The 45,542-nt window shown below is 33.1% G+C and carries 45 protein-coding genes and 1 tRNA gene (1 of these 46 cut by a window edge); 20 read left to right on the forward strand and 26 right to left on the reverse strand.

Features of this window, described 5'->3' with window-relative positions:
• The 8 genes from BUA46_RS05870 to BUA46_RS05905 all read left to right on the forward strand — a co-directional run.
• Window positions 1–206, forward strand: the 3' end of a protein-coding gene (locus BUA46_RS05870; protein WP_019387374.1) for a cob(I)yrinic acid a,c-diamide adenosyltransferase. 367 nt of this gene lie to the left of the window's left edge; 206 of the gene's 573 nt are visible here — the last part of the coding sequence; the start codon falls outside the window, past its left edge; it ends in the stop codon at window positions 204–206.
• A gap of 380 nt (window positions 207–586) precedes the next feature.
• Entirely contained in the window at window positions 587–808 is a 222-nt protein-coding gene (locus tag BUA46_RS05875) for a DUF2795 domain-containing protein (RefSeq protein WP_019387375.1), read from the forward strand.
• Between the two features lie 165 nt (window positions 809–973).
• Window positions 974–4,327: a preprotein translocase subunit SecA gene (gene secA / locus BUA46_RS05880; protein ID WP_026010024.1), complete on the forward strand. Its 3,354-nt coding sequence runs from the start codon at window positions 974–976 to the stop codon at window positions 4,325–4,327.
• Window positions 4,328–4,478: 151 nt separating this feature from the next.
• On the forward strand, window positions 4,479–5,822 hold the full coding sequence (locus BUA46_RS05885; RefSeq protein WP_019387377.1) for a GntP family permease: 1,344 nt from the start codon (window positions 4,479–4,481) through the stop codon (window positions 5,820–5,822).
• 81 nt (window positions 5,823–5,903) lie between these two features.
• Window positions 5,904–7,349 carry a RimK family alpha-L-glutamate ligase gene (locus BUA46_RS05890; RefSeq protein WP_019387378.1) on the forward strand — a complete coding sequence of 482 codons (1,446 nt, stop codon included), beginning with the start codon at window positions 5,904–5,906 and terminating at the stop codon, window positions 7,347–7,349.
• Between the two features lies 1 nt (window position 7,350).
• Window positions 7,351–8,577 (forward strand): glutamate-cysteine ligase family protein, encoded by a 1,227-nt coding sequence (locus BUA46_RS05895; protein WP_019387379.1) that lies wholly within the window; start codon window positions 7,351–7,353, stop codon window positions 8,575–8,577.
• Window positions 8,574–9,260 carry an N-formylglutamate amidohydrolase gene (locus BUA46_RS05900; protein WP_019387380.1) on the forward strand — a complete coding sequence of 229 codons (687 nt, stop codon included), beginning with the start codon at window positions 8,574–8,576 and terminating at the stop codon, window positions 9,258–9,260. The genes BUA46_RS05895 and BUA46_RS05900 overlap by 4 nt, the downstream gene beginning before the upstream one ends.
• Before the next feature lie 110 nt (window positions 9,261–9,370).
• Entirely contained in the window at window positions 9,371–10,399 is a 1,029-nt protein-coding gene (locus BUA46_RS05905) for a T9SS type A sorting domain-containing protein (protein WP_019387381.1), read from the forward strand.
• Window positions 10,400–10,550: 151 nt separating this feature from the next.
• On the opposite strand, the gene BUA46_RS05910 is transcribed toward BUA46_RS05905, so the two are convergent.
• Complete coding sequence (locus BUA46_RS05910; protein ID WP_019387382.1) at window positions 10,551–11,228, reverse strand: peptidoglycan DD-metalloendopeptidase family protein; 678 nt, start codon at window positions 11,226–11,228, stop codon at window positions 10,551–10,553.
• Window positions 11,229–11,279: 51 nt separating this feature from the next.
• On the opposite strand from BUA46_RS05910, the gene ttcA reads away from it, so the two are divergent.
• The gene (gene ttcA / locus BUA46_RS05915) at window positions 11,280–12,101 is read left to right on the forward strand and encodes a tRNA 2-thiocytidine(32) synthetase TtcA (RefSeq protein WP_143148081.1); all 822 of its coding nucleotides are present in this window, start codon (window positions 11,280–11,282) and stop codon (window positions 12,099–12,101) included.
• 3 nt (window positions 12,102–12,104) lie between these two features.
• Here the strand turns inward: ttcA and rimO are convergent, their stop codons facing one another.
• Entirely contained in the window at window positions 12,105–13,415 is a 1,311-nt protein-coding gene (gene rimO, locus BUA46_RS05920; RefSeq protein WP_019387384.1) for a 30S ribosomal protein S12 methylthiotransferase RimO, read from the reverse strand.
• Window positions 13,416–13,551: 136 nt separating this feature from the next.
• Between rimO and BUA46_RS05925 the strand changes: the two genes are divergently transcribed.
• The gene (locus BUA46_RS05925) at window positions 13,552–14,625 is read left to right on the forward strand and encodes a serine hydrolase domain-containing protein (protein WP_019387385.1); all 1,074 of its coding nucleotides are present in this window, start codon (window positions 13,552–13,554) and stop codon (window positions 14,623–14,625) included.
• On the opposite strand, the gene BUA46_RS05930 is transcribed toward BUA46_RS05925, so the two are convergent.
• From BUA46_RS05930 to recR, 12 genes are all read right to left on the reverse strand, one after another.
• On the reverse strand, window positions 14,622–15,050 hold the full coding sequence (locus tag BUA46_RS05930; RefSeq protein WP_019387386.1) for an SRPBCC family protein: 429 nt from the start codon (window positions 15,048–15,050) through the stop codon (window positions 14,622–14,624). The genes BUA46_RS05925 and BUA46_RS05930 overlap by 4 nt on opposite strands.
• A gap of 66 nt (window positions 15,051–15,116) precedes the next feature.
• On the reverse strand, window positions 15,117–16,091 hold the full coding sequence (gene ftsY, locus BUA46_RS05935; RefSeq protein ID WP_019387387.1) for a signal recognition particle-docking protein FtsY: 975 nt from the start codon (window positions 16,089–16,091) through the stop codon (window positions 15,117–15,119).
• Window positions 16,092–16,366: 275 nt separating this feature from the next.
• Window positions 16,367–16,519 (reverse strand): DUF4295 domain-containing protein, encoded by a 153-nt coding sequence (locus BUA46_RS05940; RefSeq protein ID WP_019387388.1) that lies wholly within the window; start codon window positions 16,517–16,519, stop codon window positions 16,367–16,369.
• Between the two features lie 6 nt (window positions 16,520–16,525).
• Window positions 16,526–16,708, reverse strand: a complete 183-nt coding sequence (gene rpmG, locus BUA46_RS05945; RefSeq protein WP_007648529.1) for a 50S ribosomal protein L33 — start codon at window positions 16,706–16,708, stop codon at window positions 16,526–16,528.
• A gap of 25 nt (window positions 16,709–16,733) precedes the next feature.
• Window positions 16,734–16,970 carry a 50S ribosomal protein L28 gene (gene rpmB, locus BUA46_RS05950; RefSeq protein ID WP_019387389.1) on the reverse strand — a complete coding sequence of 79 codons (237 nt, stop codon included), beginning with the start codon at window positions 16,968–16,970 and terminating at the stop codon, window positions 16,734–16,736.
• A gap of 82 nt (window positions 16,971–17,052) precedes the next feature.
• Complete coding sequence (locus BUA46_RS05955; protein ID WP_019387390.1) at window positions 17,053–18,303, reverse strand: competence/damage-inducible protein A; 1,251 nt, start codon at window positions 18,301–18,303, stop codon at window positions 17,053–17,055.
• A gap of 3 nt (window positions 18,304–18,306) precedes the next feature.
• Window positions 18,307–18,648, reverse strand: coding sequence for an Hpt domain-containing protein (locus tag BUA46_RS05960; RefSeq protein ID WP_019387391.1), 342 nt, complete (start codon window positions 18,646–18,648; stop codon window positions 18,307–18,309).
• Window position 18,649: 1 nt separating this feature from the next.
• Complete coding sequence (locus tag BUA46_RS05965) at window positions 18,650–19,261, reverse strand: fumarylacetoacetate hydrolase family protein (RefSeq protein WP_019387392.1); 612 nt, start codon at window positions 19,259–19,261, stop codon at window positions 18,650–18,652.
• A gap of 160 nt (window positions 19,262–19,421) precedes the next feature.
• Window positions 19,422–20,198, reverse strand: a complete 777-nt coding sequence (locus BUA46_RS05970) for a 3'-5' exonuclease (protein WP_019387393.1) — start codon at window positions 20,196–20,198, stop codon at window positions 19,422–19,424.
• A 92-nt stretch (window positions 20,199–20,290) separates the two neighbouring features.
• On the reverse strand, window positions 20,291–21,622 hold the full coding sequence (locus BUA46_RS05975; RefSeq protein WP_026010025.1) for a dihydrolipoamide acetyltransferase family protein: 1,332 nt from the start codon (window positions 21,620–21,622) through the stop codon (window positions 20,291–20,293).
• Window positions 21,623–21,708: 86 nt separating this feature from the next.
• Entirely contained in the window at window positions 21,709–22,809 is a 1,101-nt protein-coding gene (locus tag BUA46_RS05980) for a glycosyltransferase family 2 protein (RefSeq protein WP_019387395.1), read from the reverse strand.
• Between the two features lie 12 nt (window positions 22,810–22,821).
• Entirely contained in the window at window positions 22,822–23,439 is a 618-nt protein-coding gene (gene recR, locus BUA46_RS05985; RefSeq protein WP_019387396.1) for a recombination mediator RecR, read from the reverse strand.
• 167 nt (window positions 23,440–23,606) lie between these two features.
• Between recR and BUA46_RS05990 the strand changes: the two genes are divergently transcribed.
• Complete coding sequence (locus tag BUA46_RS05990; RefSeq protein WP_019387397.1) at window positions 23,607–25,055, forward strand: sodium:solute symporter; 1,449 nt, start codon at window positions 23,607–23,609, stop codon at window positions 25,053–25,055.
• Here the strand turns inward: BUA46_RS05990 and BUA46_RS05995 are convergent.
• A complete protein-coding gene (locus BUA46_RS05995) occupies window positions 25,026–25,388 on the reverse strand; it encodes a CoA-binding protein (RefSeq protein WP_019387398.1) in 363 nt (120 codons plus the stop codon). The genes BUA46_RS05990 and BUA46_RS05995 overlap by 30 nt on opposite strands.
• A gap of 106 nt (window positions 25,389–25,494) precedes the next feature.
• On the opposite strand from BUA46_RS05995, the gene BUA46_RS06000 reads away from it, so the two are divergent.
• Entirely contained in the window at window positions 25,495–27,969 is a 2,475-nt protein-coding gene (locus tag BUA46_RS06000) for a TonB-dependent receptor (RefSeq protein ID WP_019387399.1), read from the forward strand.
• 509 nt (window positions 27,970–28,478) lie between these two features.
• Here the strand turns inward: BUA46_RS06000 and BUA46_RS06005 are convergent.
• Window positions 28,479–29,483, reverse strand: coding sequence for a 3-oxoacyl-ACP synthase III family protein (locus tag BUA46_RS06005; RefSeq protein WP_026010026.1), 1,005 nt, complete (start codon window positions 29,481–29,483; stop codon window positions 28,479–28,481).
• A 161-nt stretch (window positions 29,484–29,644) separates the two neighbouring features.
• Here BUA46_RS06005 and htpG point away from each other — a divergent pair, with 161 nt between their 5' ends.
• From htpG to BUA46_RS06030, 5 genes are all read left to right on the forward strand, one after another.
• Window positions 29,645–31,555 (forward strand): molecular chaperone HtpG, encoded by a 1,911-nt coding sequence (htpG, locus tag BUA46_RS06010; protein WP_019387401.1) that lies wholly within the window; start codon window positions 29,645–29,647, stop codon window positions 31,553–31,555.
• Window positions 31,556–31,840: 285 nt separating this feature from the next.
• A complete protein-coding gene (locus BUA46_RS06015; RefSeq protein ID WP_019387402.1) occupies window positions 31,841–32,995 on the forward strand; it encodes an iron-containing alcohol dehydrogenase in 1,155 nt (384 codons plus the stop codon).
• A gap of 138 nt (window positions 32,996–33,133) precedes the next feature.
• On the forward strand, window positions 33,134–33,487 hold the full coding sequence (locus BUA46_RS06020; RefSeq protein ID WP_019387403.1) for a DUF3566 domain-containing protein: 354 nt from the start codon (window positions 33,134–33,136) through the stop codon (window positions 33,485–33,487).
• 73 nt (window positions 33,488–33,560) lie between these two features.
• On the forward strand, window positions 33,561–34,199 hold the full coding sequence (locus BUA46_RS06025; RefSeq protein WP_019387404.1) for an MOSC domain-containing protein: 639 nt from the start codon (window positions 33,561–33,563) through the stop codon (window positions 34,197–34,199).
• A 42-nt stretch (window positions 34,200–34,241) separates the two neighbouring features.
• Window positions 34,242–35,483: a DEAD/DEAH box helicase gene (locus tag BUA46_RS06030; RefSeq protein WP_019387405.1), complete on the forward strand. Its 1,242-nt coding sequence runs from the start codon at window positions 34,242–34,244 to the stop codon at window positions 35,481–35,483.
• Window positions 35,484–35,515: 32 nt separating this feature from the next.
• Here the strand turns inward: BUA46_RS06030 and BUA46_RS06035 are convergent, their stop codons facing one another.
• Both BUA46_RS06035 and BUA46_RS06040 read right to left on the reverse strand, forming a co-directional pair.
• On the reverse strand, window positions 35,516–35,914 hold the full coding sequence (locus BUA46_RS06035) for a hypothetical protein (RefSeq protein WP_019387406.1): 399 nt from the start codon (window positions 35,912–35,914) through the stop codon (window positions 35,516–35,518).
• Window positions 35,895–36,482 carry an RNA polymerase sigma factor gene (locus BUA46_RS06040; protein WP_019387407.1) on the reverse strand — a complete coding sequence of 196 codons (588 nt, stop codon included), beginning with the start codon at window positions 36,480–36,482 and terminating at the stop codon, window positions 35,895–35,897. The genes BUA46_RS06035 and BUA46_RS06040 overlap by 20 nt, the downstream gene beginning before the upstream one ends.
• 140 nt (window positions 36,483–36,622) lie before the next feature.
• Here BUA46_RS06040 and BUA46_RS06045 point away from each other — a divergent pair, with 140 nt between their 5' ends.
• A complete protein-coding gene (locus BUA46_RS06045) occupies window positions 36,623–36,970 on the forward strand; it encodes a DUF6249 domain-containing protein (protein ID WP_019387408.1) in 348 nt (115 codons plus the stop codon).
• A gap of 52 nt (window positions 36,971–37,022) precedes the next feature.
• Here the strand turns inward: BUA46_RS06045 and BUA46_RS06050 are convergent, their stop codons facing one another.
• Window positions 37,023–37,688: a M15 family metallopeptidase gene (locus BUA46_RS06050; protein ID WP_019387409.1), complete on the reverse strand. Its 666-nt coding sequence runs from the start codon at window positions 37,686–37,688 to the stop codon at window positions 37,023–37,025.
• 38 nt (window positions 37,689–37,726) lie between these two features.
• On the opposite strand from BUA46_RS06050, the gene BUA46_RS06055 reads away from it, so the two are divergent.
• Window positions 37,727–38,320: an alpha-ketoglutarate-dependent dioxygenase AlkB family protein gene (locus BUA46_RS06055; protein ID WP_019387410.1), complete on the forward strand. Its 594-nt coding sequence runs from the start codon at window positions 37,727–37,729 to the stop codon at window positions 38,318–38,320.
• Between the two features lie 571 nt (window positions 38,321–38,891).
• Window positions 38,892–39,593 (forward strand): DUF4369 domain-containing protein, encoded by a 702-nt coding sequence (locus BUA46_RS06060; RefSeq protein ID WP_019387412.1) that lies wholly within the window; start codon window positions 38,892–38,894, stop codon window positions 39,591–39,593.
• Between the two features lie 56 nt (window positions 39,594–39,649).
• On the opposite strand, the gene BUA46_RS06065 is transcribed toward BUA46_RS06060, so the two are convergent.
• From BUA46_RS06065 to BUA46_RS06095, 7 genes are all read right to left on the reverse strand, one after another.
• A tRNA-Thr gene (locus BUA46_RS06065) sits at window positions 39,650–39,723 on the reverse strand.
• 60 nt (window positions 39,724–39,783) lie between these two features.
• Window positions 39,784–40,053 (reverse strand): hypothetical protein, encoded by a 270-nt coding sequence (locus BUA46_RS06070; protein ID WP_019387413.1) that lies wholly within the window; start codon window positions 40,051–40,053, stop codon window positions 39,784–39,786.
• Between the two features lie 112 nt (window positions 40,054–40,165).
• Window positions 40,166–40,576 (reverse strand): 6-pyruvoyl trahydropterin synthase family protein, encoded by a 411-nt coding sequence (locus tag BUA46_RS06075; RefSeq protein ID WP_019387414.1) that lies wholly within the window; start codon window positions 40,574–40,576, stop codon window positions 40,166–40,168.
• Window positions 40,573–41,100, reverse strand: a complete 528-nt coding sequence (gene idi, locus BUA46_RS06080; RefSeq protein ID WP_019387415.1) for an isopentenyl-diphosphate Delta-isomerase — start codon at window positions 41,098–41,100, stop codon at window positions 40,573–40,575. The genes BUA46_RS06075 and idi overlap by 4 nt, the downstream gene beginning before the upstream one ends.
• 103 nt (window positions 41,101–41,203) lie before the next feature.
• Complete coding sequence (locus BUA46_RS06085; RefSeq protein ID WP_019387416.1) at window positions 41,204–43,123, reverse strand: OmpA family protein; 1,920 nt, start codon at window positions 43,121–43,123, stop codon at window positions 41,204–41,206.
• A 12-nt stretch (window positions 43,124–43,135) separates the two neighbouring features.
• Complete coding sequence (locus BUA46_RS06090) at window positions 43,136–44,068, reverse strand: PorP/SprF family type IX secretion system membrane protein (RefSeq protein WP_019387417.1); 933 nt, start codon at window positions 44,066–44,068, stop codon at window positions 43,136–43,138.
• 31 nt (window positions 44,069–44,099) lie between these two features.
• A partial coding sequence (locus tag BUA46_RS06095) for a T9SS type B sorting domain-containing protein (RefSeq protein WP_143148082.1) occupies window positions 44,100–45,542 on the reverse strand: 1,443 nt, incomplete at its 5' end.

Here is a 45,542-nt window from a genome sequence, read left to right on the forward strand (position 1 = left end):
ACCAAACCGTGTCATTCTGTCATATAGCGCGTTGTGTATGCCGTAGAGCGGAACGATTAGCCACTGCGCTTAACGATTTGGAACCTTTTGAAGCGAATGCACTGACTTACCTAAACCGTCTTTCTGACTACCTTTTTGTATTGGCACGAAAGTTGTCTTTTGATTTACAAGCAAACGAAATTAAGTGGATTCCTGAGAAGAAATAAAAGCTTGAAGTTTGAAGTAAGCAGTAATTAAATAACTAATTGTTGAATACTAAAAACAGCAGACTTACCCGCGTTAGGGATTGCAGAGAAAAGCCCACAGCGAAACCAATTAATATCGGGAGCGCGAGGACTTGTAACGTAAAGCCCGACCCTTTTTTGGAGTAACGCCCACGTCTCGATAAAATTCCAAAAAAAAAATTGGAATCACTCGAAGTGACATGAACAATTTATTTGCTACATTATTATTAACCTCGCAGGAATAATTGCAAGGGTTTAGATTACAAAAAGATACGTTCTTAAAATTAATGAGTAAATAATTCATTTTTTTCTTGCCTGTTTAAACTAAAAAATTATTTTTGCAAAAAATTAAACACAAAGAAATGTATTGGACATTAGAATTAGCATCGTATTTAAGTGATGCGCCTTGGCCAGCAACAAAAGACGAGTTGATAGATTACGCCATTAGAACTGGAGCTCCTTTGGAGGTTGTAGAAAACTTACAATCTATTGAAGATGAAGGAGATTCTTATGACTCTATTGAAGAAATCTGGTCTGATTATCCTACCGATGAGGATTACCTCTGGAATGAAGATGAATATTAATAAAGCATAAAGAATAGTTAAAAAGTCTCGATTTGAGGCTTTTTTTTTGTTCTTAACCGTAAAAAAAGCGTAACAAAATGTATCTTTGAATGCCTTTTGATTGGGCACCTATTATAACGAACAAAACCTAGGGTAATCCTAGATAAAATATATAAAATAATACCAATGAGTTTTTTAAATTCTGTACTAAAAATGTTTGTTGGCGACAAGTCTAAACAAGACGTGAAAGCCATTACACCTATTGTTGATAAAATTAAAACTTTTGAAGCCGCTCTTGAGGCTTTATCTCATGATGAGTTGAGGGCTAAAACTGCCGAATTCAAGGCTAAAATTGCTGAAGCCAACGCCGATATTGACAAGCAAATTGAAAATTTAAAGATAGAAGCTGAAAATACTGAAGATATTGACAGACGTGAAGACATTTATCAAGACATTGATAAACTAAATGATGATGCTTACAAAATTACTGAAGATGTTTTAAATGATATTTTACCTGAAGCCTTTGCGGTAGTAAAAGAAACTGCTAAGCGTTTTGTAGATAACACCAATATTACAGTTACAGCTAATGAATTTGACCGTACGTTATCTGGTGAGAAAGATTATATCACACTTGATGATGACAAAGCGGTTTGGGCAAATTCTTGGGATGCAGCTGGTAAACCTATTACTTGGGACATGGTGCACTACGATGTGCAGTTAATTGGTGGTATTGCCATGCATCAAGGTAAAATTGCCGAAATGCAAACTGGAGAAGGTAAAACGTTGGTTGCAACCTTGCCGGTTTACTTAAACGCCCTTGCTGGGAAAGGTGTGCATTTAGTAACAGTAAACGATTATTTAGCGAAACGTGATAGCGCGTGGATGGCTCCAATATTTGAGTTTCACGGGTTAAGTGTAGATTGTATTGATTACCATCAACCCAACTCTGCAGCACGTAGAAAGGCTTACAATGCCGATATTACTTATGGTACTAACAACGAGTTTGGTTTTGATTACTTGCGTGATAACATGTCTCATGCCCCAGAAGATTTAGTGCAACGTCCGCATCACTACGCTATAGTGGATGAGGTAGATTCAGTTTTGGTTGATGATGCGCGTACACCGCTTATTATTTCGGGTCCTATTCCAAAAGGCGATCGCCATGAATTCACAGAATTAAAGCCCAAAGTTGACGATATTGTTTCGGTACAACGTAAATATTTAACGGGTGTTTTAGCCGAGGCTAAAAAATTAATTAATGAAGGTGATACTAAAGAAGGTGGTTTTAAACTATTACAAGTCTATCGTGGTATTCCTAAAAACAAAGCTTTAATAAAGTTTTTAAGTGAAGAAGGTGTTAAGCAATTACTTCAAAAAACAGAGAACTTTTTCATGCAAGACAACAACCGTGAAATGCCAAAGGTTGATGCCGATTTGTACTATGTAATTGAAGAAAAAAACAATCAAATTGAATTAACCGATAAAGGTGTTGAATACATTTCTGGAAAAGATGATCCAGACTTTTTCATTCTACCAGAAATAGGTATTGAAATTGCCAAAATTGAAGAAAAAGGACTTAGCAAAGAGGAAGAAGCGAGTTTAAAAGAAGATTTATTCAAGGAATTTGGTGTAAAATCTGAACGCATACATACCTTAAATCAACTGCTTAAAGCATATGCTTTATTTGAAAAAGATACACAATATGTGGTGATGGACAATAAAGTGATGATTGTTGATGAACAAACGGGGCGTATTATGGATGGTCGTCGATATTCTGACGGTTTACATCAAGCCATTGAAGCCAAAGAAAATGTAAAAATTGAAGATGCTACGCAAACCTTTGCCACAGTAACACTTCAAAATTACTTTAGAATGTACCGTAAACTCTCTGGTATGACAGGTACTGCGGTAACTGAAGCCGGTGAGTTCTGGGAAATTTACAAATTAGATGTGGTTGAAATTCCAACCAACCGCCCTATAGCCCGTGATGATAAAGAAGATTTGGTTTATAAAACCAAGCGTGAAAAATACAACGCTGTTATTGACGATGTTACAAGATTATCAGAAGCAGGACGTCCTGTTTTAATTGGTACAACATCGGTAGAAATTTCTGAGTTACTGGGTAAAATGCTAAGCATCCGTAAAATACCGCACAACGTATTAAATGCAAAACAACATAAAAAAGAGGCTGAAATTGTAGATCAGGCAGGTAAATCTGGACAAGTAACTATAGCAACCAATATGGCTGGTCGTGGTACCGATATTAAATTATCAGATGAAGTAAAAGCTGCAGGTGGTTTAGCCATTGTAGGTACAGAACGTCATGATTCGCGTCGTGTAGACAGACAGTTACGTGGTCGTGCTGGTCGTCAAGGAGATCCAGGAAGCTCACAATTTTATGTATCTCTTGAAGATAACTTGATGCGTTTATTTGGTTCTGAACGAATTGCGAAAATGATGGATAAAATGGGATTGAAGGAAGGTGAAGTAATTCAGCATTCCATGATTTCAAAATCTATTGAGCGTGCACAGAAAAAAGTTGAAGAAAATAACTTTGGTGTTCGTAAGCGATTGTTAGAATATGATGATGTTATGAATGCGCAACGTGAAGTTGTTTATAAACGTAGAAAGCACGCCTTACATGGTGAGCGTTTACGTGTGGATTTAGCAAATATGATCTTTGATACTACTGAAGGTATTGCTGAAACCAATAAAATGGCCAACGATTTTAAAAATTTCGAATTTGAATTGATTCGTTATTTCTCAATGAGTTCGCCAATAACTGAAGACGAATTTGGAAAACTATCGGCTCAAGAAATTACATCTAAAATATACAAATCGGCTTTTGAACATTACAGAGATAAAATGACTCGTAATGCTGAAATTGCTTTTCCTGTAATTAAAAATGTATACGAAACACAGCGCGATAAATTCAAACGTATTGTCGTGCCTTTTACAGATGGAGTAAAAACGCTAAATGTTGTTACCGACCTTGAAAAAGCATATGAAACCAACGGTAAACAATTAATTACCGATTTTGAAAAGAACATTACTTTAGCAATTATTGATGATGCTTGGAAAACGCATTTACGTAAAATGGATGAGTTAAAACAATCGGTTCAATTGGCTGTTCACGAACAAAAAGATCCGCTTTTAATTTACAAATTTGAAGCTTTTGAATTGTTTAAAGCTATGATTGACCAAGTGAATAAAGATGTGATTTCATTCTTATTTAAAGGAGAATTACCTCAAGAAACACAAGATACCATTCAAGAAGCTCGTGCTAGAAAACAGGAAAAACTGAATGTTCAAAAAGATGAAATTCCTAATCTAGACGAACGCTCAGCACAAAATAGAGCTGCAGGAAATACACAACGTAGACAAGAAGTTGTTGAAACGATTGTTCGCGATAAACCTAAAATTGGACGTAATGATCGTGTAACTATTAAGCACGTGATAAATGGTGAAAACAAAACCTTAAAATACAAACAAGCAGAACCTCTATTATCTAAAGGGGATTGGGTATTGGTTGAGGATTAATCTATATCCAGCATAAATTAAAATGAACCCGATATAAATTATCGGGTTTTTTTATATCTAAAAAATAAGCCTTAAAAGTCATCTTTATTTTTTTATGTATTTTTCCTAAACGTAATCTGCTAATTTGCGGTACTTTTTAGGACTCATACTTATGATAGACTTTTCACTTCTAATAGCTGTATTTTCTGGAATAGCTGTTTTGCTGATACTAATTCTTCGCTTTAAAATTCAGGCATTCATAGCGTTACTTATTGCTAGTATTGTTGTAGGAGTTATGGCTGGAATGTCGCCAGAAGCCATCATCAAAACCATGCAAGAAGGCATGGGAAACACCTTAGGCTTTGTTGCTATGGTTGTTGGGTTAGGTGCTATGTTCGGAGCCATTTTAGAACATTCTGGTGGTGCCGAAGCGCTCGCCAATTACTTGCTTGAAAAATTCGGCGAAAAACGTGCCTCTTGGGCTTTGATGCTTACTGGGTTTTTTGTGGCAATTCCGGTATTTTTCGATGTGGCATTCATCATTTTAGTGCCTTTAATTTATTCATTACAACGTAAAACTAAAAAATCACTTTTACTTTATGGCATGCCGCTTCTAGCAGGATTAGCCATAACTCATGCTTTTATACCACCAACTCCAGGACCTGTTGCCGTAGCCGATATTTTAAAAGCAGATTTAGGTTGGGTTATTTTATTTGGCTTTATCGTTGGAATTCCATCAGCCATTGCCAGTGGGCCATTATTTGCAAAATACATTTCGAAAAGAATATTTGTGGAAGCTCCTAAATTGATAGAAACTAACCAAGAAACGCATAATTTTCCTGGAATTGGTGTGATACTTTCAATTATTGGCATTCCTATTATTTTAATAGTTGGTAATACGCTTCTCAACAGTCCTTTATTGGAAGATGTCAACATCTCTGAAAATATTAAGTCTTGGTTAAAAATGATTGGGCATCCCTTTACCGCATTAATAATTGCTAATATGATGGCATGGTATGTTTTAGGGATAAGAAGACAAACCACTAAAGATATTTTATTAAAAATAACTACAGCATCCATGGCTCCTGCTGGAATTATAATTCTACTTACAGGTGCTGGTGGCGTTTTTAAACAAATGCTTGTCAATACCAAAACTGGTGAAATGCTGGCTAATTATTTTGCTGATAAAGGTGTTAGTATTTTAGTTTTTGCCTTTTTAGCTGCTGTTTTGGTTCGCATCTTACAAGGCTCTGCAACGGTAGCAATGATAACTGCCGCAGGATTAACTGCTCCTTTATTGTTGGGTGATTCCACAGAAATAAGCAAAGCCCTTTTGGTAATTGCTATTGCTTCTGGTGCATCTATTATGTCTCATGTAAACGATAGTGGGTTCTGGTTAGTTAGTAAATACCTCGGACTATCGGAAAAACAGACCTTTAAAAGCTGGACAGTAATGACTACTATTATAGCATTAGTAGGCTTTAGCACGGTTTGTTTGTTATGGATGATTTTCTAAAATATATTTAAATCAAAATAATTTTTGAATTCAAAAAAAGACTAATTTTGTTTAAAATTTTAATGGCGATAAGCTAATTTAATGCAAAAATATATTGTTGTCAATCAACCTGAAAAATGGAATTTTTCGATTGAGAATATTACGGTAATTTCTTCACAAGATTACTTAACAAACCCAAAATTTTCAGTACTCAAAAAAGCTCGAATATTTAATCTCTGTAAAGAGTATAACTACCAATCGAAAGGTTATTACGTGTCACTTCTTGCTGAAGCGCGAGGGCATTTAGCTATTCCTACGGTAAAAAATATTGTCGATTTAAAAACTTTAAAGCTTGTTAGAATTGTTTCTGATGAATTTGACGATATTATTCAGCAAAGTCTTAAAAACATTAAATCTAGAGAATTTACATTGAGTATTTATTTCGGACAGAATGTAGCTCAAAAATACAAGGAGTTAAGCACATTATTTTATAAACATTTTCAAGTACCGTTTTTTCGTGTGAAATTTAATTTTAATACGAAGTGGAATATTCAAAGTGTGAAAGTGATTTCAGAATCTGAAATTCCGCAAGAGCATCTCGAAAGTGTTCAAGAATTTGCTAATCAGTATTTTTCTAAGAAGCGATACGATTCACCTAAATTAACCAAAAGTGAATTCGATTTGGCTATTTTGGTAAACCCCAACGATCCTGCACCACCAAGTAATCCAAAGGCCTTAAAAAAGTTTATTGAAATTGCAGAAAAGATGAATATTTATGCCGAAATTATTGAGCCTAAAGATTTATCGCGATTATCATCCTTTGACGCTTTATTTATTAGACAGAGCACCGAAGTTAATAACGAAGCCTACGCTTTTTCGCGAAAAGCACAACAAGAAGGCATTGCTATTATTGATTATCCGGATGCCATTCTAAAATGCTGTAACAAAGTGTATATGGCCGAAGCGCTTCAAAATGCTAATATTAAAACACCTAAAACAGTTATTGTACATAAAGACAATCTGAATCAAGTCTTGGAACTTACTGGTTTACCGTGTGTTCTAAAAGCTCCAGATTCTACATTTTCATTTGGGGTAAAAAAGGCAAAAACCAACGAAGAATTTTTTGAATTGGCGAACGCCATGTTAAAAGAATCCGACTTAATTATTGCTCAAGAGTTCTGTCCTTCAGATTACGATTGGCGTATTGGTATTCTAGATGGTACACCCTTTTTCGCTTGTAAATATTACATGGCTAAAGGGCATTGGCAAATTTATAACTGGAAAGCTAAAAAGAAAACCGAACAAGATGGTGATGCCGATTGTCTACCAATTGATGCTGTGCCGAAAAAAGTACTAAAAATGGCCCTAAAATCTGCTAAACTTATTGGAGATGGTTTGTTAGGAATTGATATTAAAGTGGTAAATGAAAAGCCAATGGTTATAGAAATTAACGATAACCCAAATATCGATTTTGGTGTTGAAGATGGGTATTATGGCGATTTGGTTTATACTGAGATATTAACGGCATTTAAAAATAGGTTGGACTAACATGAGTAAAACATATCATTTGTTTGAAGTATTTGGTATCGAGCTGGAATACATGCTCGTTAACAAAACAGATTTTAAAGTGGCGCCTAAAGTAGATTCATTATTGACTATCAAAAATGGCACTTTGACTGATGACATTTATAATGGCGACGTGGCTTGGAGTAACGAATTGGTGGCGCATGTTGTGGAGTTAAAAACAAACGGACCAACCCACGATTTGGATTCACTTGCCGATTCTTTTCATAACAACATAAAAGAAATCAATGCGATTTTAAGTACTATAAATGCGCAATTATTACCAACCGCAGCGCATCCACTCATGAATCCGTTAACCGATACCGAGCTTTGGAAACATAGTTATAGCGAAGTTTATGCCTTGTACAATCGCATTTTTAACTGTAAAGGACATGGTTGGAGCAACGTACAAAGTACGCACATTAACTTGCCATTTTTTGATGATATAGAGTTTGAAAAACTACATGCAGCTGTACGATTGATTTTGCCTATCATTCCAGGCTTATGTGCAAGTTCACCTATATTGGAAGGCAAAAACACAGGCTTTAAAGATACCCGATTAGAATATTACAAAACCAATCAAAAAGAAATTCCAGAAATGACTGGTATGGTAATTCCTGAACAGGTGTTTTCGAAAAAAGACTATGAAACTTTCATTTTCACTCCGATTAACAAAGCCATAAAACCTTTTGATACGGAGCATATTTTAGATCATTATTTTCTAAACTCCAGAGGTGCTATTGCCCGTTTTGATAGAAATGCTATTGAAATTAGGTTGGTTGATATTCAAGAATGCCCAAAAGCAGATATTGCCATTTGTGTTTTAATTATTGAAGTAATTAAACTTCTTGTTGAGAATAAAACATCTACCCTCAACCAGCAAAAATCATGGTCGAAGGAATCGTTATATAGTATTTTGAATCCGTGCATCAAAGAAGGTGAAAATTATATTGTAACAGACTTAACTTATTTAAATTTGTTCGAAATAGAACAAGCCTGTACTGTTCAAGACATTTGGAAACAACTCTATCAATTGGTTAAACCAAATATTCATAAATCTCATTATGAAGCACTTCAACATATTCTGGAAAATGGGACATTATCAACCCGTATTTTAAAAGCTGTTGCCAATAATTATTCAGAAGATAACATCAAAAAAGTGTATCAGCAACTCGCAAAATGTTTGCAAGAAAACAAGCTTTTTGTACCATGAAACTTATAGTAACATGCGAACATGGAGGCAATGATATACCAAAGCCCTTTAAAAAATACTTTAAAGATTCCACATCTGTTTTAAACTCACACCGCGGTTATGATTTGGGCGCTTTAGATATTTTTAAATCTTTAGAACCTCTTGCGGATTATGCTTTGTATTCTGAAACAAGTAGATTGCTTATTGAACTCAATAGGTCGTTGCATCATCCCAAATTATTTTCAGAATTCACAAAAGGTATTCCTAAACAAGAAAAAGAAAGCATTATTCAATCGCATTATTTGGTGTATCGCAATCAAGTTGAAAACACTATTAAAAGTTGGATTGATAACGGTGAAGCTGTTTTACATATTTCTATGCATTCTTTTACGCCTATTTTAAACAAGGTTGAAAGACACTGCGACCTTGGCTTGTTATATGATTCTAAAAAACAAGGTGAAAAGACATTTGCTACTAATTTCAAAGAAGACCTAAAGGCTCAAAACCCAAACTTAATTGTACGTTTTAACTATCCGTATTTAGGAAAAGCGGACGGGTTTACCACCTACTTACGCAAACAATTTCCATCAAATTATCTGGGTATTGAGGTTGAAGTGAATCAAAAATATGCTCAACACAATCAAATGCATTTTGAAATTAAAGAAGTTATCATTTTAGCTTTAAAAGATTTATTGACTACTTGATTTTGTAATAAATTTCAACTAACTTCGTTTAACGTCGGACATAAAACATTTAAACGTTTGATATCCGCCTGAGTTAGCAAATATTAAAGTAAAAAATAATCGTTCCAACTATGAAACAAACTTATATTTTATTGATCATTATTGTATTGAATATTACTCTGTCAAATGCACAAACTATGGATTTGATTACTAATCTTGATTGTACTTGTCGTTTAGCATTTAAGGGTGATGAGCTATATTTTTCGGAATACGGTTCAGGCAAAATTTCTAAAATAAACGTAACGGAAATCAATCCGGTACCAACAACTATTTTTACGGGGCTTAATGGACCAACTGCTCTTGCCTTTAACGGTGATGAATTATACATTGCTGAGGCTAGTGGAAATAAAATCTCTAAAATAGACATTACCGATACCACACCAGTTTTGACGAATGTTATATCAGGACTTGATTGGCCTTATTCAATTGCAATTAAAGACAATGAATTATATTTCACTGAGTTTCTGGGTGAAATTTCTAAAATTAATATTTCACAAACATCGCCAATCCAAACTACATTGTTAACCCTTGGACGGCAGAATAAAATTGTATTTAACGGAAATGATTTATATATAGCTGAATTTACTCTTGGAAAAATTACAAAAATAGATATTACGGATAGTACACCAAATACTGTCTATATAGCTTCTATAGATTATCCTAGCGGAATTACCCTCGACGATGAGGATTTATTTTTTGCTCATAATTACGAAAATATTATTTCAAAAAAGAATATAATTAATGATGAAGAAACAACATTAGTTACAGGAATTAACGGACCTTCAGATCTTGAGATTAAGGATAATATTTTATACATAGTTCAGGCAGATAAAATTACTAAACTAGATTTATCCGCGCTTTCAATTAAGAATCATAATCTAATCAATAGAGTGAAATTATTTCCCAACCCAGTTGAGGATATTATTCAAGTTTCACATTTGACAAAAGATACAAACTTCAAAATATATAATATTCTAGGAGTGCAGGTATTAAATGGGTCTTTATCAAAAGACGGTTTTATAAATATCGAACATCTAAATAAAGGATTTTATTTTTTGAATCTTGAAAATAAAAATGTTTTAAAGTTTTTTAAAAAATAACTGTTACCAACAACGGCTATAATCCATTGTTTGCAAAATGATTATCCAAAAATCATTAAATTTAACTTGGCATGATTCCTACAATGAAATTCTACCTAATTTCTTCGTAACGGAATCAAAGCCTTAACCTTTAAACGAACCCAAAAAAATCTCAAAGCTTCAACAGCAAATTCGGGTCGGGACAATTCAATCTATAAAACTCTAAATCTTTTTTAGAACAGACTCCAGGATAATCACCTTTTAATCCTTGTAAATCTTTTATTATTTGGAAATGTAAATGAGGTGGATAATTTCCATTGACTGTTTCATCACCTAAAACAGCAAATGGTTCTCCTTTAGAAATGAGTTGTCCTTCTTGTAAATTTTCAATAGAATCTGCGCTTAAATGCCCGTAAAGGGTATAAAATACAACACCTTCAATAGTATGTTTTAAGATGATTGTTGGTCCGTAATCGCCATAATTCGTATTATTCTTAAAACTATGAATTGTTCCAGAAAAAGGCGCATAAATAGGTGATTTAGAGGCACACCATAAATCTATTCCAATATGAATATTACGTTCATCCTGCGCTTGACTATTAAAATGTTCACTTCTTTTATAAATATTTCGAACTTCTAAATAACCGCCATAAGCTACTTCGGCTTGATGCTGAGAGATGAAATTATTAACGTATTTGCCTAATTTTGAAGCAGACGATACATCAATAGCATTAAGCGTGTCGTTGTTTTCAGATAAATCCATGCTAACGTATTTAGACGCCTGAATAGTAGGACCTAAAACTCGAATAGGTTTAGCACTAATGTTAAATAGAAAATCTGAAAAATTCAATGGAATGACATTTAAAAATACATACTCAAAAGTATTAAAATATTACATTTTATGCGATTAAATAATATTTTTGCATCTATGGAAAATTTAGTTCAGGTTACAAAAAAATTACACCGCGCAGTAGGTGCAGCTATCGAGCAATTTACAATGATTGAAGATGGCGATAAAATTATGGTTTGTCTGTCTGGTGGTAAAGACAGTTACACCTTGTTGCAAATGATGTTACACTTCCAAAAAGTGGCACCCATTTCGTTTGAAATTATAGCGGTTAACCTCGACCAAAAACAACCGGGTTTTCCAGAAGAAGTCTTACCAAACTATCTTGATGCCTTGGAGGTTGACTATAAAATTATAGAAAAAAACACCTATAAAGTTGTTATGGAAAAAACACCCGAAGGCAAAACCACCTGTAGCCTTTGCTCGAGATTGCGTCGTGGCACGTTGTACGAAGCTGCCAAAGATTTAGGGTGTAACAAACTGGCATTAGGGCATCATAGAAACGATATTTTAGAAACCTTTTTATTAAATTTCTTTTTTGCTGGAAAACTAGAAACCATGCCTCCAAAATTTAAAAATGACGCCGGCGATTTAGTGATTTTAAGACCTTTAGCTTTTTGTAAAGAGAGTGATATTGAGGTGTATGCGCATCACATGAATTTCCCGATAATCCCTTGTAATTTATGTGGTTCGCAAGAAAACCTACAACGTAAAAAAGTAAAACAAATGATAGCCGATTGGGAAACGGATTTTCCTGATAGAAGTTCTGTGATGATGCATGCCTTACAAAACGTGTATCCGTCACATTTGTTAGACCATAAAATCTATAACTTTAATACGCTTGAAGAATTGATACCTAAAAACAGTTTGGTTTAAGATTTATTGCGCCGTAACAACTTCAGCGTATAAATCGAAATCTTCGGCTTCAATAATTTTAACCCGAGCAAATTCTCCTGTTTTTAAATAGGTTTTTGTAGCATCTATTAAAACTTCGTTATCAACATCAGGCGAATCAAACTCGGTACGCCCAATAAAGTAATTCCCTTCTTTTCTATCAATAACTACTTTAAATGTTTTACCAATTTTTTGTTGGTTGAGCTCCCAAGAAATTTGCGACTGAATTTCCATAATTTGGTTGGCTCTTTCAATTTTAACTTCTTCAGGCACATCGTCTTCTAAATTATAAGCATGTGTGTTTTCTTCATGAGAATAAGTAAAACAGCCTAAACGCTCAAAACGCATGTCTTTCACCCATTGTTTTAATTCTTGAAAATGTGCTTCGGTTTCTCCCGGATATCCCACAATAAGTGTGGTTCTAATAGTCATTTCTGGAACAGCTTCTCTAAATTGGGAAATTAACTTAGTTGTTTTCTCTTTAGTCGTACCACGACGCATACTCTTTAAGATATCATCTGAAATATGCTGCAGCGGAATATCTAAATAATTACAAATCTTTGGCTCACGATTCATAACGTCTAAAACATCCAACGGAAAACCTGTTGGAAATGCATAATGCAAACGAATCCACTCCACGCCTTCTACCTTCACTAAAGCTTCAAGCAATTCAGCAAGGTTTCGTTTTTTGTATAAATCTAACCCGTAATACGTTAAATCTTGAGCAATTAAAATTAATTCTTTAACTCCGTTTGCCGCTAACTTTTCAGCTTCAATAACAATCTCTTCAATAGGCGTACTTTTATGTTTCCCTCGCATGATTGGAATCGCGCAAAAAGAACATGGTCGGTCGCAACCTTCTGCAATTTTTAAATACGCGTAATTTTTTGGGGTGGTGGTTAATCGCTCTCCAATCAATTCGTGTTTATAGTCTGCACCTAAAGCTTTTAACAAACCTGGCAACTCTGTGGTTCCAAAATATTGATCTACATTAGGTATTTCTTTTTGCAAATCTGGTTTGTAACGCTCACTTAAACAACCTGTTACAAACACTTTATCCACATCGCCAACTTCTTTCTTCTGCATATACTCCAGAATGGTATTCACACTTTCTTCCTTCGCATTATTAATAAATCCGCAGGTATTTATAACAACAATATTGCCTTCTTCTTCGTGTACCACATCTTTTCCGCTGGCTTTTAATTGCCCCATAAGCACTTCGCTGTCGTAAACATTTTTACTACAACCAAGGGTTACAACATTAATCTTGTTCTTTTTAAGAGTTTTTGTGCGCATACCATCTATAAATCAGGGCGCAAAGATACGGAATGATTAACGATTTTAGATTGACGAATTTTGATTTTTAAATTTTATAACTCTTTATAATTAAACCTTTTATATATTTGAGTGTCCAAATTTGAAATCCTACGTTATGAAATCCATATTATATTACTGTATTTTCATTTCCTTATTTGTTTTTAGCTGCTCATCTGATGATTCTTCAGAAGAATCAAGACCTACGAATACTAATCTTTATTTTCCGCCAGTTAACACTGATACTTGGGAAACAATTTTGGATACAGATTTAGGATACAACGAAACTGCAAAACAATCACTGTTAAATTATTTAGAAGAAAAAAACACCAAAGGCTTTATAATGCTCTACAACGGCCGCATTGTATTAGAGGCGTACTTTAATAATCATGATGAATCTAAACTCTGGTATTGGGCGAGTGCTGGAAAGACATTAACTTCTACCCTATCAGGTATTGCACAAGATGAAGGCCTAATTACAATGAACAAAAAAGTTTCAGACTATTTAGGGACCGGTTGGACAAATGCTGCTTTGGAAAAAGAGAACTTGATTACGTGTAAACATTTGTTATCTATGAATTCCGGTTTAGATGATACTTTAGGTGATGATGTATCTTCAAGTAATCTGCAATATGTTGCCGATGCCGGAACACGATGGGCATATCATAATGTTTATGTAAAAATGCAAGATGTTATTGCAGAGGCCTCTAATAGAAGTTGGAATGATTATTTCAATTCCAAACTGAAGGATAAAATTGGAATGAATGGCGGTTGGTTTAACATAGGTGATTTAAATGTGTATGCCAGTAACACGTTAAGTATGGCACGATTTGGCTTATTAATTTATGCCGATGGGAATTGGGATGGCACACAAATAGTTTCAAAAAGTTATTTAAACGAAGCTATAAATACATCTCAAAACATCAATGAAGCTTATGGATATTTATGGTGGCTTAATGGGAAATCGAGTTATCATTTACCACAGAGTCAGCTAGAATTTAATGGTAAATTAGTTCCGAATGCACCAGATGATATGTATGCTGCTTTAGGAAAAAACGATCAAAAAATATATGTGGTGCCTAGTAAAAAATTAGTGGTTGTTCGATTAGGAGATGCCGCAGATGGCGACAATTTTGCCTTATCTAATTTTGATAATGACTTATGGGCTAAAATTAACGCCTTTATCGATTAGGCACGACTTTCAAATGGAATGACAACACCTTTTTCAAGATAATTTTTTAGGCCATTTAAAAGCAACGCCCAACAGAACGAGGAATGTTTAAAATGGTCGTTAATTTCTGGCCAATTTTGGTGACTGAATCTTAAATACGTACCATTGTCTTTTGGTTCTAATTCAAATCCGAAGGTTGTGGGCAGCCAATCTTCGTCAGATTCTGTCATTTTTAAATGAAAAGATGCATTCACTTTTACTTTTGAAACTTTACAATACCAATTGTATTTATCTGTAAAGTTTAAGTTGTATTCTGAATTGAGTTCTGGTTTCCCTGAAGATTTTAGCGACCACCAATTATTTAAGTGTTCTGGTTGCGAAACCGCATCGAAAACTTGCTTTGGCGAAGCTTTTATTAAGAGATTGTGGTAAATATTATAACTCATTTTCAATGTTTTACATTAAAAATAGCAAAAAAAGTGGATTCCTATCTCCTCAAGAAGTAAAATCGATTATTTGAAAAAAGAATCTACAAACTCGTATTTATTAAAAACTTGTAAATCTTCAATCCCTTCGCCAACACCAATATACTTTACTGGAATTTGAAATTGATCGGATATTCCTATAACAACACCACCTTTTGCAGTTCCATCAAGTTTGGTTACGGCTAACGAAGTAACTTCTGTAGCAGCTGTAAACTGTTTAGCCTGTTCGAATGCGTTTTGTCCTGTTGAGCCATCTAAAACCAATAAAACATCATGAGGCGCATCGGCAACTACCTTTTGCATCACGCGTTTTACTTTGGTAAGCTCGTTCATGAGGTTTACCTTATTATGTAAACGACCTGCAGTATCTATTATGATAACATCGGCATCTTGACTAACGCCAGATTTTAAAGCATCGAAAGCTACGGATGCAGGATCGCTGCCCATATCTTGTCTTACCATAGGCACTTCTACGCGGTCTGCCCAAACTTGAAGCTGATCTATGGCTGCCGCTCTAAACGTATCGGCAGCACCAAGAACCACATTTAATCCTTGCTTTTTAAATTGATAAGCTAACTTGCCTATTGTTGTTGTTTTTCCAACGCCATTAACCCCTACAACCATTAATACGTATGGTGTTTTTGTTCCGTTTTCTTGTTTAGGTAATTCTGGAATTGTGAAATCGGTTTCTTCACCAACGTTGGTTTCACTTAGTAATGATGCAATTTCTTCACGAAGGATTTGGTTGAGCTCATCGGTTCCTAAATATTTATCTTTAGATACGCGCTCTTCTATGCGTTCAATAACTTTTAAAGTGGTGTTTACACCAACATCGCTACTTACTAAAACTTCTTCAAGATTATCTAATACCTCATCATCTACTTTAGACTTTCCTGCTACGGCTTTACTAAGTTTACCAAAAAAACTAGATTTAGATTTTTCTAAACCTTTATCTAGGGTTTCCTTTTTTTCTGAAGAAAATATTTTTTTAAAAAAACTCATTTCAATTATCTGATTGGTTGTTTCATTTATACTTGACTATGCGTTAGGGATTGTAGCGACATCCTTTTGCCAAAGCAAAAGATATAGCGAAAAGCCCGACCCTTGTGGTAACCTGCCTGCCGGTAGGCAGGCGCCCGAATAACAATTAAGCAAATTCCTTACCATATTTATTTTACTGATATTATGGCAGAAAAACTTAGTTACGCTCAAATATAAACATAAAAAAGCTGCTTCCAATAAAGAAAGCAGCTTTGTATATTTTAAAAAACTTATTCTTACTTTTTATTGAAAAAGTCGTTTGTAAGTTCTGGAGCCATGATTGATTCAACAAACATGTAAGCCCCTGTTTTAGGTGATTTCACCATTTTTATTGCTTTTGTTAATCTCTTAGAAGATGTTTGTAACGTTGCTACTGTTTTCTTTGCCATGACTTATTATTTTATCTCTTTATGAACTGTCATACGTTTAAGGATAGGATTGAATTTTTTAATTTCCATTCTATCTGGCGTATTCTTTTTATTTTTTGTAGTGATGTAACGAGAAGTTCCTGGTTGACCAGACTCTTTATGCTCTGTACATTCTAATATTACTTGTATTCTATTACCTTTCTTTGCCATGTCTATTACTTATTAAATACAGCTATTATTTTAAAAATCCGTTAGATTTTGCTTCCTTAATTGCTGCAGATATACCTATTTTATTGATAGTTTTCAAAGCAGATGTAGAAACTTTTAAAGTTATCCAGCTGTCTTCTTCTGGAATATAAAAACGTTTCTTAACTAAATTCGCATGAAACTTGCGTTTAGTTTTGTTCATTGCATGAGACACATTGTTTCCAACCATGGCCTTCTTTCCTGTAAGTTCACAAACTCTTGACATTCTATATAACTTTAAATTCTTTGTTGCTTAAAATCGAGGTGCAAATATACAAATTCTTTATATTATGACAACCTAATTTTTATCAATTTTTAAAAATTTCTTTTAGAAGCATTTCTAAAGCTTTATTTACCGCTTTATTTATCACTTTTAAGCGTAAATTTCCGAAGTTAAATTCCTGCGAATATACTTGTGTTTTTGTAGCAATAGCAATAAAAACTGTACCCACATCGGCATCAGAATCGCCTTTTGTTGGTCCCGCATTTCCGGTTGTCGCAATCGCATAATCTGATTGAAATAAATCCAATGCATTTTTAGCCATAGCTTCTGCAACTTGTGCGCTTACTACTGAATATTGATCTATTAAAGATTTTGGAACCTGCAAAACATTTATTTTTGATTGTGTAGAATACGTAACAACACCGCCTTTAAAATAGGCTGAGGCTCCAGAATGCACCGTAAAACGTTCTGCTACCGCACCACCTGTGCAGCTTTCGGCAATTGCCAATGTTTTTCCAATTTTAGTTAATTGTTTAGCAATAACCATTTCAACAGAGCCTTCTTCGTCTTCAAATCCAGCAAATTCATCTTTTATATAAGGTAATACTTTATCAATTTGTTCTTGTACTTCTCTTTTTAACTTCTGCTCATCAAAGCCTTTTGTTGATAAACGTAGACGCATTTGCCCCAGATTAGGTAAGTAAGCGAGTTTAATATGTTCTGGTAATGCATCTTCCCAAGCTTCTATTCTTTCGGCCAGTGCGCTTTCGCCAAGACCATAAACCATCAGAGTTCTATGTAAAATGAAAGGACAATGGTATTTATCAGTTAATTTTGGAATAACTTCATAATCGATTAAAGCTTTCATTTCATAAGGTACTCCTGGTAGCGAAATAAAAACTTTTTCCGCTTTTTCTATCCACATCCCAGGTGCAGTGCCCAACCTATTCATTAAAGGTTTTGATTTTGATGGGATTAAAGCCTGATCTTTATTCACTTGAAGCAACGTTGTTCTTACATGTTGCTTCCAAATCGTTTCAATATTTTGAAGTACAGAATCATCTCGAACTAACGAATCATTAAAATATTCTGCAATGGTTTTTTTGGTAATATCGTCTTTAGTTGGCCCTAAACCACCAGTAATAATAACAATATCTACACGGTGTTCTGCGTCGCTTAAGGCTTGAAGAATATGCGACTTTTCATCTTGTACCGATGTAATTTGATAAATAGATACTCCAATTTTATTAAGCTGTTTAGCAATAAAAGAAGAATTGGTATCTATAACCTGGCCAATTAATAGTTCGTCGCCGATGGTTATAATTTCGGCTATCATAAGCTATAATTTAAAATCAGATTTTATTTCGGCACTAGCTTTTTCAACCGCGGTAAGTACAATTTCTAACTGAGTCGTTACATCCTCTTCAGTTTTAGTAAACTTACCCCAATCTTGTACCTCAATTAATTTATCTAAAACACCAAGTTCAAATAAATCAACCGTAGGCTTCATTTTATGTGCTGCCTGATAAGCTTCCTGATAATTTTTTTCTGCAACCGCATTTTTTAAACGCTCTGCATCTTCAGGAACTTCTTCTAAAAAAGCTTCGGCTAACGAGGCTATAAAATCCTCATCATTATCAGCTAATTCTCGTACTCGGTGTAATTTGTAATTTAATTCCATGTTATTTAACTGTTATCGAAAACATTTCTTTGTTTTCTATAAATCCTTTTAACTTATCATTAGCAATAACTTTGCCAACTCCTGCTGGTGTACCTGTAAATATAATATCTCCAATCTTTAAAGTAAAATATTTCGACACATATTCTATTAATTCATCAATTTTCCAAAGCATATGGCTTGTATTTCCATTTTGTACAATTTCTTCATTCTTTTTTAAAGAAAAATTTAATGCATCAATATTTTCAATCTCCTTTTTATCAATCCATTTGCCAATTACAGCAGCTCCATCAAAAGCTTTTGCCTTCTCCCAAGGTAATCCTTTGGCTTTTAATGTACTTTGTAAATCGCGAGCAGTAAAGTCAATACCCAACCCAATCTCATCATAATACTTATGGGCAAATTTCTTATCAATATACTTTCCAACCTTGTTTATTTTCACCAAAACCTCAACTTCATAATGCACATCATCCGAAAAATCTGGAATAAAAAATGGCTGTTTTTTGAGCAAAATTGCGGTATCAGGCTTTAAAAACACCACAGGATCGGTTGGTTTTTCGTTTTTTAACTCTTTTATGTGTTCGGTATAATTTCTACCAATACAAATTAATTTCATTCATTAAAATTTATTTGGGCGCCTGCCTACCGGCAAGCAGGTTACCACAAGGGTCGGGCTTTACATTGCACGTCCTCGTTCGTTCCTGAGTTTGGGCTTTCAATTGCAATCTCTAATGCGAAATATCCAGATATTTTAGGCACAAAAATTTAAGCCTATACTATCCTAATTTATTATTAAAACTTCTAAGCTTTATAGCTGTTAACACCTTTTTGGTGTACAACGGAAAATCGGCATTTAACAACCAGCCAAAATAACCTGGTTCCTTTTCTAAAACTTCCGTTACCAACTTGCCTTTATGCTTTCCAAAAGAAAAACACTCTTCTCCTTTTTTATTATACGCTATAAAACCTGCAAAATCTGCAAACTTTTTACGCGAGCTAAATTCTGCTAAAAATTTAGTATCATTTTCCAATTCGTCATATTTAGCTAATTGCGCCTTTAATACCTCGTAAGTAGCCATAGTATCGGCCTCCGCACTGTGTGCATCATCTAGATTTTCGTCGCAGTAAAATTTATACGCAGCACTTAAAGTACGTTGTTCCATTTTATGAAAAATGGTTTGCACATCAATGGCCACTCTATTTTTCATATCAAAATCAATTTCGGCGCGCAACATTTCTTCCGCTAACAAGGGGATATCAAATCGGTTGGAATTAAACCCACCCAAATCAGAATCTTTAATCATGTCATAAATCTCTTTGGCTAGTTCTTTAAAAGTAGGCTCATTCGCTACTTTCTCGTCTGTAATACCATGAATTTCTGTTACTTCTTTTGGAATAGGCATTTCAGGATTTACTAACCACGTTTTGCTTTCTTGTGTCCCATTAGGAAACACTTTTAAAATTGAAATCTCAACAATACGATCGTTTGTTATATTAATTCCCGTTGTTTCTAAATCGAAAAAACAAATTGGTTTTGTTAAGTTTAACTGCATTAATTCTGGTGGTTTAATACTAATTTTTTACAAAAATAAAAAAACCCAACCGTTTTTAAGGTCGGGCTTAACTATTGATTACTTTACTTCATTTATATCTCTCTATTCATGTCCCAAGCCTCAAGATAATCTGTAACTGCTTTTACAAATTGCCCACCTAAAGCACCATTAACCACACGATGATCGTATGAATGTGATAAGAACATTTTGTATCGAATACCTATAAAATCGCCTTCTGGAGTTTCAATTACCGCAGGTACTTTTCTAATAGCACCAAGTGCTAAAATACCAACTTGTGGCTGATTAATAATTGGTGTACCCATAATACTTCCAAATGTACCAACATTAGTAACCGTATAAGTTCCGCCTTGAGTATCATCTGGTTTTAATTTACCTATTCTTGCACGATTAGCTAAATCATTTACTTGCTTCGTCATCCCTACCAAATTTAATTGGTCGGCATTTTTAATAACAGGTACTATTAAATTTCCATCTGGCAAAGCAGCAGCCATACCTAGATTGATGTTTTTCTTTTTAATGATTTTGTCACCTTGAACAGAAATATTCATCATCGGATAATCGCGTAAAGCTTTTGCAATAGCTTCCATAAAAATTGGCGTAAACGTTAAGTTTTCGCCTTCACGCTTCATAAAAGCATCTTTGACTTTCTTTCTCCAATTCCAGATATTCGTTACATCAGCCTCAATAAAACTTTGCACATGTGCAGAGGTTTGAACAGATTCAACCATATGATGCGCAATAAGTTTACCCATTCTGGTCATTTCTATAATTTCATCTTCACCGTTTGATACAACGACAGGTTTATCTTGTTTTGGCAACGATTCAGTATTAACTGGTGCTACTGACGCCACTGTTGGCTGAGATTTGGTGGCAGCAGGTTGTTGTTGACTACCTTTATTTTTAATATAATCTAGAATATCGTTTTTAGTAACCCGACCATCTTTTCCTGTTCCAGAAATTTGATCTAATTCTGCTTGAGAAACTCCTTCTGCCTTAGCAATATTTTTAACTAACGGCGAATAAAAACGATCGCTTGTAGATACTGCAGGAGCTACAGTTTCTTTAGCTTTAGTAATGGTTTCTTCTATTTCTTGAACTGCAACTTCAGGAACTATTTCCTCTTCAACCTTGGTTGATTCTTCGGCTTCATCAGTTTCATCTCCTTCAGTTTCAATAATAGCCAATACTTGACCAACTTGAACCACATCATCAACATTGAAAAAGCGTTCAACTAAAACACCATCAACTTCACTTGGCACTTCACTATCTACTTTATCTGTTGCAATTTCCAATACAGGATCGTCCATTTCAATAGTATCACCAACATTTTTCAACCAAGATGTTATTGTTGCTTCTGCAACACTCTCCCCCATTTTTGGTAATTTAAGCTCAAACTTTGCCATATTAATAATCTACTACTTGATTTTTTATTTTATTTTGCAAAATTAGCAAAAAAACTAGTATTTCGTCTTATTATCTTCAAAAAATACTATGCTAATCTAATAACCTCACCTCGGCTTATTGCATCATCACTTCCAATTGCAAATTTAGAGCTTTTAGGCCAGATTTTAAAGGTTATTGTGGCATCTAACGTATTCGTGTCCATGAAAGTAATAATCTCTTTATAACTTAGCATATTAGCATCAAATATAACTTCTGATTCGTTTTCAATATGTTGTAAATTTTGCTGTAAAACAACTTCCTTTTCTAAAACTTTATTTAATTGCTCACTTTTTCGATTAGAAATGAACACATATCGTTTTACATTTTTAATCTTCTTAATGTGTTGCTTTCTAAAAAAATATACAAAGCTAATTCCGAAAGAAACAAACAAATCGAACAACACATTTTTCTTGAAATGTTTTTTGTAAAAAATTTGCATTGCTCCATAAAAACGGCGTGCATAATTTTTATCTCTTAACGTACTTTCGCCTTTAAAATGAATGATTGTTGTATCACCGTAATAGTAATTTTCGAAACCATGCTTCAGTGCTTTATATGAAATATCAATATCTTCACCATACATGAAATAATCTTCATCAAACCCTTCTATGGCTTGATAAACCGATTTTTTTAAAAACATGAAAGCCCCCACTAAAATCTCAACTTTGCTAATTTCATTTTCTTGAATATGAGTTGCATAGTAATCTTCTGGGTTTCCCATTAGTTTTTTAAATGAAGCTTTAACATAAGGTACTTTTCGTTTACTTTCGGGTAAAAAATTCCCTCTACCATCTATTAATTTACAGCCAACAATACCCAGTTTATCTTTATCCGTCGAGAAATCTAAAAGTTTTAGAAAGGTATCTTCAGCAACGACAGTATCAGGATTTAATATGCATAAATATTCACCTTTTGCTCTTTCAACTCCAATATTATTCCCTTTTGAAAAACCATCATTCCGTTTATTTTCAATGAGGATAACATCTGGAAATAAGTTTTTTACCATTTGGCAACTTCCATCTGCTGAATTATTATCCACAACAATTATTTCAGCATCAATACTCGAAATGGCTGCTTCAACACTTCTTAGACATAATTCCAAGAAATATTGAACCTTATAATTTAAAATAACTACAGATAGTTTCAAATGCTATTGGCTTTATAGTTTTATGGAAGATTCAAATGGAATTCGGTTTACAATACTTCTTCCAAGGGTAATTTCATCTGCATATTCCAACTCATCGCCTACCGAAATTCCTCTGGCTATGGTAGAAGTGGTTACATTGTAATCTTTAATTTGCTTGTAGATATAAAAGTTGGTTGTATCGCCTTCCATAGTAGAGCTTAATGCTAAAATAAGTTCTGTAACTTCACCTTCCTTTACTTTATTTACCAATGTTTCAATATTTAAATCATGCGGACCAATACCATCCATAGGAGAAATTTTTCCTCCTAAAACATGATACAAGCCTTTAAACGAACTTGTGTTTTCAATAGCCATAACATCTCTTATATCTTCTACAACACAGATAATTTGGGTATTTCGTTTTGGGTTGGCACAAAGCTCACAAAGCTCAACATCACTAATATTATGGCAAGATTTGCAAAATTTTATTTCCTTTCGCATGGTTTGAAGTGCTTCAGATAATGCTAATGTCTGCTCTTTAGGCTGCCTCAACATATGTAAAACTAAACGTAATGCTGTTCGCTTACCAATACCTGGCAATTGAGACATTTCGTTTACTGCACGCTCCAATAATTTTGAAGAAAATTCCATTCAGCGAAATTACTATTTAGACCTGAATTTCACTAATTTTAAATTACCCTTTTAACACTTTAACGATAAGCTTTAGTTGTTTACAGCCCTTAATTATCTCACAAAAATCCCTAAACACACTTTTTCAATTAATATTTGTACTTTCAAATCCTGAAAAAATCGTTTTTATGAGCACCACTCAAATCATGCTACTTATAGCAGCCTATTTTGTTGTTTTGATATTAATCTCTTACTTCACAGGTAAAGAAGACAGCAACGAAGCTTTTTTTAAAGCCAACAAATCGGCACCTTGGTATTTAGTTGCTTTTGGCATGATTGGAGCATCGCTTTCAGGTGTAACTTTCATCTCGGTTCCCGGTGCTGTTGAAGCCAAACAATTTGGATATTTACAAGTGGTATTTGGGTATTTTTTCGGGTATCTAGTTATCGCTTATGTGTTATTACCTATTTACTACAAGCTCAATTTAACCTCTATATACACTTATTTAAAAGACCGATTTGGGAATGTTAGTTACAAAACAGGCTCTGTCGCCTTTTTAATTTCTCGTGTTGTTGGTGCATCTTTTAGGTTGTTTTTAGTTGCAAAAGTATTACAGTTACTCATCTTTGATCAATTTCAGGTACCTTTTACAATTACAGTAATTATCACTATAGCTTTGATATGGCTTTATACGTTTAAAGGTGGAATAAAAACAATCATTTTTACCGATACGCTTCAAACGCTTTTCATGTTGGTATCAGTAGTTATTACTATTGGTTTTTTGGCCTCGGCATTAGATTTAAATAGTGTTTCTGAGGTTTACTCCAATGTAAAAGAAAGCGCCATGAGTAAAGTTTTTTTCTTAGACGATGTGAACGATGCGCAATATTTTATTAAAAGTTTTCTAGCAGGTATGTTTATTACTATTACCATGACGGGACTAGACCAAGACATGATGCAAAAAAACCTGACTTGTAAAAACCTCAAAGAGGCTCAAAAAAATATGGTGTCGTTTAGTATTGTATTAATTTTTGTGAATATTTTGTTTTTAGTTTTGGGTTTGATGCTTACACAATACGCTAATCAACATGGAATTACAGCTAAAAAAGACGACTTATTTCCTACCATAGCCATGTTACCAGAAATTGGTGTACTTACCTCAGCATTCTTTTTGTTAGGACTTATTGCTGCGGCTTATTCCAGTGCCGATTCTGCTTTAACATCGTTAACCACTTCGTTTTGTATTGATATTATTGAATTAGATAAAAAACCCAAAGCGTCGCAAAAACGAATTAGAAAACGAACACATGTTTTTATTAGCTTGCTGCTTGTTGTTGTTATTGTTCTCTTTGATGCTATTTTTAAAGATGTATCGGTTATCTGGGAGCTTTTTAAAGCGGCAGGATACACTTACGGACCATTATTGGGTTTATTTGCTTTTGGAATTTATACTAAAATTCAACTTAAAGATCAATATGTATGGATTGTTGCTATTATTGCTCCAATTGTTTCCTATATTATTAATGCTTACTCCGTAGATATATTAAGTGGTTATCAAATTGGTTTTGAAATACTAATTATAAACGGCATATTGACATTTTTAGGTTTAATATTGATTCGTAGAAAGCAACACTAAAGTACAAGCAGCTTCAAATTCAATATTATTCTCTTTTAAAATTTTATAAAATTCAGGATTTTCCGTTCCAGGATTAAAAATAACACGTCTTGGATTTAGTGCCAGTATATAATCATAATATTCCTTTTGTCTTTTCGGATTTAAATACAACGTAACGGTATCAATATTTTCAAAAGGTAATTTTTCGGTCTCAATTGTTATACCAGAAACTTCTCCAGTTCGCATTCCCAAAGCCTTGACTTCAATGTTGTTAGCTACCAATCTTTGTATAGCATAGTAAGAATATCTATTAGGTTTTAAAGATGCCCCAAGCACCAACGTAGGTTTATTCATTCGTTAATAAAAGTTAAAAGACTGTTAATATCCACTAAATATAGTAACAGAAGTTAAGTTTTTTCGTCTATTTTAGATATATCAATCAAAAAACCAAACAAATCAAATGAGAAGTTTATTCATTTTATGTGCTGTTCTATTTTCTTTTTTTACAGTACAAGCTACAAACACAGACCCCAAAGATGATAAAACCGGAACTATTTCAGGTAGAGTTTTAGACGCCACTTTAAAAGAACCCTTACCCTATGTTAACATTATTATTAAAAATGATGCTGGCAAAACAGTTACTGGAAGTATAACACTTGACGATGGATCCTTTATTATTGAGAAAATTGAAGAAGGAAAAGTTGTAGTTAGTATTCAATACATAGGATACAAAACGGTAAACAAGAATATAACAATTGGCAAAGGTAATTACAAAGTTAATTTAGGCGATGTTTTATTAGAAGAAGAAGCTGAAGGCTTGGATGAAGTTACCGTTGTAGCCGATGTTTCAACAATACAACAAAAAGTAGATAGAAAAGTAATTACTATAGGAAAAGACCTAACAACTGCTGGTGCGAGTGCGAGTGATATTATGAACAATATCCCGTCTGTAAGTGTAGATCAGCAAACAGGTAACATTAGTTTACGAGGCAACGAAAACGTTCGTGTTATGGTTGATGGTAAACTCAGTAATGTGCCAATTGCTCAACTTTTAAAACAAATACCATCTACTTCGATAAAACAAATTGAACTAATTACTAACCCTTCTGCCAAGTATAATCCTGAAGGCATGAGTGGTATTATTAACATTAAACTCCATAAAAACACTCAAATTGGTTTTAACGGAAATTTAAACGTTGGTGTTACTAAAGAAGTGTTTGCTAAATTTAATAGTTCTATTGATATGAATTATAGAAATGGTAAATTCAATTTTTATGGCAACTACGGAAACAATATTGGTAAGTACGACAACTTTGGAGGTATTGACAGGTTGGACGATAATACTCGACAAGATTTTAAATTTGGAAACAATAATAAATCGCACTTATACAAAATAGGTGTTGATTTTTATATGAACGATAAAAACACCATTTCGTTTTTTACCAATCAAAATATTTTTCAAGGTGATGGGTTTGGAAGCACAATTATTACTGATAATACTTTTACACAAAGTCAATTATTTAGCAATGATTCTGAAAACAGTTCAGGGCAATATAATCTAGCCTATAAACTTGAGTTTACTGATGAAAACGAAACATTAGACATTGAAATTGATTATAACGATTTTGAAAATGATGAAATTGCGAATTTCGATTTCTTTAATTTTAGTTTTCCACCAAATTATGTTGACAATGTGGATACCAAGCGTAATCAAACTACAGTAAACGTAGATTATGTTAAACCAATAAACGAAAAAACTAAAATTGAAGCAGGATTAGAAGCACGACTTTTTGATTCGGATATTGATTATTCTTCTACAGGACAGACCTTTTCTAGCGACGCCAATATTATACCAACCCCAAGCACAGATTTTACCTATAACAGAGATATTTATTCGGCATATTTTACGTTCGGAAAAACCCTTGAAAAGTGGAATTATCAATTAGGTGTTCGTGCAGAACAAGTTAACGTTTCGGCAGATGCCTTAAGAACTTTTGATGATAATAGTACAGAATTAATTCCGTTTACCAATGATTATTTTCAAGTGTATCCTTCAGCATTTTTAACTTTCAATCCTTCTGAAAAAAATTCATATCAATTAAGTTTTAGCAGACGTGTTGATCGTCCTGGTTTACAACAAGTAAATCCAATTAGAGAATGGAGTACACCGCGTATTTCTTCTTTTGGAAATACACAGTTACAACCACAATTTACAAATTCTATGGAAACAAATTATACCCGACAACTTAAAAACGGTAGTATAACAGCAGGTGTGTTTTATAGAATAATTGAAGACAATATTAATAGGTACGTTTATATCGACAGAACTGATGTTACTTTAGGGAATGCCATTTTATCATTCGACAATTTTGATAACACCACAGCATTTGGTTTAGAATTATCTACTAATTATCGTCCAACAAAATGGTGGAGTTTAAATGCTAGTTTTGATTTGTATTCTCAAACGCAACGAGGTATTACCGAAATTATTGATACCGATGATATTGATAATGCAACCGTTGATGATATTGTGAGATTAGATACCGAGGTAGATAATGTGATTTGGAACCTGAGAGCGTTTAATAATTTTAAAGTATCAAAAAAACTAAGTTTCTCTTTATTTACAATGTATCGAGGCGAAGAAAAAGGAATTCAGTTTACAAGATTGCCCATGTTTATGGTTAATACAGGAATGCGCTATAGCTTCTTAGAAGACGACAGAGCAACGTTTAGTTTTAATTATAGCGATATTTTAAATACCATGAAATTTGAGTTTGAAGGCGATACACCCTACCCATCGGTAGGTGGATTTAATTGGGAGAGTAACACCTGGAACATAGCCCTTTCTTATCGATTTGGCGGAAATAAATACCGTGCACTGCGCAGAAAACAACGTGATGACAATACCAAATCTGGTGGTGGCGGATTTTTATAGAATTATTTAATAGTCCTCAAATATTTGATGGTTAGTATTTATCTGGATTTATTAAATAAGAAACCCCTAAATCTTTACGATTTAGGGGTTTTGTTTATTCGGCTAAATAAAAAAATGTTAAAATTTGATTATCAACACAATAACATACAATAAACTTACGTTAAACGTATAATACACAATCTAACCAAAACGAAGAAGTAATTATTTAGAGTTAGTCGTCTACAAAAACATATTCGTAAACAAGATTAGTATTAAAAAAACTCGAAACTTGTTTCGAGTTTTTTATTAGTTGTTAAAAATCGTTAAATGAAAGCATGCGCTTGTTATTTTATTGGATTTTAAACGTCTAAACCATTAAGATTCTTCACATTAGTGTTAATTGAAGTTGATTAATAGCTAGAAAAACCCGAAATATTAGTTTCGGGTTTTTCGATATAAATCTCTTGATTTAAGGTAACTCTATTTTTGCACCTTCAGTTAATTATCCAATTTAATACAAGTATCAAAGCTTACCATTTGATTATGGCACTTGCCCAAGTAAATCCACTACCAAAAGCTGCTAAAACTACATTATCGCCTTCTTTTATTTTGCCTTCTTCCCAAGCTTCAGTAAGTGCAATTATTACTGATGCCGCAGTGGTATTACCATATTTCATGATATTGTTAAAGACCTGATCGTCTCTTAATCCAAATTTTTTCTGTATAAACTGTGCTATACGTAAATTGGCTTGGTGCGGAATAAGCATATCTATGTTTTCTTTTTGCAATCCGTTTTTTTGTAAGCCTTCAATAATAACTTCGCTAAAACGTACAACTGCATGTTTAAACACAAATGTTCCATCCATATATGGGAAATAGGTTGTGTCTTCTTCTCCTGCCGCAATAATTTCGGGCACCCAATGTGCAATACTTGGGCCTTCAACAATTAATTTATCGGCATATTTACCTTCACTATGTAGATGTGTAGAGAGTATACCTTTGGTGTTATCTTCTTCTCTTGATAAAACACAAGCTCCTGCCCCGTCTCCAAAAATAACAGTTACACCTCTTCCTCTTGTGCTTTTATCTAGTCCGTTACTATGATATTCAGCTCCTATTACTAAAATGTTTTTATACATGCCGGTTTTAATAAACTGGTCTGCAACAGAAATGGCATAAACAAAACCTGAACATTGGTTTCTAACATCTAATGCACCTACGGTTTTCATATCTAGCATATCCTGAATTTGCACGCCACAACCTGGGAAATAGTAATCTGGACTTAATGTAGCAAATACAATAAAATCGATATCGTCTTTAGTCAATCCAGAACGCTCAATAGCTATTTTTGCTGCTTTGGCACCCATAACTGCCGATGTATCGTCAGACCCTTCCGGAATCCATCGGCGTTCTTTTATTCCCGTACGCTCTTGGATCCATTCATCGTTAGTATCCATCATTTTAGATAAATCATGGTTGGTAACCACATTATCTGGAACGTATTTTCCTAATCCTATAATTTTTGAATTATACATGTTTTTATTCAGTTTAGAATAAGCAAAATACAAAATTAAATCTTCAAAATGCAAAATAGTATTTCCCAAAATATTAATGTCAGTTTGTCATATTTATGTAATTGGCATTTTTGTTGACTATAACAGAAACATAATTATAAATTGAATAAAACTAAGATATCATGACAAAAGGAAACATTAATGTATCGGTAGAGAACATTTTTCCGCTCATTAAAAAATTCTTGTATAGCGATCACGAAATATTTTTACGTGAGCTTATTAGTAATGCTACAGATGCAACTTTAAAATTAAAACACTTAACTAACGTTGGTGATGCCAAGGTTGAGTATGGTAACCCTCAGATTGAAGTTAAAATTGATAAAGAAGGTAAAAAACTTCATATCATAGATCAAGGTTTGGGTATGACTGCTGAAGAGGTTGAAAAGTATATCAATCAAGTTGCCTTTTCTGGGGCCGAAGAGTTTTTAGATAAATACAAAGATTCTGCAAAAGATTCAGGTATTATTGGGCATTTTGGTTTAGGATTCTACTCTGCTTTTATGGTAGCTGAGAAAGTTGAAATTATTACAAAATCATATAAAGATGAACCTGCAGCACATTGGACTTGCGATGGTTCACCAGAGTTTACCTTAGAACCTGCTGAAAAAACAGATAGAGGAACCGAAATTATACTTCACATTACTGATGATGACAAAGAATTTTTAGAAGAATCACGAATTCGTGAACTCTTAGTGAAGTACAACAAGTTTATGCCAATTCTAATTAAGTTTGGAACGAAAGAAATAAATGACCCAGAGCATGAACCTGCAACTATTACCGACAAAGATGGTAAGGAAACAAAAGAGCCACAACGAAAAATTACGGTTGATAATATCATTAACAACCCAAATCCGGCATGGACAAAACAACCAGCAGATTTAGAAGATCAAGATTATAAAGACTTTTACAGAGAATTGTATCCAATGCAATTTGAAGAGCCTTTATTCAATATTCATTTAAATGTAGATTATCCTTTTAATTTAACTGGTATTTTATACTTCCCTAAACTGTCTAACGACATGCAAATTCAGAAGGATAAAATTCAACTGTACCAAAACCAAGTTTTTGTAACAGATAATGTTGAAGGTATTGTTCCAGAATTTTTAACCATGCTGCGCGGTGTTATAGATTCTCCAGACATTCCATTAAACGTATCACGTTCTTACTTACAAGCCGATGGTGCTGTTAAAAAGATTTCGTCTTACATCACAAGAAAAGTAGCTGATAAGTTAAAATCGCTATTCAATAACAATCGTGAAGATTTTGAATCAAAATGGAACGATATTAAAATCGTTATTGAATACGGTATGCTTTCTGAAGAAAAATTCTTTGAAAAAGCCGATGCATTTACTTTATATCCAACGGTAGATGGTAAATATTACACTTACGAAGAGCTTTTCAATAAAATAAAGGCAAAACAAACAGATAAAGACGATAAATTGGTAATTCTTTACGCCTCTGATAAAGATGCACAACACAGCTACATTGAAGTTGCTAAAGCTAAAGGCTACGAGGTATTATTATTAGATTCTCCAATTGTTTCTCATTTAATCCAGAAGTTAGAATCTACTAAAGAAAATATCTCATTTGCACGTGTTGATGGCGATCACATTGATAATTTAATTAAGAAAGACGATAATGTAATTTCTAAACTAGATGATGATCAAAAGAAAACATTAGAAGAAGTTTTAAAAGAAGTTATTCCTTCTGAAAAATTCATGGTTCAACTTGAAGCTATGGATAGTAGTGCAAACCCGTTTATAATCACGCAACCAGAATTTATGCGCCGTATGAAAGAAATGCAGCAAACTGGCGGTGGCGGTATGTTTGGCATGGGTAATATGCCAGAAATGTATAACCTCGTTGTTAATACAAACTCTGATTTGGTTAGTGAAATTTTAAACACAAAAACCAAAAAGAAGCAAGAGCGTTTAATTAACCAAAGTTTAGATTTAGCACGATTATCTCAAGGGTTATTAAAAGGTGAAGAATTAACAAACTTCATTAAACGTAGCTATGAGATGATTAAATAGTTGATACGCTGAAATTATTCGGCAACCTATTATATTTTAAAACCACTTTGTCCAAGCAAGGTGGTTTTTTTATTAAATCATTTTTTTAACAAATCCATTCAACTTTTAACATTAATAGCAGGCAAAAAATTACAAATATTAAGATCAAAATAAGATATAATAAACACTTTACAATCTTTTAATTTTCATTAATGCTTTTGCATTTATAAAATTGATAAAAGTCATAAAATAAGTGGCAACTATTATAGTCCTTTATGCTTTTAAATTTAAATAAAACTATCAAACATGTTACAAAACAGAAGAATATATTTACCCCCTTTAAGCTTAATAGGACCAGGTGCATTAAATGATTTAGGAGAAGAATTAAAGACACTTCCTTATAAAAAAGCACTATTTGTTACTGACAAAGTTTTAGTAAAATTAGGAGTTGCCAAAGAAGTATTGAAAGTTATCAAATCTTCTAATATTGAAGCCATAATATTTGACGATGTTCATCCAAATCCAACAGTTAAAAACGTAAACGACGGCTTAGAATTATTAGAAAAGAACAATTGTGATTTTATTATAACACTTGGTGGAGGATCACCTCAAGATTGTGGTAAAGCCATTGGAATTCTTGCAACCAACGGCGGCAACATTGGTGATTATGAAGGAATTCATTTATCAAAACATGCATCGTTACCAATTATTGCAATAAATACTACAGCGGGTACCGCAAGTGAGGTAACCATTAATTATGTAATTACAGATGAAGAACGCCATATAAAAATGGTAATGGTTGATAAAAACTGTTTAGTTAAAATTGCTGTAAACGATCCAAAATTAATGTTAGGAAAACCTGCAGCTTTAACGGCAGCTACAGGAATGGATGCCTTAACTCACGCCATAGAAACTTATGTTACGAAAGGCGCCTTTGGTTGGTCTGATGCTTTAGCGCTAGAAGCTATAAAATTAATATCGCAAAGTTTAGAAAAAGCCGTTGTGGATGGTAAAGATCTCGAAGCGAGAAGCAAGATGGCATGGGGCCAATTCATTGCAGGACAGGCATTCTCAAATGCTGGTTTAGGATACGTGCATTCTATGGCACATCAATTGGGAGGTATGTATGATTTACCGCATGGTGTTGCGAATGCTATACTATTACCGCATGTAGAACAATTCAATATTCCAGCATGTGCACATAAACTTAAAAGGGTTGCACGAGCCATGGGTGTTGGAGTTTTAGAAATGAGCGATACTCAAGGTGCCAATGCTGCTATTGAAGCGATAAAAGCTTTGTCAAAATCAGTTGGCATACCTTCTGGATTAAAAGAGTTAGGTGTAAAAGAAAAAGACTTTGAAGAAATGGCTAAAAATGCACTTGCAGATGTATGTACTGGGGGAAACCCAAGAGATGTAACACTAGAAGACACTATAAATATTTACAAAGCAGCCATGTAATTAAATAGAAATTAAACTACACATAAAACCACTTTGCGAAAGCAAGGTGGTTTTTTTTGCAATTAAACTAACAAAAAGTCTTAATTTAGAAGAGAAAGAATTATGTTAACGAAAAAGAACATGTACTAGAACTCATTTATGAATTTAACACAAAAAATGATGAGAAAAATAAAGAAAATTGGAGTATTATCTTTTGCGAAATTACAGGCATTTCTTGGGATTATTATTGGATTCATTTTAGGAATTATATATGCTTTTGGTGGATTAATAATTGATACTCTTGTAACGCTAGATTGGATGACATCAACTGAAACACCTGGGTTAAGTTATGGAAGTGTATTAGCATTTGGAGCACTTATTGGCATGCCTTTAATTTTTTCATGCATTGGTTTTTTTTTAGGAATTATAGAAGCATCACTTTATAACTTTTCAACGAAATGGTTTGGAGGTCTTAAATTAGATATTCAATACAGTATTGAAGCTAGAAGCTAAGAAAATGTTATATTACTTGAAATTATGATTATTTGTATAAATCATAAGTTTTAAAAATGCGTAAAAATAGCTCATGAAAATAATCTCAACTAACATCGCAGAACCAGTAACTTTTAATTGGAACGGTAAAGAAGAAACAACAGGTATTTTTAAAAAGCCTACCAATCAACCTATTTACCTAACAAAAAATGATATTAAAGGTGATGAAGTTACAGATAGAGTACATCATGGTGGCGAGTTTAAAGCTTGTTATATGTTTTCTGCTGAAGAATATCCGTATTGGAAAAACCTCTACCCAAATTTAAATTGGTCTTGGGGAATGTTTGGTGAGAATCTTACAGTTTCAGATTTTAATGAAAATGAAGTGTTCTTAGGAGATGTTTATAAAATAGGTCAAGCCGCAGTTAGAGTTTCTCAATACCGTGAGCCCTGTTATAAATTAGGACATAAATTTGAAAATCAACATGTTATAAAGCAATTTATTCAACATGGTTTTGGTGGCACCTATCTTAGCGTAATAGAAGAAGGCACTGTTAGTGTAAATGATGAATTTAAATTGCTAGAACGACCTGAACATAAAATTTCTGTGGCACAACTATTTCAATTGGTGTATGCAAAGAAAAAAGACCAAGATTTACTAAAAATAGCAATTCAAAGCCCTGCAATTCCTGCTAAAAAAAGAGCTCTCCTGGGTGGATATTTAAAAAATTAATTTTGGCCATGTTTGTCATATCTTTGTGCCAAACTTTTACAAATGTCTTTTAAAGAATTAAAAATAAGCCGACCGATTTTACGTGCGGTTGCTGAGGCTGGTTACGACAATCCTAATCTGGTTCAAGAAAAAACCATTCCTTTTGTATTAAACAAAAGAGATGTTATCGTTTCTGCGCAAACAGGTACTGGTAAAACAGCTGCTTTTGCACTTCCCATTCTTCAATCTTTATTAGATAAACAAGATGCGCCAAAAAAAGGAAAAACTGTTAAAGCTTTAATTGTAAGTCCTACCCGCGAATTAGCTATACAAATAGAAGAAAATTTTAAAGCTTATAGCACATATACCAACTTAAGAACAACCGTTGTTTTTGGTGGCACCTCAATTGAACCTCAAAAAGATGTTTTAAAAAAAGGTATCGATATTTTAATTGCAACTCCGGGGCGATTACTCGATTTACATAAACAAGATTTCGTTAACCTAGATTATGTAGAAACATTAGTATTAGATGAAGCTGATTTAATGCTAGACATGGGGTTTATTGACGATGTTAAAAAAATAGAGCGATTATGCACTAAAGAAAAACAGATTTTATTGTTTTCTGCAACTATACCTTATAAAGTTGAGCAATTAGCGAATTCTATTTTAAACGAGCCAGAACGGGTGGAAGTTTCGCAAAATTCATCAACTTCAAAAAACGTAAATCAATTACTTTATTATGTTCCAAAGCGAAACAAAATAGAGTTGTGTTTACACTTACTTAGAAATACCATTAAAGGCAATATTATCATTTTTAGACGAACAAAATTTGGTGTGGATAAACTTGAAAAGACCCTTATAAATAATGGCTATAAAGTTGATAGTATTCATGGTGATAAAAGTCAGACCGCAAGACAAGAAGCTTTAAACAGATTTAAAAAAGGAGAAGTTAACATTTTAATTGCTACCGATGTGGCTGCACGAGGGATTGATATTAACGACCTTGATGCTGTTGTGAATTTCGATTTACCAAACGTACCAGAAACTTATGTACACCGCATTGGAAGAACTGCGAGAGCAGGAAATACAGGAATGGCGTATTCGCTTTGTTCTGCCGATGAGAAGAGTTACATTATCACTATTCAACAACTCATTCAAATGCAATTAGATGTTATTGATGAGCATCCTTACCCGCTAGACCCTAAGGCAAAACCTATTATCCATAAGTCGAAAAAAACAGGAAGCAAGCATAAAAAAGGGAGAAAAAGTGTCGCTTCTAAAAAGAAAAAGAAACGCTGGTATTAAAATCTTTATCCAAAACAAACGTAATTGATTATCTAAATTTCATAGCGTTTATTAACATGATTTTTAATTAGAGGTATTTGTATACAAAACATTAATGCTAAAAAGAGAATAGCGTAAGTAAATGTTTTCGATAGTGTTACATCTGATAAAACATTTATTTTTGAAAGAATTTTAAAATCTACTGACGTTAGCCAATTAGAAGATTCCGTTTTAGATGCAAAGAATATAATATATGAGACCACAACTAAAGCAATTAGAATCCAGGCCATTTTAGAAATTAGCGGTTTGTATACTGTTACTTCACTTTTATGTAACTCGTTTATTCTTGTAATCACTGCATTGGTAAAATCTAAAGAAGGACTTTCGATAGTTGTTTCTCCAATAACTTTTCTTGATAAATCCTCTAAGTATTTAGTTTCTTTCTCTTCCATAATGTTCAATAATTTCTGGTTCTAGATGTGCCATCATAATAGTTGCAAGTTTCTTTCTACTTCTAAACAATTTCACTTTCACATTATTTATTGTTAAACCTATGACTTTCGAAATTTCATCTAAATTTTGGTCTTCAAAATAATATAAAGTTAAAAGAAAGGCATCATCACTTGACAGTAATCCAATACATTTTTGAATGGCATGATTACGCTCTTCATCTTCTAATTTACTCAAAGCATTATCTATTGTTTTTACCTGATGCTCAGTAAATTCATCAATAGCAACATTGTTAAAATACTTTCGATTCTTCTTCAAACGATCTAAACTACTGTTATATGCTATTCTATAAATCCATGTTGAAAATTTTGATTCTCCTTTATATTGATTTATAGACTTATAAACTTTTATGAAAGTATCTTGAGATACTTCTTCAGCCTCTTCTCTATTTTTCAACATACGCAAAGTTAAAGTGTACACTAAATCCTTATAACGGTCTACCAGTTTAACAAATGCATTGGTATCTCCTTTATTAATTAAATCAATATAGTGTTGGTCGTTGATGGTCATTTTGAAAGTAAGACGACCATTTTTCTTATGAGGTTACAATAAACTTTGAAAAAAAATTAACTAATTGTGTAACCTAAATAAAAAATTTGTCGTCATAAGCTATATACAAATTAAAAGTAATCAATTAAAAACGAACAATTATGGGATCAGAATTAATCATTATACCAATTATATTTGGTGCAATTTTCGGAGTATTTTATTTATATTTTTCAACTAGAAATAAAGAGCGTTTGGCACTTATAGAAAAAGGAGCAGACGCCAGTATTTTTGTAAAAGGAAAAGGGTACACAGCTCCTATTTGGAAAATACTTATTTTAAACTTATCCCTTTTACTTATGGGTATTGGTTTAGGAGTATTTATAGCTTCAATTTTAGATCAATACACGACTCTGGATGAAGATGCGGTATATCCTGCAACTATTTTCCTTATGGCTGGACTAGGTTTATTCATAGGTTTTAATATGACCAAGAACTTAGATAAGGAATAGTCATATGATTTTTAATAAACTAAAAAACTGCTTTACATAAGAAGGCAGTTTTTTAGTTTACAGGAAAATCAAAATACGTATTAGGAAATGGTTCTCCACGCAATGTAAAATGCCACCACTCTTTTGGGTAATTTCTAAACCCATATTTGTTCATATAAAATTGAAGTAGTTGTCTATTCTTTTTCTGTTGGTCTGTTAAGTTATCATAATTCACCCATGATTCTTCACCAAAAAAATCATATATACTTCCCATATCCAAAATAACACCTGTATTAGCATCTATAATGGTTAAATCGAGCGTGCTCCCTCTACTATGTCCAGATCTCGAAGCAATGTATTCTTCCTTAAATAAATTTCGTTTTTTTACATTCGGATAAAAAACAGCTTTGTTAATGGTATCATTTAAATCCTTCGCCCAATTTATAAAATGATTTACGGCACGCTGAGGCCTATAACCATCATAAACCTTCAAACACAGGTTTTGTTCTTGCAAATCTTCATGAACCAATTTAAGTGCTTCGGCAGACTCTTTTGTTAATATAAGTTTATTAGCATGATAACCTTCAATAGGTTCTCCTACAAAATTGTTTGAAGTAAAATACCGCAATTCAACTTCTAAATCGGGTATAATATTTTCAACATACACAAAACCTTTAGGAAGTTGGGCAAATATGCTGTTAATAAACAGGCAAATAAAAATAAGAAAAGTATACTTCATTATTTTTTGAATTATGCTAATTTAGAAAATAAAAGAATATGCTTTTTGAATCTCCAATAAATTTAAACTTGAAAGATGCAGATGTTGCATATTTTCCTATTTTTTTCAGTTTACAAGAAGCCAATGATTATTTTGATAGTTTAATGAGTCAAATTAACTGGAAACAAGATTATATAAAAGTATACGGGAAAACCTTCTTACAGCCACGCTTAACAGCTTTTTATGCAGATAACAAAAAGAATTATAAATACAGCAACATTACTATGCAACCAAATCCTTTTAATGGTGACCTATTAGAGATTAAAAACAAAATTGAAAAGCAAATTAATATCACATTCACTAGTTGTTTAGCCAATTTGTATCGAGATGGTAATGACAGTAACGGATGGCATTCAGATAACGAAAAAGAGTTGGGTAAAGACCCAATTATTGCTTCAGTAACTTTTGGTGCTGAAAGAGTTTTTCAATTTAAACACAAATTTAATAAATCACTTAAATCCAAATTAACATTGCAACATGGTAGCCTTTTACTCATGAAAGGTAAAACACAAACAAACTGGTTACATCAAATTCCAAAAACTAAAAAGAAAATAGGAAATCGAATTAATTTAACATTTAGAATTATTGCATAAAAAAACCGAGTTCCCTCAAACTCGGTCTTTTTTCAATTTGCTTTTTATACTATGATGCTAGATTTGGGGTTTCCTTTTTTAACAACATAATGCAAATATTAATTAATTAATCCATTGAACTAAAAAGTGTGTTATTTAGTACATGTCAAATATATAATATCGAAACATATTTCAACGATTAAATACATTTAAAATCGATGAAATGCATTTAATTTTAACATTTACAGATGATTTTATCGATATTATCGATGAAATGCACTATCAACGTACTTTAAAAACCTATTCCACTAAACAAAATGAACGAAAAAAGCATCTTAAATAAGATGCTTTTTTTCTAACTAACCAACCAAATATGAATTACAAATCTTCAGTTTAAAGTAACTACTCAATAAACTTTAATAACGAATGTAATTACGATTAATATATAGCAATCCTTATGCCAAAGTATTTGTTAATTTATTTTTAAGAATACTTTAACAAACAACTAGGACTTCTAAAATTATGTAGACCTACTAGTAATTCACATTTAATTATATGATATTTGTGCTTCTATAAAATCACATTAAACTTCATGAAAAATTTATCAATTCTATTATTAACTATTATATTTATTTCTTGCGGTAAAGAACAACCCGATTTAACCGTTCGGGCCAATGTTAAAGGATTAAAAAAAGGAACTCTTTATCTTAAAAAAATACAAGATACCATTCTAGTAACGGTAGATTCTATAAATATTAATGGCGCAACACCAATAGAATTATATAGTTCAATAGATTCTCCTGAAGTATTTTATTTGTATTTAGACAAAAAAAGTGCCGTAGAAGACCGAATTGAGTTTTTCGCAGATAAAGGTATAACGGAGATTAATACTACTTTAAAAAACTTTGCTTTTGATGCCAATATTAAAGGATCAAAACAACAAAAAACTTTAGAAGAATATAATACCGTAATATCTAAACTAAATAATAGAAATTTAGATGTTCTAAAAGAACAATTTGAAGCTCAAAAAGCTGGTGATACGGCTAAATTAAATGCTCTTATTAAAGAATCTAACAAAAATATTAAACGAAAATATTTGTATACGGTAAACTTTGCACTAAATAATAAAGACAGTGAAGTTGCTCCGTATCTGGCTTTATCAGAAATTTACGATGCAAGAATTGATTTATTAGATACCATAAATAATTCTTTAACACCTAAAGTTAAAGCGTCTAAATATGGTAAAGAACTCGGGACATTTATTAAGGAAATCAAAAAGAACGAAGTAAATTAAAATGAATTTATGTATATAGACAAAAAAGCCTTTCCGAACGGAAAGGCTTTTTTTTGAGCCGATGGAGGGACTCGAACCCACGACCTGCTGATTACAAATCAGCTGCTCTAGCCAGCTGAGCTACATCGGCGTTTTAACGGGTGCAAATATAATAGCAAAAATTACAATTGCAAACACCCGTTATAAAATTTTATCCTAGTTTGTTGATTTTTTCAATTAAAGCACGCCCTTTAGTTTCAAGCTCATTATTTATTGCTTTAAAATGAGCTTTTGGGTTATCAACGTCTTTAGCGTTTACCTTTGCGATTAATTCATCAAAAGTCTCAATAGCTTCGTCAATAATTGCTTCACTTTTCTTAGTGTCCTTATCTGTATTGGAATATTCCCAAATGTAAACTGCTTCTATAATATCTCCTAGAACGTAATTTATATCCTTTTTTAAATCTCTAACATTTGCCATAATTTCTTATTTATTTAGGTTGCAAAATTAAACATAAACTTCTAATAGTCTACCGTTTTTAAAATTAATTATTAAGTGTGTTTTTAATTAGATTTAATTGCTTATCCTCCTCTTAATGTCCTGAATAAACCACAAAATTACGAGGTGTTTCATAAAGTGTAATTTCGAGTTTTAAATTTGGGCTTAACTTAGGCTTAATTTTATTATAAATTATAACCGATATATTTTCAGCAGTAGGATTTAAATCTCTAAATTCAGGAACTTCTTCGTTTAAATTCTTATGGTCAAAAGCATCTTCAACTTCAGATTTTATAATGTCCTTTAAAACTTTCATATCAATAACATAGCCCGTTTCTTTATCTATTTCACCAGTAACACTTACAATGAGTTCGTAATTATGACCGTGAAAATTTGGGTTATTGCATTTTCCGAAAATTTCGTCGTTTTTTTCAAAACTCCAATCCTTTCTATACAGCCTATGTGCCGCATTAAAATGTGCTTTTCTACTTACAGTTACTATCATTCTGATGCTATATTTATATGTTCGTAGAATTTATCAAAAATTACCTTGAACCATTCAGTATAACTTTCTGGGTGTTTTGCAATATCTGTTTTTACTTCTTCCAGAGGCATCCATTTCCAACTAGCCACTTCTTCCTTGTTAATGTGCGGCTCGCCATTGTATTTACCAAGTAAAACATGATCAAATTCGTGCTCGGTTAAACCATTATCAAATGGCGCTTTATAAATAAAGGAAATGGTCTCTTTTAAGTCAACAACAAATCCCATTTCCTCCATTAAACGTCTTTTTCCTGCTTCTAAATTAGATTCACCATCACGCTGATGACTGCAGCAGGTGTTTGTCCATAGCCCTGGAGAATGGTATTTATTAAAAGCTCTTTGTTGTAACATCAATTCATTTTTATCATTAAAAATAAAAACCGAAAATGCTCGATGTAGCAACGCTTTTTCGTGGGCTTCTAGCTTAGGCATTAAACCTATTTGCTCATCCTTTTCGTTAACAAGGATCACTTTTTCTTCTTTCATAGTTTAACAAAAATACAAACAAAATTGCAACTTGTTAAATCCATGTATAAATAAAAAAAGCATCTAAATGAATTAGATGCTTTTTTATTGATGGTTAGATCTGTTAATTTTCAACGACTATAAATTCGCTTCGTCTATTAGCTTGATGCTCTGCCTCTGAACAAATGGATTTAAAAGCATTTGTACAACGATTAGTTAAACGAGTTTCTCCATAACCTTGACCTGAAAGTCGGCCAGCAGAAATACCGCCTTTATTAATTATATACTCTCGTGTTGATTTGTTTCTTCTATTCGATAATGCCCAGTTATAAGCATCTCTACCTCTTGAATCGGTATGAGATCGAACATCCACTTTTACGTTTGGATATTCTTTCATATAATTAATAACCTTAGCCAATTCTATTTCGGCATCCGAACGGATAAAAGATTTATCATAATCAAAATAAATTGGATTCAAATTTAGCAATAATGCTAAATCTGTACCTACTTTGGCAACCGCCGGGTCTAATTTCAATTCTAATTTCAAACTAGTTTCTTCATTAGGTTTTATCGAAAAATCAGTAAAGTCATCTTTAAACTTATCTTTTTTTGCTTCAATTAAATAGGTTCTTTCATTACAACTTAAATCAAATGAAAATTTTCCTGAATCGTCACTTTTTAAAGACTGTAACAAGTTTCTACTTGAATCGTAAACAAAAACATCAGCATTACTTAATACTTCTGAAGTTCTTTTATTTAATACGGTTCCAGTAATTGCCCTAGAACATGGTGGCTTTACAAAACTATAAATATCGTCATCTCCTTTTCCTCCTTCTCTATTTGAAGAAATGAAACCCTTTCCACTGGTTTCATTAATTATAAATCCAAAATCATCTTTTGAACTATTTATAGGTTTACCAAGGTTTTGAACCAATGTTGAAGCTTCATTTAATTTGTCTAATTCAACTTTAAAAACATCTAATCCTCCTAAACCTACATGTCCATCGGATGAAAAATAAAGTATACCCTTTTCACTAACAAAAGGAAAATTCTCTCTTCCTTCCGTATTAACTTTTGGACCTAAATTTACTGGTTCGCCATATGTACCATCTTCATTAATATCAGCTACAAAAATATCTGAAGTACCTTGAGTACCGAACATATCAGACGCAAAATATAGTTTCTTTTCGTCTACACTAAGTGCTGGGTGAGCTACATTATAATCGTCGTTATTAAACGGAAGTGATACAATATTGGTCCATAGACTATCTACTAATGTAGCTTTATAAATTTTTAATCCATGTATATCTTCAATACTCTTCTTAAAATTACCTTTAAAAAAGTTATTTCTTGTGAAATACATAGTTTTACCATCTTTAGTAAAAACTGCTGAAGATTCATGATATTTTGAATTTACACCACCTTGAATTTTTACGACCTCTGAAGCTCCTTCTTTTGCTCTATAGATATTCAAAAACGGTTGTTGATTCCATTGGTATATATCATCCTTCTCTTCTCTTGAAGAAGCAAAATATAGTTCTGTGCCATAAAATGCTGCTCCAAAATCTGAATAAGATGTATTGAAATCGAGATTTTCTAAAACATAATCATCTGAAATATTTTCAATCATGTCCAAATAATTACGTGACTTTATAAACGCTATTGCTCTGGAGTCTGCTGGATGTAATTCACTGAATTTCTCCATAATTTCATCTGATTTAAAATACTCTCCAATGCCTTTTAATGCTTGAGCATACCTGTAATAACTTTCTAATTCAATTTCTTTACCTAAGAAAAATAACTCTTTATACCATTTTACAGCATTTTCCATTTGCCCATTAAAATAATAGGCATTTGCTAACTTTTGATAAACATCGCCATTAGCATTACCTTCTTCTACAAGTTTTAATAGAGCATCTGTAGATTTCTTATAAGACAAATTTTCATATTGTTTTTCAGCTGCTTTTATTTTACCTTTTTGAGCAAAAGAAAAACTTAAACTAAAAACACTTACTAAGGTTAAAATATATATTCTTAATTTCATATCTATGTCTTTTTAGAAGAATCTTGGTGATAAAATTTTCGCAATTTGTTGTAATTCAAATCGCAGCATTATTTCATGAGTACCACTATTATAATTGTTAAGTGCCGTAGTAGTCGCATCATAAGCATATCCTATAAATATTTCGGGACTTAGTTGAAATCCTACTAAGCCACTCACAGAATCATCCCATCTATAAGCTAATCCTAAAGTAAACTTTTCATTGAATAAAGCGTTTGCTGAAAGATCTGCTATTACTGGTGCTCCCGAAACACCTTTTACTAAAAAGGCTGGTTTTAATTTAGTATTATCACTTAAATTAAAAACATATCCTCCTATTAAAAAGTAATGTAATCTTTCAGTAGCAATTGATTCTTGAAAATCATCGTAATGTTCGGTATTTAAAATATTAGGCACTGCAAATCCTAAATACCATTTTTCTGAATGTAAGTATAATCCAGCTCCCAGAGTTGGAGATATTAAATTAATGTTCTCATTAAATGCATTGTCTTCATTTTGATATCGACCCTTGCTCCAATCTGTATCAAGAAGGTGTAATCCACCTTTTATTCCAAAAGACAATTCTAAATCACCAGATTCATTAACAGGAATTGAATACGAAAAATTAGCATCGATGCTTGTTTCTTCCGCTGGTCCTAATTGATCACTCACTACATTTAAACCTAATCCTATTCTATCGTTTCTTAATGGGGAATGAATACCAAACGTCATTGTTTTTGGAGCCCCGTCAATACCTACCCATTGGGTTCTATATAAAGCTGTAGCACTTAAGGTATTTCGTTGTCCAGCATAGCCCGGATTTACACTCATAGTGTTATACATATAATGAGTAAACTGAGGGTCTTGCTGAGCTTCTGTTTCAATACTTAATAGTGCAGTAAACACTACTAAAATTAAACTTTTTATTAATGATGATTTTTTTATCATTTTTTAAATATTTTTTAGTCGTTTACTTTAATTATCTATTTATGTATAACCATCCAACTTTAGGTTTAGAGCCATCACCAAAGTCTAAAACATAGTAATAGGTTCCTTCCGGAAGTTTTTCAGCAGTATTTACTGTAACTCTTCCGTTTGATGTTCCATCCCAATCATTATTATAACCTCGTTTTTCATAAACGATGTTACCCCAACGATTATATACTTCTAATTTATTATTTGGATAGTTTTCAATACAATTAATTATTAAAGTATCATTAACTCCGTCATCATTAGGTGAGAACTCATTAAATACAAGTAAGCATCCCAGCTCTGTAAATGTCGGATCATCCGATGTGTTTCCATCTAAATCGTCACCATTATCACTCGTATCACTTACAGTACCTAATGAAATCGATGATGCATTTGCTACTACACTATTACTAACACCACCGGCATTAATTGCTTCTTGGGTTATAATAAAGCTAGCATAATAAGTAGCTATTTCACCTGCAAGCAGAGTACCTTCAAGACTTCCTTGGTCTGCACTATCAAACTCAGGTTCTTCAGTTAATGTTATCACATTTCCATTGGCATCTAAGAACGTATCTACTAAAGATATGTTTGTTAACATAATGTCTCCAGTATTTTGAACTTCGATAGTATACTCAATCTCATCTCCTAAATCAGTTCCAAATACTTGTGCCGTTTTTGTTACTTCTATTGAAATTTGGCAACCAGTAGTGATTGGATCACAAGGATCATTTGGATCTGATGTAGGTCCTCCTGGGAATGTTGTTGGATCTGCTGGAGTGCTTGGATCATCGATTCCAGTTGTTTCTTCGCAATCTGTTAAACCATCACCATCTGTATCTGTCGTGTTGATTCCGATTGGATCACATGGATCGTTCGGATCTGACGTCGGTCCTCCTGGGAACGTTGTTGGATCTGCTGGTGTGCTTGGATCATCGATTCCAGTCGTTTCCTCACAATCCGTTAAACCATCACCATCTGTATCTGTCGTATTGATTCCGATTGGATCACATGGATCATTCGGATCTGATGTTGGACCTCCTGGGAATGTTGTTGGATCTGCTGGTGTCGATGGATCATCGATTCCAGTCGTTTCCTCACAATCGGTTAAACCATCACCATCACTATCTGTCGTATTGATTCCGATTGGATCACATGGATCATTCGGATCTGATGTTGGACCTCCTGGGAATGTTGTTGGATCCGCCGGTGTCGATGGATCATCAATACCTGTCGTTTCCTCACAATCGGTTAAACCATCACCATCAGTATCTGTCGTGTTGATTCCGATTGGATCACATGGATCGTTTGGATCTGATGTCGGTCCGCCTGGGAATGTTGTTGGATCCGCCGGTGTCGAAGGATCATCGATTCCAGTTGTTTCCTCACAATCGGTTAAACCATCACCATCACTATCTGTCGTATTAATTCCGATTGGATCACATGGATC

Origin of the sequence: Algibacter luteus (genome assembly GCF_900141715.1) — a bacterium.
Classification (GTDB): domain Bacteria; phylum Bacteroidota; class Bacteroidia; order Flavobacteriales; family Flavobacteriaceae; genus Arenitalea; species Arenitalea lutea.

Coding starts and splice junctions, on each gene's coding strand:
- BUA46_RS05875 (WP_019387375.1), top strand. CDS start 587: ATGTATTGGACATTAGAATTAGCATCGTATTTAAGTGATGCGCCTTGG.
- secA (WP_026010024.1), top strand. CDS start 974: ATGAGTTTTTTAAATTCTGTACTAAAAATGTTTGTTGGCGACAAGTCT.
- BUA46_RS05885 (WP_019387377.1), top strand. CDS start 4,479: ATGATAGACTTTTCACTTCTAATAGCTGTATTTTCTGGAATAGCTGTT.
- BUA46_RS05890 (WP_019387378.1), top strand. CDS start 5,904: ATGCAAAAATATATTGTTGTCAATCAACCTGAAAAATGGAATTTTTCG.
- BUA46_RS05895 (WP_019387379.1), top strand. CDS start 7,351: ATGAGTAAAACATATCATTTGTTTGAAGTATTTGGTATCGAGCTGGAA.
- BUA46_RS05900 (WP_019387380.1), top strand. CDS start 8,574: ATGAAACTTATAGTAACATGCGAACATGGAGGCAATGATATACCAAAG.
- BUA46_RS05905 (WP_019387381.1), top strand. CDS start 9,371: ATGAAACAAACTTATATTTTATTGATCATTATTGTATTGAATATTACT.
- ttcA (WP_143148081.1), top strand. CDS start 11,280: ATGCGATTAAATAATATTTTTGCATCTATGGAAAATTTAGTTCAGGTT.
- rimO (WP_019387384.1), bottom strand. CDS start 13,415: ATGCGCACAAAAACTCTTAAAAAGAACAAGATTAATGTTGTAACCCTT.
- BUA46_RS05925 (WP_019387385.1), top strand. CDS start 13,552: ATGAAATCCATATTATATTACTGTATTTTCATTTCCTTATTTGTTTTT.
- BUA46_RS05930 (WP_019387386.1), bottom strand. CDS start 15,050: ATGAGTTATAATATTTACCACAATCTCTTAATAAAAGCTTCGCCAAAG.
- ftsY (WP_019387387.1), bottom strand. CDS start 16,091: ATGAGTTTTTTTAAAAAAATATTTTCTTCAGAAAAAAAGGAAACCCTA.
- BUA46_RS05940 (WP_019387388.1), bottom strand. CDS start 16,519: ATGGCAAAGAAAACAGTAGCAACGTTACAAACATCTTCTAAGAGATTA.
- rpmG (WP_007648529.1), bottom strand. CDS start 16,708: ATGGCAAAGAAAGGTAATAGAATACAAGTAATATTAGAATGTACAGAG.
- rpmB (WP_019387389.1), bottom strand. CDS start 16,970: ATGTCAAGAGTTTGTGAACTTACAGGAAAGAAGGCCATGGTTGGAAAC.
- BUA46_RS05955 (WP_019387390.1), bottom strand. CDS start 18,303: ATGATAGCCGAAATTATAACCATCGGCGACGAACTATTAATTGGCCAG.
- BUA46_RS05960 (WP_019387391.1), bottom strand. CDS start 18,648: ATGGAATTAAATTACAAATTACACCGAGTACGAGAATTAGCTGATAAT.
- BUA46_RS05965 (WP_019387392.1), bottom strand. CDS start 19,261: ATGAAATTAATTTGTATTGGTAGAAATTATACCGAACACATAAAAGAG.
- BUA46_RS05970 (WP_019387393.1), bottom strand. CDS start 20,198: ATGCAGTTAAACTTAACAAAACCAATTTGTTTTTTCGATTTAGAAACA.
- BUA46_RS05975 (WP_026010025.1), bottom strand. CDS start 21,622: ATGGCAAAGTTTGAGCTTAAATTACCAAAAATGGGGGAGAGTGTTGCA.
- recR (WP_019387396.1), bottom strand. CDS start 23,439: ATGGAATTTTCTTCAAAATTATTGGAGCGTGCAGTAAACGAAATGTCT.
- BUA46_RS05990 (WP_019387397.1), top strand. CDS start 23,607: ATGAGCACCACTCAAATCATGCTACTTATAGCAGCCTATTTTGTTGTT.
- BUA46_RS05995 (WP_019387398.1), bottom strand. CDS start 25,388: ATGAATAAACCTACGTTGGTGCTTGGGGCATCTTTAAAACCTAATAGA.
- BUA46_RS06000 (WP_019387399.1), top strand. CDS start 25,495: ATGAGAAGTTTATTCATTTTATGTGCTGTTCTATTTTCTTTTTTTACA.
- BUA46_RS06005 (WP_026010026.1), bottom strand. CDS start 29,483: ATGTATAATTCAAAAATTATAGGATTAGGAAAATACGTTCCAGATAAT.
- htpG (WP_019387401.1), top strand. CDS start 29,645: ATGACAAAAGGAAACATTAATGTATCGGTAGAGAACATTTTTCCGCTC.
- BUA46_RS06015 (WP_019387402.1), top strand. CDS start 31,841: ATGTTACAAAACAGAAGAATATATTTACCCCCTTTAAGCTTAATAGGA.
- BUA46_RS06020 (WP_019387403.1), top strand. CDS start 33,134: ATGAATTTAACACAAAAAATGATGAGAAAAATAAAGAAAATTGGAGTA.
- BUA46_RS06025 (WP_019387404.1), top strand. CDS start 33,561: ATGAAAATAATCTCAACTAACATCGCAGAACCAGTAACTTTTAATTGG.
- BUA46_RS06030 (WP_019387405.1), top strand. CDS start 34,242: ATGTCTTTTAAAGAATTAAAAATAAGCCGACCGATTTTACGTGCGGTT.
- BUA46_RS06035 (WP_019387406.1), bottom strand. CDS start 35,914: ATGGAAGAGAAAGAAACTAAATACTTAGAGGATTTATCAAGAAAAGTT.
- BUA46_RS06040 (WP_019387407.1), bottom strand. CDS start 36,482: ATGACCATCAACGACCAACACTATATTGATTTAATTAATAAAGGAGAT.
- BUA46_RS06045 (WP_019387408.1), top strand. CDS start 36,623: ATGGGATCAGAATTAATCATTATACCAATTATATTTGGTGCAATTTTC.
- BUA46_RS06050 (WP_019387409.1), bottom strand. CDS start 37,688: ATGAAGTATACTTTTCTTATTTTTATTTGCCTGTTTATTAACAGCATA.
- BUA46_RS06055 (WP_019387410.1), top strand. CDS start 37,727: ATGCTTTTTGAATCTCCAATAAATTTAAACTTGAAAGATGCAGATGTT.
- BUA46_RS06060 (WP_019387412.1), top strand. CDS start 38,892: ATGAAAAATTTATCAATTCTATTATTAACTATTATATTTATTTCTTGC.
- BUA46_RS06070 (WP_019387413.1), bottom strand. CDS start 40,053: ATGGCAAATGTTAGAGATTTAAAAAAGGATATAAATTACGTTCTAGGA.
- BUA46_RS06075 (WP_019387414.1), bottom strand. CDS start 40,576: ATGATAGTAACTGTAAGTAGAAAAGCACATTTTAATGCGGCACATAGG.
- idi (WP_019387415.1), bottom strand. CDS start 41,100: ATGAAAGAAGAAAAAGTGATCCTTGTTAACGAAAAGGATGAGCAAATA.
- BUA46_RS06085 (WP_019387416.1), bottom strand. CDS start 43,123: ATGAAATTAAGAATATATATTTTAACCTTAGTAAGTGTTTTTAGTTTA.
- BUA46_RS06090 (WP_019387417.1), bottom strand. CDS start 44,068: ATGATAAAAAAATCATCATTAATAAAAAGTTTAATTTTAGTAGTGTTT.